The organism is Pseudomonas putida (assembly GCF_028682635.1).
GTDB classification, from domain to species: domain Bacteria; phylum Pseudomonadota; class Gammaproteobacteria; order Pseudomonadales; family Pseudomonadaceae; genus Aquipseudomonas; species Aquipseudomonas putida_AE.
Map to the genome: position 1 here is coordinate 1 of NZ_JANHLK010000009.1, position 57,671 is coordinate 57,671.

At 60.9% G+C, this 57,671-nt stretch carries 50 protein-coding genes and 1 tRNA gene (1 of these 51 running past the window's edge); 40 read left to right on the top strand and 11 right to left on the bottom strand.

All coding sequences use genetic code 11. The annotated features are described in order from the left end of the window. Positions 1-68 precede the first annotated feature (68 nt). The gene (locus tag NPS56_RS13175) at positions 69-776 is read right to left on the bottom strand and encodes a GntR family transcriptional regulator (RefSeq protein ID WP_274074995.1); all 708 of its coding nucleotides are present in this window, start codon (positions 774-776) and stop codon (positions 69-71) included. 194 nt (positions 777-970) lie between these two features. Here NPS56_RS13175 and lapG point away from each other — a divergent pair, with 194 nt between their 5' ends. Together lapG and lapD are read left to right on the top strand one after the other, a co-directional pair. Then, positions 971-1,663 (top strand): cysteine protease LapG, encoded by a 693-nt coding sequence (lapG, locus tag NPS56_RS13180; protein ID WP_274074996.1) that lies wholly within the window; start codon positions 971-973, stop codon positions 1,661-1,663. Positions 1,664-1,677: 14 nt separating this feature from the next. After that, positions 1,678-3,624 (top strand): cyclic di-GMP receptor LapD, encoded by a 1,947-nt coding sequence (gene lapD, locus NPS56_RS13185; RefSeq protein WP_274074997.1) that lies wholly within the window; start codon positions 1,678-1,680, stop codon positions 3,622-3,624. Between the two features lie 63 nt (positions 3,625-3,687). Here lapD and NPS56_RS13190 read toward each other — a convergent pair whose 3' ends face one another. Continuing rightward, positions 3,688-4,053 carry a tryptophan synthase subunit beta gene (locus NPS56_RS13190; protein WP_274074998.1) on the bottom strand — a complete coding sequence of 122 codons (366 nt, stop codon included), beginning with the start codon at positions 4,051-4,053 and terminating at the stop codon, positions 3,688-3,690. A 577-nt stretch (positions 4,054-4,630) separates the two neighbouring features. Between NPS56_RS13190 and bcsQ the strand changes: the two genes are divergently transcribed. From bcsQ to NPS56_RS13255, 13 genes are all read left to right on the top strand, one after another. Next, positions 4,631-5,764 carry a cellulose biosynthesis protein BcsQ gene (bcsQ, locus tag NPS56_RS13195; RefSeq protein WP_274074999.1) on the top strand — a complete coding sequence of 378 codons (1,134 nt, stop codon included), beginning with the start codon at positions 4,631-4,633 and terminating at the stop codon, positions 5,762-5,764. Continuing rightward, the gene (bcsA, locus tag NPS56_RS13200; RefSeq protein ID WP_425313627.1) at positions 5,761-7,983 is read left to right on the top strand and encodes a UDP-forming cellulose synthase catalytic subunit; all 2,223 of its coding nucleotides are present in this window, start codon (positions 5,761-5,763) and stop codon (positions 7,981-7,983) included. Before bcsQ ends, bcsA begins: the two co-directional genes overlap by 4 nt. Next, positions 7,983-10,256, top strand: a complete 2,274-nt coding sequence (bcsB, locus tag NPS56_RS13205; RefSeq protein WP_274075000.1) for a cellulose biosynthesis cyclic di-GMP-binding regulatory protein BcsB — start codon at positions 7,983-7,985, stop codon at positions 10,254-10,256. The genes bcsA and bcsB overlap by 1 nt, the downstream gene beginning before the upstream one ends. A 7-nt stretch (positions 10,257-10,263) precedes the next feature. Continuing rightward, the gene (bcsZ, locus tag NPS56_RS13210; protein WP_274075001.1) at positions 10,264-11,505 is read left to right on the top strand and encodes a cellulose synthase complex periplasmic endoglucanase BcsZ; all 1,242 of its coding nucleotides are present in this window, start codon (positions 10,264-10,266) and stop codon (positions 11,503-11,505) included. After that, positions 11,481-15,407, top strand: a complete 3,927-nt coding sequence (locus NPS56_RS13215) for a cellulose biosynthesis protein BcsC (protein WP_274075002.1) — start codon at positions 11,481-11,483, stop codon at positions 15,405-15,407. Before bcsZ ends, NPS56_RS13215 begins: the two co-directional genes overlap by 25 nt. A gap of 15 nt (positions 15,408-15,422) precedes the next feature. Then, the gene (locus tag NPS56_RS13220) at positions 15,423-16,091 is read left to right on the top strand and encodes an SGNH/GDSL hydrolase family protein (protein ID WP_274075003.1); all 669 of its coding nucleotides are present in this window, start codon (positions 15,423-15,425) and stop codon (positions 16,089-16,091) included. Continuing rightward, positions 16,091-16,759: an alginate O-acetyltransferase AlgF gene (locus NPS56_RS13225; RefSeq protein ID WP_274075004.1), complete on the top strand. Its 669-nt coding sequence runs from the start codon at positions 16,091-16,093 to the stop codon at positions 16,757-16,759. The genes NPS56_RS13220 and NPS56_RS13225 overlap by 1 nt, the downstream gene beginning before the upstream one ends. Before the next feature lie 18 nt (positions 16,760-16,777). Beyond that, the gene (locus NPS56_RS13230; protein WP_274075005.1) at positions 16,778-18,175 is read left to right on the top strand and encodes an MBOAT family O-acyltransferase; all 1,398 of its coding nucleotides are present in this window, start codon (positions 16,778-16,780) and stop codon (positions 18,173-18,175) included. Positions 18,176-18,186: 11 nt separating this feature from the next. After that, positions 18,187-19,329, top strand: coding sequence for an alginate O-acetyltransferase AlgX-related protein (locus tag NPS56_RS13235; protein WP_274075006.1), 1,143 nt, complete (start codon positions 18,187-18,189; stop codon positions 19,327-19,329). Positions 19,330-19,569: 240 nt separating this feature from the next. Then, a complete protein-coding gene (locus NPS56_RS13240) occupies positions 19,570-20,457 on the top strand; it encodes a TauD/TfdA dioxygenase family protein (protein ID WP_274075007.1) in 888 nt (295 codons plus the stop codon). Between the two features lie 18 nt (positions 20,458-20,475). Continuing rightward, entirely contained in the window at positions 20,476-21,501 is a 1,026-nt protein-coding gene (locus NPS56_RS13245) for an ABC transporter substrate-binding protein (RefSeq protein ID WP_274075008.1), read from the top strand. A 5-nt stretch (positions 21,502-21,506) separates the two neighbouring features. Next, on the top strand, positions 21,507-22,367 hold the full coding sequence (locus tag NPS56_RS13250) for an ABC transporter ATP-binding protein (RefSeq protein ID WP_274075009.1): 861 nt from the start codon (positions 21,507-21,509) through the stop codon (positions 22,365-22,367). Positions 22,368-22,388: 21 nt separating this feature from the next. Next, complete coding sequence (locus tag NPS56_RS13255; protein WP_274075010.1) at positions 22,389-23,255, top strand: ABC transporter permease; 867 nt, start codon at positions 22,389-22,391, stop codon at positions 23,253-23,255. A gap of 32 nt (positions 23,256-23,287) precedes the next feature. On the opposite strand, the gene NPS56_RS13260 is transcribed toward NPS56_RS13255, so the two are convergent. Continuing rightward, a complete protein-coding gene (locus NPS56_RS13260) occupies positions 23,288-24,226 on the bottom strand; it encodes an RHS repeat-associated core domain-containing protein (RefSeq protein WP_274075011.1) in 939 nt (312 codons plus the stop codon). Between the two features lie 149 nt (positions 24,227-24,375). Here NPS56_RS13260 and NPS56_RS13265 point away from each other — a divergent pair, with 149 nt between their 5' ends. From NPS56_RS13265 to NPS56_RS13290, 5 genes are all read left to right on the top strand, one after another. Then, positions 24,376-25,299 (top strand): LysR family transcriptional regulator, encoded by a 924-nt coding sequence (locus NPS56_RS13265; protein ID WP_274075012.1) that lies wholly within the window; start codon positions 24,376-24,378, stop codon positions 25,297-25,299. A 195-nt stretch (positions 25,300-25,494) separates the two neighbouring features. Beyond that, complete coding sequence (locus NPS56_RS13275; RefSeq protein ID WP_274075013.1) at positions 25,495-27,030, top strand: MFS transporter; 1,536 nt, start codon at positions 25,495-25,497, stop codon at positions 27,028-27,030. A 26-nt stretch (positions 27,031-27,056) separates the two neighbouring features. Next, positions 27,057-28,121, top strand: coding sequence for an HlyD family secretion protein (locus NPS56_RS13280; RefSeq protein WP_274075014.1), 1,065 nt, complete (start codon positions 27,057-27,059; stop codon positions 28,119-28,121). Beyond that, on the top strand, positions 28,118-29,611 hold the full coding sequence (locus NPS56_RS13285) for an efflux transporter outer membrane subunit (protein ID WP_274075015.1): 1,494 nt from the start codon (positions 28,118-28,120) through the stop codon (positions 29,609-29,611). Before NPS56_RS13280 ends, NPS56_RS13285 begins: the two co-directional genes overlap by 4 nt. Before the next feature lie 114 nt (positions 29,612-29,725). After that, entirely contained in the window at positions 29,726-30,286 is a 561-nt protein-coding gene (locus NPS56_RS13290) for a hypothetical protein (RefSeq protein WP_274075016.1), read from the top strand. A 13-nt stretch (positions 30,287-30,299) separates the two neighbouring features. Here NPS56_RS13290 and NPS56_RS13295 read toward each other — a convergent pair whose 3' ends face one another. Then, a complete protein-coding gene (locus tag NPS56_RS13295) occupies positions 30,300-31,058 on the bottom strand; it encodes a slipin family protein (RefSeq protein WP_274075017.1) in 759 nt (252 codons plus the stop codon). A gap of 2 nt (positions 31,059-31,060) precedes the next feature. Further along, entirely contained in the window at positions 31,061-31,594 is a 534-nt protein-coding gene (locus NPS56_RS13300; protein ID WP_274075018.1) for an NfeD family protein, read from the bottom strand. Positions 31,595-31,790: 196 nt separating this feature from the next. Here NPS56_RS13300 and NPS56_RS13305 point away from each other — a divergent pair, with 196 nt between their 5' ends. Further along, the gene (locus NPS56_RS13305) at positions 31,791-32,252 is read left to right on the top strand and encodes an aminoacyl-tRNA deacylase (RefSeq protein WP_274075019.1); all 462 of its coding nucleotides are present in this window, start codon (positions 31,791-31,793) and stop codon (positions 32,250-32,252) included. Positions 32,253-32,382: 130 nt separating this feature from the next. After that, positions 32,383-32,628 carry a DUF2789 domain-containing protein gene (locus tag NPS56_RS13310; protein ID WP_274075020.1) on the top strand — a complete coding sequence of 82 codons (246 nt, stop codon included), beginning with the start codon at positions 32,383-32,385 and terminating at the stop codon, positions 32,626-32,628. Between the two features lie 4 nt (positions 32,629-32,632). Here NPS56_RS13310 and NPS56_RS13315 read toward each other — a convergent pair whose 3' ends face one another. After that, complete coding sequence (locus NPS56_RS13315) at positions 32,633-32,824, bottom strand: type II toxin-antitoxin system RelE/ParE family toxin (protein ID WP_425313628.1); 192 nt, start codon at positions 32,822-32,824, stop codon at positions 32,633-32,635. A gap of 341 nt (positions 32,825-33,165) precedes the next feature. On the opposite strand from NPS56_RS13315, the gene NPS56_RS13320 reads away from it, so the two are divergent. From NPS56_RS13320 to NPS56_RS13350, 7 genes are all read left to right on the top strand, one after another. After that, positions 33,166-33,594, top strand: a complete 429-nt coding sequence (locus NPS56_RS13320) for a MarR family winged helix-turn-helix transcriptional regulator (RefSeq protein ID WP_274075021.1) — start codon at positions 33,166-33,168, stop codon at positions 33,592-33,594. Next, complete coding sequence (locus tag NPS56_RS13325) at positions 33,591-35,663, top strand: FUSC family protein (RefSeq protein WP_274075022.1); 2,073 nt, start codon at positions 33,591-33,593, stop codon at positions 35,661-35,663. The genes NPS56_RS13320 and NPS56_RS13325 overlap by 4 nt, the downstream gene beginning before the upstream one ends. After that, a complete protein-coding gene (locus NPS56_RS13330) occupies positions 35,660-35,869 on the top strand; it encodes a DUF1656 domain-containing protein (protein WP_274075023.1) in 210 nt (69 codons plus the stop codon). The genes NPS56_RS13325 and NPS56_RS13330 overlap by 4 nt, the downstream gene beginning before the upstream one ends. After that, positions 35,866-36,753, top strand: a complete 888-nt coding sequence (locus tag NPS56_RS13335) for an efflux RND transporter periplasmic adaptor subunit (RefSeq protein WP_274075024.1) — start codon at positions 35,866-35,868, stop codon at positions 36,751-36,753. Before NPS56_RS13330 ends, NPS56_RS13335 begins: the two co-directional genes overlap by 4 nt. Continuing rightward, the gene (locus tag NPS56_RS13340) at positions 36,750-38,198 is read left to right on the top strand and encodes an efflux transporter outer membrane subunit (RefSeq protein ID WP_274075025.1); all 1,449 of its coding nucleotides are present in this window, start codon (positions 36,750-36,752) and stop codon (positions 38,196-38,198) included. The genes NPS56_RS13335 and NPS56_RS13340 overlap by 4 nt, the downstream gene beginning before the upstream one ends. Before the next feature lie 92 nt (positions 38,199-38,290). Then, complete coding sequence (locus NPS56_RS13345; RefSeq protein ID WP_274075026.1) at positions 38,291-38,926, top strand: NADH:ubiquinone oxidoreductase subunit N; 636 nt, start codon at positions 38,291-38,293, stop codon at positions 38,924-38,926. Positions 38,927-39,179: 253 nt separating this feature from the next. Continuing rightward, positions 39,180-40,691 (top strand): YdgA family protein, encoded by a 1,512-nt coding sequence (locus tag NPS56_RS13350; protein WP_274075027.1) that lies wholly within the window; start codon positions 39,180-39,182, stop codon positions 40,689-40,691. A 96-nt stretch (positions 40,692-40,787) separates the two neighbouring features. Here the strand turns inward: NPS56_RS13350 and NPS56_RS13355 are convergent, their stop codons facing one another. Continuing rightward, positions 40,788-42,308, bottom strand: coding sequence for an apoptosis inducing factor family protein (locus NPS56_RS13355; RefSeq protein WP_274075028.1), 1,521 nt, complete (start codon positions 42,306-42,308; stop codon positions 40,788-40,790). Between the two features lie 140 nt (positions 42,309-42,448). On the opposite strand from NPS56_RS13355, the gene NPS56_RS13360 reads away from it, so the two are divergent. From NPS56_RS13360 to NPS56_RS13380, 5 genes are all read left to right on the top strand, one after another. Further along, positions 42,449-43,012 carry a YbhB/YbcL family Raf kinase inhibitor-like protein gene (locus NPS56_RS13360; protein ID WP_274075029.1) on the top strand — a complete coding sequence of 188 codons (564 nt, stop codon included), beginning with the start codon at positions 42,449-42,451 and terminating at the stop codon, positions 43,010-43,012. Positions 43,013-43,099: 87 nt separating this feature from the next. Further along, positions 43,100-44,812 (top strand): vWA domain-containing protein, encoded by a 1,713-nt coding sequence (locus NPS56_RS13365; RefSeq protein ID WP_274075030.1) that lies wholly within the window; start codon positions 43,100-43,102, stop codon positions 44,810-44,812. A gap of 29 nt (positions 44,813-44,841) precedes the next feature. Then, complete coding sequence (locus tag NPS56_RS13370; RefSeq protein WP_406591440.1) at positions 44,842-45,423, top strand: RNA polymerase sigma factor; 582 nt, start codon at positions 44,842-44,844, stop codon at positions 45,421-45,423. After that, complete coding sequence (locus tag NPS56_RS13375) at positions 45,420-46,034, top strand: hypothetical protein (protein WP_274075032.1); 615 nt, start codon at positions 45,420-45,422, stop codon at positions 46,032-46,034. The genes NPS56_RS13370 and NPS56_RS13375 overlap by 4 nt, the downstream gene beginning before the upstream one ends. A 20-nt stretch (positions 46,035-46,054) precedes the next feature. Then, positions 46,055-46,324: a hypothetical protein gene (locus NPS56_RS13380; RefSeq protein ID WP_274075033.1), complete on the top strand. Its 270-nt coding sequence runs from the start codon at positions 46,055-46,057 to the stop codon at positions 46,322-46,324. Between the two features lie 243 nt (positions 46,325-46,567). On the opposite strand, the gene NPS56_RS13385 is transcribed toward NPS56_RS13380, so the two are convergent. Both NPS56_RS13385 and NPS56_RS13390 read right to left on the bottom strand, forming a co-directional pair. Next, positions 46,568-47,575 carry an Abi family protein gene (locus NPS56_RS13385; RefSeq protein ID WP_274075174.1) on the bottom strand — a complete coding sequence of 336 codons (1,008 nt, stop codon included), beginning with the start codon at positions 47,573-47,575 and terminating at the stop codon, positions 46,568-46,570. A 172-nt stretch (positions 47,576-47,747) separates the two neighbouring features. Then, a tRNA-Arg gene (locus tag NPS56_RS13390) sits at positions 47,748-47,824 on the bottom strand. A 348-nt stretch (positions 47,825-48,172) separates the two neighbouring features. Between NPS56_RS13390 and gabD the strand changes: the two genes are divergently transcribed. From gabD to NPS56_RS13405, 3 genes are all read left to right on the top strand, one after another. Continuing rightward, entirely contained in the window at positions 48,173-49,615 is a 1,443-nt protein-coding gene (gene gabD, locus NPS56_RS13395) for an NADP-dependent succinate-semialdehyde dehydrogenase (protein WP_274075034.1), read from the top strand. Positions 49,616-49,815: 200 nt separating this feature from the next. Beyond that, positions 49,816-51,093, top strand: coding sequence for a 4-aminobutyrate--2-oxoglutarate transaminase (gabT, locus tag NPS56_RS13400; protein ID WP_274075035.1), 1,278 nt, complete (start codon positions 49,816-49,818; stop codon positions 51,091-51,093). Between the two features lie 138 nt (positions 51,094-51,231). Further along, complete coding sequence (locus NPS56_RS13405) at positions 51,232-52,446, top strand: response regulator (RefSeq protein ID WP_274075036.1); 1,215 nt, start codon at positions 51,232-51,234, stop codon at positions 52,444-52,446. 109 nt (positions 52,447-52,555) lie between these two features. Here NPS56_RS13405 and NPS56_RS13410 read toward each other — a convergent pair whose 3' ends face one another. Then, positions 52,556-53,542 (bottom strand): GGDEF domain-containing protein, encoded by a 987-nt coding sequence (locus NPS56_RS13410; RefSeq protein ID WP_274075037.1) that lies wholly within the window; start codon positions 53,540-53,542, stop codon positions 52,556-52,558. A 148-nt stretch (positions 53,543-53,690) separates the two neighbouring features. Further along, the gene (gene desA, locus NPS56_RS13415) at positions 53,691-54,875 is read right to left on the bottom strand and encodes a delta-9 fatty acid desaturase DesA (protein ID WP_274075038.1); all 1,185 of its coding nucleotides are present in this window, start codon (positions 54,873-54,875) and stop codon (positions 53,691-53,693) included. A gap of 146 nt (positions 54,876-55,021) precedes the next feature. Between desA and dibA the strand changes: the two genes are divergently transcribed. The 3 genes from dibA to NPS56_RS13430 form a co-directional block, all read left to right on the top strand. After that, a complete protein-coding gene (gene dibA / locus NPS56_RS13420; protein WP_274075039.1) occupies positions 55,022-56,926 on the top strand; it encodes a phosphodiesterase DibA in 1,905 nt (634 codons plus the stop codon). A gap of 189 nt (positions 56,927-57,115) precedes the next feature. Continuing rightward, on the top strand, positions 57,116-57,298 hold the full coding sequence (gene oscA / locus NPS56_RS13425) for a sulfur starvation response protein OscA (RefSeq protein WP_274075040.1): 183 nt from the start codon (positions 57,116-57,118) through the stop codon (positions 57,296-57,298). Between the two features lie 82 nt (positions 57,299-57,380). Continuing rightward, positions 57,381-57,671, top strand: partial view of a sulfate ABC transporter substrate-binding protein gene (locus tag NPS56_RS13430; protein WP_274075041.1) — the start only. Its footprint extends 723 nt past the window's final position; the window shows 291 of its 1,014 coding nt (coding positions 1-291); the start codon lies at positions 57,381-57,383; the stop codon falls past the right edge of the window.

Below are 57,671 nucleotides of genomic sequence, written 5' to 3' on the forward strand. Positions count from 1 at the left end.
GAATTCCGAAACCCCTGTCTGCTAACGCAGACAGGGGTTTTGTCGTTCTGGGCCTGCCGTTGCCTTTGCTACGAGGTTTTTTTGTTCTGGGCTTCTGGACTGGCGAGGTACCGGGTGATGACCTCAACCCCGCGATTGAGATGGTTGACCAGCAATTGCACCGATCCTTCGACATCCCGCGCGTCAGCGGCCCGCCACAAGGCCCGGTGATCTTCCTGGGACAACTTGCCCAGGCCCATCGCTTCGAGGTTGAAGCGCAGGAAACGCTCTTCTTCGTTCAGTCCGTCCTCTACCAGTTTCAGTAACCGGCGATTAGGTGCCCTGCTGTAGAGCGACATATGGAAGAGGCGATTGAGCCGGCCGATTTCGGTATAGTCCTGTTCCGTCTCCAGCTCGTCGATATAGCGCGCGGCCTGTTCGAGATCCGCCGCCTCAAGCAACGGCACCGATAAACGTAGTGCTTCGGACTCCAGTAAAATCCTTAGGGCGTAGGTTTCCGCGGCATCGCCCTGGACGAGCGGGGCAACCACAGCGCCTTTATGGGCGATCACGTTGAGCAATGCCTGGGCTTCCAGTTGGCGCAACGCTTCACGCACCGGCATGCGGCTGACCCCGAAGAGATCGGCCAGGTCTTGCTGGCGCAGAGCGATGCCACACGGCAGGCGACCGTCCAGGATGGCCGAGCGCAAGGTTTCTTCGATCACCGAGCGCGCCAGGTGCGCGGGAATCGGCCCGTTGACCTTGATACTGCTGAGGGGGTTGGGCTTTTGTGTCACTACTACGCACCCTGATTGACTGAAGTTTTGGATCCAATTGACACTAGTGACTGCCTGACGGCTTGTCAAACGCCCCATAAGAGCGTCTTTCCCTTAGTTTAGCGTGCCGTCAGTGATCTCAGTGTGCCATTATTTTTTCCCGAGCTAACCTACACCTTCACTCGATTCCACCTGACTACCCTGGATGCCTCGCCTTGGCGGTACGTTTTCCGATATCCCGGATCTTGCGCTGCTCGTGCGGCGCCTTGCTGCTGGCCGGTGTGCTGCTGGGCGGTGTGCATGCCGATGGGGACTTTTCCCTGATCAGCGCTCGGGCGCAGGCATTGTACGGATCTTTGGGCGAAGGTCAGCAGCGCATAGATGCGTGGCAGCACATGTTGGCTACGCAGAAACAAGTTGGCGAGCTGGAACAGCTCAACGTGATCAACCGCTTCTTCAACAAACAACTGCGTTACGTCGAAGACATTGACCTGTGGCACCAGGTCGATTACTGGGAAACACCCGTCGAAGCCTTGTGGAAAGGCGCCGGTGATTGCGAAGACTACGCGATCGCCAAATATTTCAGTCTGCGCCACCTTGGCGTTTCCAGTGACAAGCTGCGCATCACGTACGTAAAGGCGCTGAGTCTGAATCGCGCGCACATGGTGCTGACCTACTACTCAAGCCCGGAAGCCGAACCGCTGGTGCTCGACAGCCTTGTCGACTCGATCAGGCCGGCCAGCCAGAGAAAGGATTTGCTGCCGGTCTACGCTTTCAACGCAGAAGGGTTGTGGTTACCGGGGGCCAAGGGCAATCAGAAGGTCGGGGACACCAAGCGTTTGTCCCGTTGGCAGGATGTGCTGAAAAAAATGCAGGCCGAAGGATTCCCGGTCGAGACGACTAACTAGGAGCACGCCCACAGATGTCTTTGTTCAAACAGCTTTTGATCGCTATCTGTCTGTTCCTGGTCGTCGCCTTCACCGGCAGCTTCATGGTCAGCCTGGAAAGCTCGCGCTCCCAGTACGTCAACCAGCTGCGTTCCCACGCCCAGGATGCGGCGACGGCGCTGGCGCTGTCACTGACGCCCAATATCGACGACCCGGCGATGACCGAACTGCTGGTCAGCTCGATCTTTGACAGCGGTTATTACGCCAGCATCCGTGTGGTCGATTTATCCAACGACAAGACCCTGATCGAACGCAGCGGCATTGCGGCCGATACCCGGGTGCCTGACTGGTTCGTCAAACTGATTGGCCTGGAGCCTGCCGGGGGCGATGCGATAGTCAGTCGCGGTTGGGTACAGGCCGCACGGGTCGAGGTGGTCAGTCACCCGATGTTCGCGCTGGCCAAGTTGTGGCAAAGCGCGTTGGGCAGCTTGGGGTGGTTGCTGTTCTGTGGCGTGGTCAGCGCGATACTGGGCGCGCTGTTGCTGCGTCGGCAATTGAAGCCCCTCGATTACATGGTCCGGCAGTCCCACGCCATTGCCCGCCGCGAGTTTCTCAGCCTGCCGCAATTGCCGCGCACGCCGGAACTGCGTCGCGTGGTGCAGGCCATGAACCAGATGGTCGAGAAGCTCAAGGCGCTGTTTCAGGAGCAGGCCGAACGCAGTGAAAAGCTGCGGGTCGAGTCCTATCAGGACAACCTGACCGGCTTGGCCAACCGACGTTACTTCGAGATGCAACTGAATGCACGGGTGAGCAATCCCGAGCAAGCCAGCTCCGGTTACTTGCTGCTGTTGCGGGTCAAGGATCTGGCCGGGTTGAACCAGCGGCTGGGCGGCCAGCGCACGGATGCGTTGCTCCAGGCGGTTGGTCAGCAGTTGTCCCGCGAGTGCGCCAGATATCCGGAAACAACCAACCTGGTCACACGGATTCGTGGCGGCGAATTCGCCGTTCTGGCCCCAGGCCTGGTGCGTGAAGAAGCAGTGCAACTGGCGCAGCACCTCGACACGGCCTTGGCCAGTCTGTACGCCACCGGTGCTACTGACGTCCCCTCTGTAGCGGCGATCGGGCTGGCGCCCTTTATTCATGGCGACGCCCCGCAAGCCGTACTCGGGCTGGCGGATCAGGCATTGGCGCAGGCCGAAGGCCAGACCGATTCGAACTGGGTCTGCCTCGATCACAGGGCCCCGACCCATGTCGGCGACGACCATCATGCCTGGCACAACCTGCTGGATCAGGCCTTGGAGCAACGACGATTCAAGTTGTTTTTCCAGCCCGTGGTGGCCAGTCAGGACACGCAGCTGGTACTGCACTACAAAGTGCTTTCCCGCCTGATCGACGACCAGGGCGAGAGCATCCCTGCCGGACGTTTCTTGCCGTGGCTGGAACGGTTCGGCTGGGCGGCGCGACTGGACCGGCTGATGCTGGAGCTGGTACTGGAGCAGATGAGCACCCACGAAGAATCAATGGCGCTGAACCTGTCGTCGGCCACCCTCGAAAACCCGCAAGCGTTGACTGCGGTCTTCGCCACGCTGCGTTCGCACTCCAATCTGGGACCGCGACTGACCCTGGAAATCGGCGAAGAGCAATTACCACAGCAAGCCAGTCTCGAAGCGCTGACCCGGCGTTTGCGAGAGCTCGGGTTCTCCTTGGGTCTGCAGCATTTCGGTGGACGCTTCAGCATGATCGGCAACCTGGCGCGCTTGGGGTTGGCCTACTTGAAGATCGACGGTAGCTACATCCGTGCGATTGATCAGGAGCGCGACAAACGCCTGTTCATCGAAGCCGTCCAGCGTGCGGCCCACAGTATTGATCTGCCGCTGATTGCCGAGCGGGTCGAGACGCAAGGGGAGTTGGCGGTGCTTAGCGAGATGGGCGTGTACGGCGTTCAGGGACGGTTGGTGGGCGAGCCCAAGCCTTGGCAATAGGGCAATCGCAAAGGTTGCAGCCTTCTCACAGCGGTCGCTGACGAAGGCTGCGATCCCCGGATGTCAGATAAACCCTTCCTCATCATCCTCAACCAGATTACTCAACCCACCCAACGCCTCACGCGCCTGGAAGCGGTCCATGAGTTTGGTCTGCGCGGGCTCTGGCAGGTCCGTTACGAGAATCACGCCTTTGCTGATCAGCACGGCGATCAAGTCGTCGAGTACCCGGATCATTTCCAGGTCGCTCTGGCGCAGTTGCTTGAGCTGTTTGATTTGCAGCAGTTGTTTGTGGCTGGTGGCCATGACTTCATTGGCGAACCAGGCCTGGAGGTCAGGGTGGTCGGCCGGCAGCGTTTCCGTGGATTCGGCGTAGGCTTCGGCTTCCACGCGCAGCAGTCGGCCGTCTGGATTGCGTTGCACGTAGAACATCGAGCATCCCTCAAAAGTGAGCCGCGTCATGCTGTCAGCAGCATAGTCAACATCTACCCAGTAGAGGGCGTTCGTCATATCCATGGCGCCAACAATTGCACTTACAGTCGTCGCGGGCAGGTCATTGCCGGCAGATCATCGCAAAGTAATAACTAAGACATTGATTTAGAACATATATGTTTGAGTTTGAAGCAAACATGCTTGTAACCATAGTTCATATGGTCCGCGAATTGCTTAGTTCAGTTGAAATAGTTACAGGTGCCGTCCATCTACCGGTCTGCCACCTGGCGCAAATGATGTGCGCACCGGCAATGCTTGCTGGATAATCGCGCGCCGCCGTTCGGGGCCTTGTATTTAGTTGCTTGCGTTGCAGTTCGGCTGTCGGGAATGCGCAGGACGCGCCAAATAAATAAAGCACCTCTTCGTCAATTTTATGGCGATAAAAAAGGTTTTTTTAATCGCGTTCAACTATTACAATTGCGGCATTCAAATTATTGACGATGTCATTTTGATGGTCGCCTCGATGAACCCTCGAGCTACGTGCTCCCTTATGTGCCAGCGCCTCGGATAGTCTTTTATGAATCGTACAGACGATATATCGAACCTGTTCAACAGGTTCGGGGCAAGTGCGGACAGTTATCTCGAGTTCGGCAGCCATTTCGACTACAAGGAAAAGCCGTTGACGCTGGTGCCGGCTGCGCCTGCACCTGTAGCTGAAGTCGATCAGCCTGATGAGCAATACGAGAGCGCTGTAGCCGATGCCACAGATGGCATCGAGACGCCGTTGGTGCCGGCTGATTCTGCGCAGCCTGCTGCGCCGCTTCGCCATTTGCTGGCCGAAGTCGCCCTGGCACGTCAGGCCGAAGCGCAAGCACGTAATGAAGAGGCACTGCGCCAGGCGCTGCCCCATGGTCGTCCGGCCAAGACCAGGGCGCATGTCATTGCGGTGATATCGGCTAAGGGAGGCGTTGGCAAAAGCACCCTCGCCTCTGCGTTGACCACCGCATTGCGCCTGGAGGGCGGGCGGACACTGGCCATCGACCTCGATCCGCAAAACGCGTTGCAATACCACTTGGGTGCCGAGCCGGATGTGGCAGGAATGGCCTACGCCAGCCTCAAGGGTGAGGACTGGAAGTCACTGCTGCTGGCCGGCTCTGCGGGTTCGTTGCTGCTGCCCTACGGTTCGGTGACCGAGGACGAGCGCCGTACGCTGGAGCGCTATCTGGAAAACGATCGTTACTGGCTGGCTGGCCAGTTGGCGAGCATGGACCTGAGCGAAAACGACGTGGTGATTCTCGACACGCCACCGGGTCGTACGTCCTACCTGACGCAAGCCTTGATGGTGGCTGATCAGGTGCTGGTCGTCGCCACCGCCGATGCGGCATGTTTCGTCACGCTGGACCAGATGGAGCGTTTGCTGGAAGAGCGCGGCGCCCGGGGCCAGGCGCCGCTGTGCAATTACGTGATCAATCAGTTCGACAGCGATCGCCTGTTCTGCCGGGACATGCACGAAGTGCTCAAGCGCCGCCTCGGCTCGCGGCTGCTGGGTGTCGTGGCGCTCGATCATGCCATTGGCGAAGCCCTTGCCTATGGTGAAAACCCGCTGCTGCAGGCCGAGTCCTCCCAGGCTTGCCGCGACATGCTGATGCTGACTGACAGGGTCAAAACGCAGTTGAATGCCATGGCCGTCGCAGAGTCATATGCCTCGTGATCAACACCACCGCTCCAGATACAGCCGCTCCCTCCCGTTCGCAGCGCTGGGCACAATCGCTCTCCGATCGCCTGGACAGCCTGCCAGCGACGTTGCGTCGGGCGCTGACCGTGAGCGTGACGCTGTTCTGCGGGCTGTTGGCCGTGTTCATCATCACGGTGCCGTTCGACCTGTATTCGCAGTGCTTCTTTGCCCTCGGCTGCTTCATCGCTGCGATGGTACTGCGCAAGATTCCCGGACGCCTGAACGTGCTGATGCTCATCGGGCTATCACTGACCGCTTCCCTGCGCTACATATACTGGCGACTCACTTCCACCCTCGGGTTCGAGGGCTGGGTCGACATGCTGTTCGGCTACGGCCTGGTCCTGGCCGAGCTGTACGCGATGATTGTGCTGGTGTTCGGCTATGTGCAAACCGCCTGGCCGCTGCGACGCAAACCAGTATTGATGAGCGGACCGCCGAGCGAGTGGCCGACGGTCGATGTGTTCATCCCGTCGTATAACGAAACCCTCGACATTGTGAAGGTCACCATCTTCGCCGCCCAGGCCATCGACTGGCCCCAGGACAAACTGCGCGTGCATGTGCTTGACGACGGTCGCCGCGAGGACTTCCGCGAGTTCTGCGAACAGATCGGCGTGAATTACATCGTTCGTGACAACAACCGCCACGCCAAGGCAGGCAACCTGAACGAAGCGCTCAAGGTCACCAGTGGCGAGTTCGTGACCATTTTCGACGCCGACCACGTGCCGACCCGTTCTTTCCTCCAGGTGTGTGTCGGCTGGTTCATCAAGGATCCGAAGCTGGCGATGCTGCAGACGCCACACTTCTTTTTCTCGCCGGACCCCTTCGAGAAAAACCTCAATACCTTCCGTTCCGTGCCGAACGAAGGCGAGTTGTTCTACGGTCTGGTGCAGGACGGCAACGACCTGTGGAACGCGACGTTCTTCTGCGGCTCGTGTGCGGTGATCCGTCGGGCACCTTTGCTGGAAGTCGGTGGCGTGGCCGTCGAGACCGTCACCGAAGATGCCCACACCGCGCTCAAGCTCAACCGCGCCGGTTACAACACCGCCTACCTGGCCATTCCCCAGGCGGCGGGCCTGGCAACGGAAAGCCTGTCGCGCCACATCAGCCAGCGGATTCGCTGGGCACGTGGCATGGCGCAAATCTTTCGCACCGACAACCCGTTGCTCGGCAAAGGCCTGAGCATGGGCCAGCGCCTGTGTTACCTGAACGCGATGCTGCACTTTTTCTACGGGCTGCCGCGCCTGGCGTTCCTGACCGCGCCGCTGGCATTCCTGTTTTTCGATGCACAGATTTTCCACGCCTCGGCGTTGATGATCACCGCGTACGTATTGCCGCACATTCTTCACGCCAGCCTGACCAACTCCAGTATCCAGGGACGGTTCCGCCACTCGTTCTGGAACGAGGTCTACGAGACGGTGCTGGCCTGGTACATCATGGGCCCGGTACTGATGGCGCTGGTCAACCCCAAGTTCGGTGGCTTCAACGTGACCGACAAGGGCGGAGTGATCGACAAGAAGTACTTCGAATGGAAACTGGCCCGGCCGTACATCGTGCTGTTGCTCTTGAACGCCACTGGCCTGGTTTATGGCGGGATACGCCTGATGGAGGGTGCCGAAGGCGCCACGACCACGATCCTGATCAACCTGGCGTGGACCGTCTACAACCTCATCATCACCAGCGCCTCGGTGGCGGTGGCCAGCGAAACCCGTCAGGTGCGTTCCGAACCACGGGTGGCGGCGGTCCTGCCGATGCGCCTGTCCCGCGCCGATGGCAGCGTGATCGAGGGCGTGACCCAGGACTTCTCGCAAAAAGGCCTGGGCTTCCGTTTGCCAGATGGCATCGAGATTCCCAAGGGCGAGCGGGTGCAGATTGCGCTGTTTCGCAAGCAACAGCTGAGCGTGTTCCCGGCCGTCATCGTCTTCAGTCGCGGGGACCTGTTGGGGGCGCAATTCGACCAGTTGACCCTGCGCCAGCAAAGCGAGCTGATACGCCTGACGTTCTCCCGCGCCGATACCTGGGCTTCGACCTGGGGCAATGGCCAGGTCGATACGCCCCTGGCCGCCTTGCGCGATGTCAGCGGCATTGCTCTTCGCGGTATCTACGAACTCTTCAAAGCAACGGTCATGGAAGTGCGGAACCTTTTCCGCCGTCGCCACGTCTCCCCGTCCACCCTGGAAAATGTTTTGGACAAGTGATGAACTCGAAGTCTTTCGCTTTCGGTAGCCTGCGCGCGCCCCGCCGCGCACTGGTACGCATGACGTGCGCGTTGCTGGCAATGGGTGGTAGTGCGACGGCATTCGCCGAGACCGCGCCAGTGGATGCGGTGCCGGGCGCCAATGGCTATAGCGTGACGCTCAAGCAACTGGGCCGCAATTATCCGATGAGCTTGCGCGGCGTGGAGTCCACCGACAGCGTCAACTTCGATGTGCGTGCCGATTCCATCGTGACCGGCGCCAGGCTGAAACTGCAATACACCTATTCCCCGGCACTGCTGGCCGACCTGTCGCAGATCAACGTCATCGTCAACGATGAAGTGGCCGCGAGCCTGCCGTTGCCCAAGGAAAACGCCGGTCAACTGCAAACCCACGAAGTCACCATCCCGCCGCAACTGATCACCGAGTTCAACCGCTTGAGCCTGCAATTCGTCGGTCACTACACCATGAGTTGCGAAGACCCGACGCATTCCAGCCTGTGGGCGAAGATCAGCAACGCCACCGAGCTGAGCATCGAAGTGTCGCCGCTGGTGCTGCCGAACGATCTGTCGATCTTGCCGTTGCCATTCTTCGATCGCCGCGATGCGCGCACCCTGGGCCTGCCATTCGTGTTCGCCGCAGCGCCCGACAACACCACCCTGGAAGCGGCTGGCGCCCTGTCGTCGTGGTTCGGCGCCCAGGCCAGTTACCGCGGGGCGAAGTTTTCTACGCACATCAACCAGATCCCGGCCCACGGCAATGCCGTGGTGCTGCTCAGCGGTCCGGATGCGTTGCAGATCGGCGGGTTGAGCCTGCCGGCGGCCAAGGGCCCGACCCTGAGCTTGATGGCCAACCCCAATGACGAGAATGGCAAGTTGCTGGTGATTACTGGCCGCGATGCCGCCGAACTGAAGACGGCGACCACCGCGCTGGTGCTCGGCAGTCAGGCGCTGTCGGGCAGCAGCGTGGTGATCGATCAACTCGACAGCGTGCAGCCGCGCAAGCCTTACGATGCCCCGAACTGGCTGCCCAGCGATCGCCCGGTCAAGCTCGGCGAGCTGCTGCCGGCCAAGCAATTCAACGTATCGGGCTACAACCCGGGCGACATCACCGTACCGTTGAATTTCCCGCCGGACCTGTTCACCTGGCGTGATGAAGGTGCGCCGTTGAACGTGAAATACCGCTACACGCCGCAAGAGAAGTCGAGCAATTCGTCGTTCATCGTCAGCTTCAACGATGGCTTGATCCAGTCGCAGAACCTGCTGCCCCAGGACAAGCTGGAAAACAGCGTGTTGAAAACCCTCAAGCTCAACGACGACAGCCTCAACCGCGAAACCCGCGTGCGCCTGCCGTTGAACTCGGTGGCCCTGCAATCGCGACTGCAACTGCGCTTCATGTTCGACTACATCAAGCAGGGGGAATGTGGCGACATCATCATCGACAACATGCGCGGCAGCGTCGATCCGGAATCGACCCTGGACCTGAGCGGCTACGACCACTTCATGGCCATGCCGAACCTGGGCGTGTTCAAGGACGCGGGCTTCCCGTTCACCCGTCTGGCTGACCTGTCGCAGACCGCCGTGATCCTGCCGGACAACGCTGGCGCTGCCGAGCTGGATGCCTACCTGACCGTGCTCGGCCGCTTCGGCCAGTCCACCGGTTATCCGGCCACTGGCGTGCTGGTGGCGCAAGCGGCGCAGGTTCAAGCGGTGGCGGATAAAGACTTGCTGGTGCTTGCTTCCGGTAACAACCAACCATTGCTGACCCAGTGGGCTGATCGCCTGCCGGCGACCGATAGCGGCGACCAACAGAGCTTTCACCTGTCTGACTTGCCGATGCGCGTACGCGACTGGTTCAGCCCCGACCCGGAAGCGAACCAGCGCAAGGCACGGTTGGCCATGGCCTTCTCCGGGGGTGCGCGCAGCACTTACCTGACGGGTTTCGAATCGCCGCTCAAAAGCGGTCGCAGCGTCGTGGTAATCGCCAGCGGCCAACCGCAAGGCCTGGCTGAAGCGACCAATGCCCTGATCGGCGGCGAGGATTACACCCAGTCCATCCAGGGCAGCCTGGTGGTAGTGCGTGGCAAAACCATCGAGCCACTGGTGGCGGACGAGCAGTACTACGTCGGCGAACTGGGCCCGTTCAAACGCCTGGAATGGATGCTCTCGCGTCATGTCGGTTTGACGCTGCTGCTGACCGGCCTCGGTGTGGTGTTGCTCAGTTGTCTGGCCTATCTGGCGCTGCGGTCCCGTGCCAAACAGCGGTTGAGCGACTGAGAACACCATGAGAAACCACAGGACCCCTGGATGCAATTTTGCCCAACAGCGCCGCTGGCGCCGGGCCGTGCTTTGGCTGGCTGGCACGCTGGCGACCTTGAGCCTGACACCGGCCATGGCTGACGAGGCCGCATGCAAAAGCGCCGATTGGCCGCTGTGGCAAACCTACGCCACGCGTTTCGTGCAGAACGACGGTCGCCTGCTGGAGTCCAGCGTCGAAACCAATCACAGTACCTCCGAAGGCCAGTCCTACGGCATGCTGTTCGCGCTGATTGGCAACGACCGCGAGCGTTTCGATGCCTTGTGGAAATGGACCGCCGCCAACATGGCCGGCGCCGATGTCGGCAACCGTCTGCCAGGCTGGTTGTGGGGTCAGGGCAAGGACGGCAAATGGCAGTTGCAGGACGCCAACTCGGCGTCCGATTCTGACCTGTGGATTGCCTACTCGCTGCTCGAAGCGGCGCGGCTGTGGCAGCGCCCGGATTACCGCGAAGACGCCCTGCGCCTGCTCAGGAACATTGAAACCAACCTGGTGGTGAGCCTGCCAGGGCTAGGCAAAATGGTCCTCCCCGGCCCCGAGGGTTTCACTCAGCCCGATCATCTGTGGCGCCTTAACCCGAGCTATTTGCCGCTGCCGTTGCTACGTCGACTGGCCAAGGAAGCACCGAGCGGGCCGTGGAAGGAAATCGCCGAAAATACCGTAAAAATGGTCAGTGCCTCCAGCCCGAAAGGCTATGTGGCGGACTGGATCGGCTATCGCGCAACCGCGCCGAAAGCCGGTCTGTTTGTGGTTGATCCGGTCAAAGGCGAGCTGGGCAGTTACGACGCGATTCGCGTCTACCTGTGGGCCGGCATGACGCCCAGGACCGACCCGTTGGCGGCACCGCTGCTGGCACGCCTGGACGGCATGTCGAATAGCACGGCTTCCACCGGTATTCCTCCGGAAAAAGTCCAGGTCATCAGCGGTGCGCTCGAAGGGCAGGGCCCGTTCGGGTACTCTGCCGCGCTGATCCCGTACTTCCAGGCCAAGGGCCAACCCTGGCTGGCCGAGCAGCAGCAACGTCGGGCCGAAACGGCTTTGAACGCGGCGCTGGCAAAAGCCGATGGCGAACGTGTTGAACCGCTGTACTACAACGCCATGCTTAGTCTGTTCGCACTCGGCTGGGCTGAAAAACGCTATCAGTTTCGTGATGACGGAACACTCAAACTGACTTGGGAGACGTCATGCACCCGCGCCGTCACACGCTAGCCATCGGTATTCTCGCCACCCTCATCGGCACCGCCGCCCACGCCGAAACCAGCGATGCGCAAATGCGCCTGGTGGAGCAGGGCCAATATTGGCAGGCCCGGGATAACGCTGCGCGTGCGTCAGAAGCCTGGGAGAAAGTGCTGCGCCTGGACCCCAACCAGATCGACGCGCTGTATGGCATGGGCCTGATCGGCGTCAAACAGGACAAACCGCAACAGGCGCAGCAGTATCTGGCGCGGTTGCAGGGGTTGTCGCCGCGACCCTGGCAGGCTGCGCAACTTGAGCAGGACATCGCCCTGACCGATCCGCAGAACATTGCGCTGCTGGACGAAGCCCGGCGTCTGGCCGACGGCGACCAGCGTGACAAGGCCACTGAAGTGTTCCGCCAATTGTTTGCCGGCCGCACGCCTGAAGGCAAGATCGGTCGCGAGTTCTACACCAACCTGGCTTTCAACGATGCCGGCTGGACCGAGGCGCGCAAAGGCCTTGAGCGCTTGCTGCGGGAAACGCCGAATGACTCGATTGTCGCGCTGTTCCTGGCCAAGCATCTGGTGCGTCATGAAGACAGCCGCGCGGAAGGTATCCGGGCCCTGGCCAAACTGTCGACCCGTACCGATATCGCCGGTGACGCCGATGAGAGCTGGCGCCTGGCGCTGGTGTGGATGGGGCCGCCGAATGCCTCGCAAGTGCCGTTATTCGATGACTTCCTGAAAGTACATCCCGAAGACCAGGAAATCCGCGACCTGCTCAACAAGGGCAAGTCGCAGTCGACCACTGCCGGTGCGCCGGTGTGGCAGCAGGATCCGCTGGTGGCGCGAGGGCTGCAAGCGCTGGAGAAGGGTGACCAGGCCGGCGCCGAAAAAGCCTTCGCCGCGCGCCTGAAAAGCAAACCCGACGACGCCGATGCCCTGGGTGGCCTTGGCGTCGTGCGTCAGCAACAAAACCGTTTCGGCGAAGCCGAGCAGTTGCTCAACCGGGCCATCGCCAATGGCGGCACACGCTGGAAGCCGGCATTGGATAACGTGCGTTATTGGGCGCTGCTGCAACAGGCCCGCGATCAGGCCAGGACGCAACCGGCCAAGGCGCAAGCCAGCATCGCCCAGGCCATGCGCCTGAACCCGAACGGCGTCGATGCGCGCCTGGCCCTGGCCGACATTCAGGCCCAGGCCGGCCAACTGGACGCCGCGCAAGCCAACTATCGCCAGGTGCTGAATGTGCAGCGCGGTAACCCGCAGGCCGTTCAAGGCCTGGTCAATGTGCTGGCGCAAACCGGTCAGGCCGATGAAGCCCTGCGCCTGCTCGACACCCTGACCCCGGCCCAGCAGGCCGAAATGGGCGGCGGCGCTCGCCTGCGTGCCTTGCGTTCCACGCAGGCGGCCAAACTGGCCGAACAGCGCGGTGATAACCGCGCGGCACAACAAGCCCTGGTGCAAGCCATCCAGGACGACCCGGACAACGTCTGGACGCGTTTCGACCTGGCGCGTTTGTACCTCAAGGCCGGCGAGCCGCAAAAGGCTCGCGACCTGATCGACAGCTATCTGAAAAGCCATCCGACCCACATCGACGCGCTCTACACCAGTGCCTTGCTCTCGGTGGAAATGGAGCAGTGGAACGCCGCGCAAGCAACCATCAGCCGTATACCGGCCGAGCGCCGCACCGCGGACATGAATCAGTTGGCCGACCAGATCACCCTCACGGTGCAGATCAAACTGGCGGCCAGCATCGCCAAGCGTGGCCAACGCCAGGAAGCCCTGGCCTTGCTCGATCGCCTGCAGCCGGTGGCCAGCCGCACGCCTGACGGCATGGCGACCCTGGCTGCGGCCTATGTCGATGCCGGCGACTCGGCACATGCGCAGCAAATGATGCGCAACGTCATCGCCCAGACGCCGACGCCATCCGCGGACCTGATGCTGCAATACGCCAACCTGTTGCTCAAGACCGGCGACGACGCTCAGGTCAACTCGATCCTGCACGGCTTGCAAAACCAGCCGATGAGCGTGGCCACGCGCAAACGCTTCGATGACGTGCTGTATCAGTACCGCATTCGCCAGGCCGATATCCTGCGTGAAAATGGCGATCTGGCGGCTGCCTACGATACGTTGGCACCGGCGCTGGCTTCGCGTCCGGGGGACGCGGGCGCCGTCTCGGCACTGGCGCGCATGTACGCCAGCAACGGCGACAATGCCAAGGCGTTCGAGCTGTACAAGCCGTTGTTGCAGCGTCAGCCCAACGACCCGCAGATTTTACTGAATGCCGCTGACGCGGCGGTTCAAGCCCACGACAATGGCTACGCCGAGCGTGCGCTGGAACAGTTCCTGAAACTGGAAACCTACGACCCGCAATCGCTGACCGAAGCGGCGCGGATCTACCGCAGCATGGGCAAGTCCAGCCAGGCCACCGAGTTGCTGCGCAAGGCTGTTGCCATTGAGCAGAACGAACAGAAACGCAGCCTGACGGCTCAGGCCAATAGCCTGAACGTCGCCCCGAACCCGTTCGTGGGTTTGCCGGGCCAGCGCAACCAGGTGAGCCGAGTACCGGTGGACGCGATTCCCGCCCCGGCACAGGCACAGCTTGATGCAGCCGCGCCGGTCATGGTCGCCAGCGATGCGGCACTGCCGGCCGATGCCTATCCGGGCCAGGCCCAGCCACGCATGGCTGCTGGTGCGCGAACCCAGGCGTTGCCGGCGGGGCGCTTTGCCGGTGCCGGCGGTAACCCGTTCGCGCCTCAGGCCACGGTCAATGTCGCGGTGGACCAAGCCAGTTCCGCCCAGCGCGCGCTGGACAACATCCTGCAGGAGCGCAGCGGCTACGTGACCCAGGGCGTCACCATCCGCAGCAATGACAGCGAGTCGGGCATGAGCAAAATGACCGACGTTGAAACGCCGCTGGAGATCAACGTGCCGTCGGGCGAGAACCGCTACGCCGTGCGCGTGACCCCGGTATCGCTGAATGCCGGCAGTGTCGACAGCGATTCGGCCAGCCGTTTCGGCGGTGGATCATCCGCCGACGGCGCCGGTTCCCAGCGTGACAAAGGCGTGGGCCTGAGCGTGGCCTATGCCCGCCCGGATGAAGGCATCAAGGCCGATGTCGGCACAACGCCAATGGGCTTCAAGTACAGCACCGCCGCTGGTGGCGTGAGCGTGGACCGGCCGTTCGCCGACAACTCGAACGTGCGTTATGGCGTCAGTGTTTCCAGGCGTCCGGTGACGGACAGCGTGACTTCGTTCGCTGGCACCACCGACGACCGCGCCGGTCAGTCGTGGGGCGGCGTGACGGCCAACGGCGGGCGGGCTCAGCTCAGCTATGACGATCAGCAGGTCGGCACCTACGGCTACGGTTCGTGGCACAAGTTGCTCGGCCACAACGTCGAATCCAACAGCCGCACCGAACTGGGCGGTGGCGTGTATTGGTATCTGCAAAACGCCGAAGACAGCAAGCTGACCCTGGGCCTGAGTGCCACCGGCCTGAGCTTCGAGAACAACCAGGATTTCTTCACCTACGGCCATGGCGGTTACTTCAGCCCGCAAAGCTACTTCGCCTTGGGCGTGCCGGTGACCTGGTCGCAGCGCACCGACCGGTTTTCCTATCAGGTCAAGGGTTCGGTGGGCGTGCAGTACTTCGATCAGGACGCGGCGGATTACTTCCCGAACGACAAAGACCTGCAAGCTGCCAACAACCAGCGCTACAAAGGCCAGAACAAGACCGGCGTGGGCTACAGCCTGAGCGGTGCAGGCGAATACAAATTCGGTTCGAACTTTTTCCTCGGTGGCAATCTCGGCCTGGACAACGCCCAGGACTACAAGCAATTCACCGGGGCCATGTACCTGCGTTACATGTTCGAAGACATGAACGGCTCGATGGAGCTGCCGGTCAGCCCCTACCGCTCCCCTTATTCCAACTGATTCCTGGAGACTTAAATGCCTTCTTCCGTTCTTGCCGGTATGACCCTTCTCGTACTCGGTGAAAGTCACATGAGCCTGGCGGACCACCTGATGGAACCGCTGCAAGCCAACCTGACCCAGCAGGGCGCAATCGTACATTCGATCGGCGCGTGCGGCGCCAGTGCCGGCGACTGGCTGATCACCAAGAAAGTCGATTGTGGCGCCGAGCAGAAAGGCGACGGCAAGATCGTCATCAAGGGGCGCGAAGCCACCACCACGCCGATCAAGGACCTGATCGCCGCCGACAAGCCTGACCTCGTCGTGCTGGTCATCGGCGATACCATGGCTTCCTACGATAAACCGGTATTCCCGAAAGCCTGGGCCTGGCAGAACGTGACCGCCCTGGCCAAGGAGATCACCGCCAACGGTGCCAAGTGCGCGTGGGTCGGCCCGGCGTGGGGCAAGGAAGGCGGGATGTACAAGAAGAACGATACGCGTACCAAGCTGATGTCGGCGTTCCTGGCGAGCAACGTGGCGCCTTGCACCTACATCGACTCGCTAACGCTCTCCAAGCCGGGTGAGTGGGTGACCACCGACGGCCAGCATTTCACCGTGGCCGGATACAAGTCCTGGGCCAACGCCATCGGTGGCGCACTGGCAAAACTGCCGGCCGATGCGGTCAGCAACAAGGGAGCCAAGCAGTGATGCGTGCCCTGTCTGCGGTATGCGCCCTGGCGGCGCTGGTTTGCAGCGCCAACGCCGTGGCGGCCGAGTTCGCCCTGTACCCCACCGGCCCCAGCGAAGACGCGGCGTTCATCCGTTTCGTCAACGCCGGCAACGCGCCGCTGGATGTGATCGCCCAGGCCGGCCAGCCGCCGATGCGCCTGGAAGCGGCGCAAGCGGTGTCGCTGTTTTTCCCGGTACAGGCGAGCAGCCCGGTCAAGGGCACCCTGGTCAGCGGCGCTCAGAAACTGGCCATGGACCTGAAAATCGAACCCGGCGAATTTGTCACCGTAGTTGCGCTGCCCGACGGCGCCGGCATCAAGCAGGTCGCCGTGCGCGAGCAGCCTGACGACTTCAACGGCTTGAAAGCGTCGTTGGCGTTCTTCAACGTCGACGCCGCTTGTGCCGATGCCAGCCTGCGTCCTGCGGGGCGTAGCGCCGACCTGTTCAAGGCGGTGCCGCTCGACAGCCTGCAGCGTCGTTCGATCAACCCGGTGAGCCTGTCGGTGCAGCTGGTCTGTGCGAACGCCAATGTCGGTGCGCCGCTTGACCTGGGCGAACTGAAGGCGGGTGAGCGTTACAGCGTGCTGCTGGTGCCGTCGGCCAACGGCCCGCGTTTATTGAACGCCACGGACACCTTGTCCCACTGATCGGATTTTGCCGCTGCCATGGTCTTCGCCTCACTCGAGTTCCTGACGCTGTTCCTGCCGGCCTTTCTGCTGGTGTATGCCCTGGCCAGACCGGCCTGGCGCAACGTCATCCTGCTGATCGGCAGCTGGCTGTTCTATGGCTGGCTGAGCCCGCTGTTCCTGAGCTTGCACGTGGTGTTGACCATCGTCGCCTGGGTTGGCGGCCTGCTGGTGGACCGTGCACGCGAGGGTTCCAAGGGGCGAGTGAGGTTGTTGATTGCGTTGATCGTGTTCAACACGGCGGTGCTGTGCTGGTACAAGTACGCCAACATCCTGGCCCTGACCTGGAATGACCTGATCACTTACTACGGCGCCATGCCGCTGGAGTGGCAACGAGTGGCGTTGCCGGCGGGGTTGTCGTTCATCGTGTTGCAAGCGATCTCCTACCTGGTGGACGTGCACCGCCACACGGTGCCGGTGGAGCGCAGCTTCATCAATTACGCGACTTACATTTCGATGTTCGGCCACTCGATTGCCGGGCCGATCATTCGTTATGACTGGGTGCGCCGCGAGCTGACCCAGCGATATTTCAATTGGCAGAATTTCTCCCTGGGCGCGCGCCGTTTCATGATCGGCATGTGCATGAAGGTGCTGGTGGCGGACACCCTGTCGCCGCTGGTGGACGTGGCATTCCATCTGGAAAACCCTTCCTTCGTCGACGCCTGGATCGGCTGCCTGGCTTACTCGCTGCAACTGTTTTTCGACTTCGCCGGTTACAGCGCCATGGCCATAGGCCTGGGCCTGATGCTGGGCTTTCACTTTCCGGAAAACTTCAACCGGCCGTACCTGGCCAGCAGCATCCAGGACTTCTGGCGGCGCTGGCACTTGTCGCTGTCGAGTTGGCTGCGCGACTACCTGTACATCGCCCTTGGCGGTAATCGCAACGGCGCGTGGAAGACCTATCGCAACCTGTTCCTGACCATGGCCATCGCCGGTCTGTGGCACGGCGGTGACAGCTGGAACTACCTGTTGTGGGGCTCGGCGCACGGCATTGCCTTGTGCATCGATCGCTTGTGGTCGCGCTCCAGCCTGCCGAGTATTCCGCCGCTGCTGTCGCACACATTGACGCTGCTGTTCGTGTTCCTGGCCTGGACCTTGTTCCGCGCTCCGGATTTCCATTCGGCATTGACGATGTATGCCGGACAGTTCGGCCTGCACGGGTTCGCATTGGGCGATGCGCTGGCGGTGACGTTGCGTCCGGTCCACGGCATCGCGGCGCTGCTCGGTGTGCTGTACATCGTTGCACCGGTGCTGCAAAGCCGCTTTGAGCAGCGCTTTGTCGGCCATGCGTTGTTTGCACCGATGCTGGGTTTCCTGCTCGCGTTCGCGTTGGTCGCGAGCCGCGAGTCTGTGCCCTTCCTGTACTTCCAGTTCTGATGACCGCGCCCATGACTTCCTTGTCCAACATCCCGGCCCAATCCAGCGCAGTGACCGCCCCTGTCAGCAAGGCATCGGGGATCTTTTTCGTGGCTTTCCTGGCGCTGGGTTTCGTCTCATGCACCTGGCTGCTGTTGAGCGGCAAAGTCGAGATGCTGCCGCCCAGGTTGACGCTCGATGAGGCGCTGCACGGCGAGGTCACCCACAAGGTCGCCAAGCAGCTGTCGAAGGCTGCCGTGCCGGAACAGGGCGCGGACCTGGAACGTGGCGCCAGCTGGCTGTTGCTCGGCGATACCGGCCCGCGTGTGCGTTCCGGCTGCCCGGGCTGGCTGTTCCTGACCGACGAGATGCGCATCAATCGTCACGCTCAAGCCAACGCCGAGACCAAGGCGGGTGTGGTGCAAGAGATCCAGAAACGCCTGGCCAGTCGTGGCATCAAGCTGCTGGTGGCGGTGGTGCCGGACAAGAGCCGCATCGCCAGTGCGCAACTGTGCGACCTGCGCCGACCGCTGCAGTTGCAGCCGCGTGCGGTGGCGTGGGTCGATGGCTTGAACAAGGCCGGCGTCGCCGCGATCGATCTCGCCCCGAACTTGCAACCCCTGGGTGCCGACGCCTACCTGCGCACCGATACCCACTGGAGCGAAACCGGTTCCGCGGCGGCGGCCAGGGCGGTGGCCAGGCAGGTACAATCCCTGGGCATCAGTGCCACGCCACACAAAGACTTCGAGGTGAAGGTCCAGGACCCGGCTCGCCGTCCTGGCGACCTGGTGCGGTTGGCCGGGCTCGAGTGGCTGCCGGTGACCTGGCAACCGCAGCCGGAAACTGTCGCTGCCACCCAGATCTCCGAGAAAGCTGGCGATGTACAAAGCGGCGGCGATAACCTCGATGACCTGTTCGGCGATGACAATTTGCCGAACGTGGCGTTGATCGGTACTTCGTTCTCGCGCAATTCCAACTTTACCGGTTTCCTGCAACAGGCACTGGGCGCGCCGATTGGTAACTTTGCCAAGGACGGAGGAGAGTTCGCAGGTGGCGCCAATGGTTATTTCGATAATCCGGCGTTCAAACAGACTCCGCCGAAGCTGGTGATCTGGGAAATTCCCGAGCGGGATTTGCAGACGCCTTACAGTGAAGTCATCGACTGGGCCAAATAAACCGGTGAGGCTGATGGCCTCATCGCTGGCAAGCCAGCTCCTACAGGGATTATGGCTCAGCGGGAAAAGCCATATCGTTATTCTTTAACGGTATTTAAATTAGTCTTCTTATATCTATAAAGTTAATTCCCTGCGTACCTGCCGACCAATCGGCGCGCCGCACGACACGAACCAACACGACATCCGTGAGTTTCTGATCGACGCGCGCGCCCTTGAGCGTGCCGTGCGTGGGAGTGTTTTATGTCTGCAGCTTCAGCATCGCCAAGCATCGCGCCACAATTCTTCGAAATCCGCCCGTTCAGCGGCGCGGTGGGTGCCGAAATCATCGGTCTCGATTTGTCCCGCCCGCTCGATGACCAGGACTTCGCACGCATTCACCGTGCGCACCTGGATCATCACGTGGTGGTGTTCCGCGACCAACGCATTACCCCCGAGCAGCAAATCGATTTCAGCCGCCGTTTTGGCGTGTTGCAGATCCATGTGCTCAAGCAATTCCTGCTGGCCGGGCACCCGGAAATCCTCATCGTTTCCAATATCATCGAGAACGGCCAATCCATCGGTCTGGGAGATGCCGGCAAGTTCTGGCACTCCGATCTTTCCTATAAGGAACTGCCAAGCCTGGGTTCGATGCTGCATGCCCAGGAACTGCCGTCCGAAGGCGGTGACACCCTGTTCGCCGACATGCACAAAGCCTGGGAGAACCTGCCCGAGGCGCTGCGCAAGGCCGTCGAAGGGCGCTCGGCCGCGCACTCCTACACGGCGCGCTACAGCGAGACCAAATTCGAAGGCAACTGGCGCCCGACCCTGACCCCTGAACAACTGGCGCAAGTCGCCGAAGTCATCCACCCGGTCGTGCGCACCCACCCGGAAAACGGCCGCAAGGCGTTGTTCGTCAGCGAGGGTTTCACCACCCGCATCGTTGGCTTGCCGGAAGACGAGAGCAAGCAATTGCTCGACGAGCTCTACGCCCACAGCGTGTTGCCGCAAAACATCTACCGCCATCAGTGGCAGCCCCATGACCTGGTGTTCTGGGACAACCGTTCGCTGATCCACCTCGCCGCCGGATGTCCCAGCCATCTGCGCCGCAAGTTGTATCGCACCACCATCCAGGGCGACGCGCCTTTCTGATTTGCCGGAGATTTGACCATGTCCAAACGTCTACCCTTTGCACCGCTGGCCGCGGCCCTCGGCCTGGGTTTCAGCCTGATCGCCGGCAGCCTGGTGGCACCGACCGTGGCCCACGCCGAAGGTGAAATCCGCATCGCCGAACAGTTCGGCATCGTCTACCTGCTGCTCAACGTGGTGCGCGACCAGAACCTGATCGAGAAGTACGGCAAGCAGGAAGGCATCGACATCAAGGTCGACTGGACCCAGCTCTCCGGTGGCGCGGCGGTCAACGATGCGCTGCTCTCCGGTTCGATCGACATTGCCGGTGCCGGCGTCGGTCCGCTGCTGACCATCTGGGACCGCACCCACGGCAAGCAGAACGTCAAGGCCGTGGCCTCCCTGGGTAACTTCCCGTACTACCTGGTGAGCAACAATCCCAAGGTCAAGACCATCGCCGATTTCACCGAGAAGGACCGCATTGCGGTGCCGGCCGTGGGCGTGTCGGTGCAGTCGCGCTTCCTGCAATACGCGGCCGCCAAGCAGTGGGGTGACAAGGAATTCAATCGCCTCGACAAGTACACCATCGCCGTCCCTCACCCTGATGCCACGGCCGCATTGATCGCCGGCGGCACCGAGTTGAGCGGGCACTTCTCCAACCCGCCGTTCCAGGATCAGGCGCTGACCAACCCGAACGTGCACGTGGTGCTCAACACCTATGACCTGCTCGGCCCCAACTCGCCGACGGTGCTGTTTGCCACCGAGAAATTCCGTGAGGAAAACCCGAAGACCTACAAGGCCTTCATCGATGCGCTGACCGAAGCCGCGCAATTCGCGCAAAACGATAAAGGCGCGGCGGCGGACACTTACATCCGCGTCACCAAGGCCAAGATCGACCGCGCCGAACTGCTGAAAATCATCGACAACCCGCAGTTCGAATTCAGCGTCACGCCGAAAAATACCTACCCGCTGGCCGAGTTCCTCTACCGTGTGGGCGCGATCAAAAACAAACCGGATTCGTGGAAGGACTACTTTTTCCAGGATGCCAAACCGCTGCAAGGGAGCTGACCGACATGAACGCCCCCTTGCAAGGCCACACGGTCAGCAAACCGATCGCCGCAGCCCAGGCGCTGTTGTCGGTCGATAACGTCAGCCTGGAGTACCGCACGCCCCAGCGGGTGGTGCGGGCCACCCACCAGGTCAGCTTCGAGGTCGATCCGGCGGACCGTTTTGTCCTGCTCGGGCCGTCCGGTTGCGGCAAGTCGACATTGCTCAAGGCCGCCGCCGGCTTCATCCAGCCAGTCGAAGGCGAGATCCGCCTTCAGGGTCAGCGCGTCGATGCGCCGGGGCCGGACCGCATTGTCGTGTTCCAGGAATTCGATCAACTGCCGCCGTGGAAAACCGTCAAGCAGAACGTGATGTTTCCGCTGCTGGCCTCGAAAACCCTCAAGCGTAAAGAGGCCGAAGAGCGGGCGCTGCACTACCTGGAAAAGGTCGGCCTGGCGGCATTTGCCGACGCCTATCCACATACCCTGTCGGGCGGCATGAAGGCGCGCGTTGCCATCGCCCGGGCGCTGGCGATGCAGCCGAAAATCCTCCTGATGGACGAACCCTTCGCCGCGCTCGACGCCCTGACCCGACGCAAGATGCAGGAAGAGTTGCTGCTGCTCTGGGAGGAGGTGCGTTTCACGCTGCTGTTCGTCACGCACTCCATCGAAGAGGCGTTGGTGGTGGGCAATCGCATCCTGTTGCTTTCGCCACATCCGGGTCGGGTGCGGGCGGAAGTCCACAGTCATCAATACGATCTACACAGCCTCGGCGGCGTGGCTTTTCAGGAGTCGGCGCGGCGCATTCACAGGTTGTTGTTCGATGAAGGCCAGTCACCGGAGACCGAGCGCGAGCTGGGTTTCGCTGACATCCGCATCGCTTATTGAGCCGTTTGAGAGGAGGGCCCGATGAGCCATTTATCATCTTCGCGTGAAGAATTCGAAACCGTTTTGCAGCCACTGACCAGCGTGCCGCTGGAGCGTGAATTACCGCTCGGCCAACGCCTGTGGCAACAGGGCTGGCTGCGCAAAAGCCTGATCCTGATTCTGCTTGCCGTACTCTGGGAGGCCACTGCGCGTTACACGAACAACGACTTGCTGTTGCCGAGTTTTGTGCAGACCGCTCATGCGCTGTATGACGGCCTGCTCAGCGGTGAGTTGCTGGGCAAGGTGTGGATTTCCCTGGTGGTGCTGCTCAAGGGCTACCTGATCGGCATTGTCCTGGCGTTTGCCCTGACGACGCTGGCGGTATCGACCCAATTCGGTCGCGACCTGCTCAGCACCCTGACCTCGATGTTCAACCCATTGCCGGCGATTGCGCTGCTGCCGCTGGCGCTGCTGTGGTTTGGCCTTGGGCAGAACAGTCTGATCTTCGTGCTGGTGCATTCCGTGCTCTGGGCCCTGGCGCTCAATACTTACGCAGGCTTTCTCGGCGTTTCGGAAACCCTGCGCATGGCCGGACGCAACTACGGCCTCAAGGGCATGCGCTTCGTGCTGTTCATCCTGATCCCAGCGGCACTGCCGTCGATCCTCGCCGGATTGAAAATCGGCTGGGCCTTCGCCTGGCGCACGTTAATTGCCGCCGAATTGGTGTTTGGGGCCACCAGCGGCAAGGGCGGGTTGGGGTGGTACATCTTCCAGAACCGCAATGAGTTGTATACGGACAAGGTGTTTGCGGGGTTGGCGGTGGTGATTTTGATTGGGTTGCTGGTAGAGAATCTGGTGTTTGATTCGTTGGAGCGGGTGACGGTGAAGCGGTGGGGGATGCAGCGTTGAATTGACATTGGCGCGATACAAAAGGGTGTGGGTCAGCTATTTTCGCGCATCCACACCAAACGTTGTATCCGGCTTATCCGGGCAGGGTCATTCTGTATCGCGACTGAGGCATGAGAGTTGTTCTCGCGAATTTGCTCAACCATATGGCTCGGATCGGTGCGGGTTGATATCTGTGGGAGTTGGCGGGAGATGTCGCTATCAATTAATGGGCTCATGTCCTGGGCGGTGTATGGCGGAGGCGGAGGCGGTGGTCGAACTGAAGGTCTAGGCATGCGGCGTGTATACGCTGGAGGCGTTCCGTCAAAGATCGCCAAGGTGTTTGGAATCAGTTTTTTGTAGGAGAAGGTGCCAGGGTCATGGCTGAAGTACGCAGGTGGACTATTATGGGGTCTCGAAAAAGAGCTGATACTCCCAAATATTTCTTCAGTGGGAGGAACAGTACGACGTAGGGATATCGAAGGCGCTGCGTCCATGGGTCTATTTCCGAGCGTGCCTCTCCCAGTGACAGGGGAGCTTGACACCCAGTGATCGAAAAGCGTGTTTGCTCTACGCCGAGCGTAGTTAATGGCGGTTTGTAGAGCTGAGGAAATGACGCGCAATACTCCAACATGTCCAGTCGGATCTATATGATTGACTGGATCTCCCACGCAATACGTATACGGATTCAACCCGCCCCACCCAAACGGACTCCAACTGTCCGGACTATGAAACCGCATCAATCGCGGGTTGTAGGCACGATAGCCATTACCCAACAAATACCAACTGGTTTGCATCTCACGCAATTGGCCATTGAGGCCCAGGTGTGTGATGACTTCCTGTTGCCCGGACTGTTGCCCGTAAGCGGAATAGGCGATGGCGTTGGTTCTCCCATCGACGATTTCGACGATGATTGAATGGCTGCTGTCGGTTGCCAGCAGCGTCGTGCGTTGCCAGGAAGGAGATTTCTGATCAACAGGTTTGAGTTGAGTCATGCCGATGGCTTCGCCGAAATATGGTCGAGAGATTTAGTTTTACACCTCACGTCCTCAGGCGAGAACTATCAGAACTGCTAGGGCGTCTGGATCTTTTGATCTGCTAGCATTGCGCCTGAATCAATCCTGATTAGCTACGAGTGCTCCCCATGCAACTCCCAGACATGAACCTCTTGGTCGCCCTCGACGCCCTCCTCGACGAGGGCAGTGTGGTGGGCGCGGCGCGGCGGATGAACCTCAGCCCGGCGGCGATGAGCCGCACGTTGACGCGCATCCGCGAGGCCATTGGCGATCCGATACTGGTGCGTGCCGGCCGGGGGCTGGTGCCGACGCCGAAGGCGCTGGAGTTGCGCGAGCAGGTGCGCGACGTGGTGGAGCAGGCCGCGCAGTTGTTCCACTCGGCCAGGGTGGTGGATCTGGGCAGTTTGCGGCGGCGCTTCAGTATCCGCGCCAACGATTTTTTCATCGGCATCTACGGCGGCAAGCTGTTCGATACCGTGGAGCGTCAGGCCCCGCATTGCGAATTGCGTTTTGCGCCAGAGGGCGATGGCGATGATGAGGCCTTGCGCGAGGGGCGCATCGATCTGAGCGTCAGCAACAACCGGCCGTTGATGCCGGAAGTGAAGGTGCAGAACCTGTTTTCCACTCAGTTTGTCGGCCTGGTGCGCGAGGACCATCCATTGCTCGATGAGGAGATTACTGCCGAGCGTTTTGCAGGGTTTCCCCACATCAGTATGTCCCGCCGCGGTATCGCTCGAGGGCCGATCGATGCGGCACTCAACGCCCTGGGCCTGGAGCGCCGGGTAGCGGTGATCGCCCCGAGTTTCCACGCGGCGATGTTCGCCTTGCCCGATTCCGACCTGATTCTGCCGGTGCCCAGGGAGACGTTATTGAGCGTCCGTCGGCTGGGGCTGAAGTTGCGTTCGTTCACCCTGCCAATCCCGTTGCCCACCATCGTGCTCAACCAGGCCTGGCATCCTCGTTTCGACAATGACCCGGCTCACCGTTGGCTGCGCGAAACCCTGAAAACCTGCTGTGACGAGACGTGGCTGGCGGCGCAACCGGTCCCGTAGGAGCGAGCTTGCTCGCGAAAGCGGTGGGTCAGACGACTTCATTGTTGTCTGACACGCCCTCTTCGCGAGCAAGCCCGCTCCCACAGGTTATTTATCGTTGCGTCTAGCGCACTTATAACCTGTCGATAAGTCAGTTTTCGTCAGGTCCCGACCTTTTTAGAATGCTCCGACACCAAAATCCCGGAGCTAGCAGTAATGACTTCCCTGACGGTCACGGCCCCTATCGCCGCGGCCAGCCCGACGGCCACCGCGCCACAGGTTTTTGGTCCGCGGATCATCATCGGCCTGGTGGGCGTATTGCTCGCCGTGCTGGTGTCGGGCTTGAACGAAATGGTGACCAAGGTAGCCCTGGCCGACATCCGTGGAGCCTTGGCCATCGGCTACGACGAAGGCACCTGGCTGGTCGCCAGCTACGCCGCGACCTCGGTGGCGGCCATGGCCTTCGCGCCGTGGTGCGCGGTGACGCTGTCGCTGCGGCGCTTCACCCTGTGTGCCATCGGTGCCTTCACCCTGCTGGGCGTGTTGTGCCCGTTGGCGCCGAACTACGAAAGTCTGTTGGTCCTGCGTACGCTGCAAGGCCTTGCCGGTGGCGCGCTGCCGCCGATGCTGATGACCGTCGCCCTGCGTTTTCTGCCGGCCAACGTCAAGCTGTACGGACTGGCCGGTTATGCCCTCACTGCCACCTTCGGACCCGGACTGGGCACGCCGCTGGCCGGGCTATGGAGCGAGTACGTCGGCTGGCAGTGGACCTTTTGGCAGATCGTCGCGCCGTGCCTGATCGCCATGGTTGCCGTGGCCTATGGCATCCCCCAGGACCCGCTGCGCCTGGAGCGCTTCAAGCAGTTCAACTGGTGTGGTCTGCTCCTGGGTTTTCCGGCGATCTGCATGCTGGTGATCGGCATCCTGCAGGGCAATCGGCTGGACTGGTTCGAGTCGAGCCTGATCTGCGGATTGCTAGTGGTCGGTACGCTGTTGTTGGTGGCGTTCCTGATCAACGAGTGGTCGCAGCCAATTCCGTTTTTCAAACTGCAGATGCTCGGCATCCGCAACCTGTCGTTCGCCCTGATCACCCTGGCCGGCGTGCTGGTGGTGTTGCTGGCGGTGGTGATCATTCCGTCCAGCTATCTGGCGCAGGTCCAGGGTTATCGCCCGGTGCAGACCGCGCCCATCACCCTGTTGGCAGCGCTTCCGCAGTTGATCGCGCTGCCGTTGGTGGCGGCGCTGTGCAACCTGCGCTGGGTCGATTGCCGCTGGGTGCTGGGGATCGGCCTGAGCATGCTGGTGTTGTCCTGCATCGGCGGTTCGCAGCTGACCTCGGTGTGGATTCGCGACGAATTCTATGCCCTGCAACTGCTACAGATCTTCGGCCAACCGATGTCGGTGCTGCCATTGCTGATGCTCTCGACCGGCAGCATCAGCCCCATGGACGGCCCCTTCGCGTCGTCCTGGTTCAACACCGTCAAAGGCCTGGCGGCGGTGATCGCCACCGGCGTGCTGGAAACCCTGACCACGCATCGCCTGCACTTTCACTCGACCATGCTGGTGGACCGCCTCGGTAATTCGCCCCTGGTCGACAGCGACACCCCGGGCCTTGCCCACCGCCTGCATGAGCAGGCCGTGGTGCTGGCCGCAGCGGATCTTTACCTGTGCATGGCTGGCGTCGCAGTGGCGCTGATCCTGCTGATTTTCTGGCTGCCGACGCGGATCTATCCGCCCCGTGCGCCGACTTGAACGCATCACTGAAACAGAAGGTTTTCATGACGACTCAATCCAAGCAAAAAGTAGCCGTTGGCGTCTGCGTCGTGATCGCGACGGGCGTCCTGATTTATCTGCTGGCGCCCGGCCTCTTCGGCCAGCGCACGCAGCAGAGCACCAATGATGCCTATGTCTCGGCCGACTACACGCTGGTGGTGCCCCGCGTTGCCGGGTTCATCAAGCAAGTGCTGGTGGAAGACAACCAACAGGTCAAGGCCGGGCAGTTGCTGGCGCTGATCGATGACCGCGACCTGCGCGCCGCCGCCGAAGCGGCCGCCGCCGAAGCCGTGATGGCCCAGGCGCAACTGGAAAATGCCCGGGCGACGCTTGAGCGTCAGGCTTCGGTGATCGCCCAGGCGCAGGCACAGGTGGTGTCCGCCAAGGCGGAAATGGCCTTCGCGCAACATGAACTGGACCGTTACAACCACCTGGCCGGGGTCGGGGCCGGCACGGTGCAGAACGCTCAACAAGCGCGCACGCGGATCGACCAGGCCGGTGCCCGGTTGACCAATGTCACGGCGGTGCTGGCGGCGGAGCGCAAGCAGGTGGACATACTCGCCGCCCAACGTGATGGGGCGGAGGGTGGTTTGAAACGGGCGCAGGCCAAGCTTGAAATCGCCAGTTACGAGCTGTCTTACACACGGATCACCGCGCCGCAGGACGGCATGGTCGGTGAGCGCGCGGTGCGGGTCGGCGCCTATGTCACGCCAGGCAGCAAACTGCTCGCGGTGGTACCGCTGGCGCAGGCCTACGTGGTGGCCAATTTCCAGGAAACCCAACTGACGAATGTGCAACCGGGGCAGGACGTGCAGGTGCATGTCGACACCTTTGGCGGCGCAACCTTGAACGGGCGGGTCGAGAGCATCGCACCGGCCACCGGGGTGACTTTTGCTTCGGTCAAACCGGATAACGCCACTGGCAACTTCACCAAGGTAGTGCAGCGGATTCCGGTGAAGATCGTGCTGGAGCCGGGGCAGGCCCTGGCCCAGCGGTTGCGGGTAGGGATGTCGGTGGAGGCGAGTATCGATACGGCCAACGTCAAGGCTAATGAGGTTGTTCAGCGATGAAGATGTTCGTTGAATGTGCCGACGATTCGATTTGCTCGCGAAGAGGGCGCTTGCCACAACTCACTTTTTGCGCCTTGCTTGTCATGGGACTGTCAGCCTGCACCGTCGGCCCGGACTTCCAAAAACCACAGGCGCAGCAAGTCACCGAGTGGTCAAAACCATCAAAAGCCGCCACCAGCCAAGCCAGCGCCGAGTCGATGAACGAACGCTGGTGGCAAGTGTTCAACGATCCGAAACTCTCGGCCCTTACTCAGCGCGCCCTGACCGACAACCTCGACCTGAAGCTCGCCAGCAGCCGCTTGCAGCAAAGCCGTGCGGTGCGCCAGGTGGTGACGGCCGATCGTTATCCCACCAGCGCCGTCGGCGGCAGTTACGCCCGTAAACGCAACAGCGGCGAAGGCCTGAGCGACCCGTCGGGACATGACGGTAACTCCGCGTTCAACCTTTGGGATGCCGGGTTCTCCGCCTCTTGGGAACTGGATTTCTGGGGCAGGGTACGTCGCGAAACCGAGGCTGCCGATGCCACTCTGGAAGTGGCGGAAAACGACCGTCGCGGCGTGCTGTTGTCGGTGCTGGCCGAAACCGCCCAGGACTACATTCAACTGCGCGGTGTGCAGAATACCCGCGCCGTCACCGAACAGAACCTCGACGTCGCCCGCCATAGCCTGAAGCTGTCGCAACTGCGCCTGGCCGACGGCGTCGCAACCGACCTCGATGTCGCCGAAGCGGCCGCCCAGGTCGCGACCATCGAATCGCGCCTGCCAGCACTGGAGCAACGCCAGGCCCAACTGATCAACGCCCTGAGCCTGTTGATGGGCGAACCGCCCCAAGCGCTGGCGGCCGAGTTATCCGCCGACGCGCCGGTGCCGCAAACCCCGCGCCAGGTCGCCATCGGCCTGCCGTCGCAACTGGCCGAGCGCCGCCCGGACATCCGCCAGGCCGAAGCCCGCCTGCATGCCGCGACCGCGAGCATCGGCGTTGCCAAGGGTGATTTCTACCCGCGCATCACCCTGTCGGGCAGTGTCGGTTCGCAAGCCATGCAATTGAGCGATTTCGGTTCCTGGGGTTCACGCACCTTCGGCATCGGCCCGCAGTTCAGCCTGCCACTGTTCGACGGCGGTCGCCTGCGCGGCGTGCTGGATCTGCGCGAGGCCCAGCAACAGGAAGCAGCCATCGCTTACCAGCAAACCGTGCTGCGCGCCTGGCATGAAATCGACGACCAATTGAGCGCCTACAACGCCAGCCAACTGCGCCGCGACAGCCTCGCCGAAGCGGTGCGGCAGAACCGGATCGCCCTGCAAACCGCGCAACGGCAATACGTCGAGGGCGTGGTGGACTTCGTCAACGTGCTCACCGTGCAAGGCGCCTTGCTGGCGACTCAGGAGCAGTGGGTGGAGAGCTCCACCGGTGTTTCGCTGGCGGCGGTCGGGTTGTACAAGGCGCTGGGTGGTGGATGGGAGTCGGTTTATCCGCTGACCGCACAGCGGTGAGTGAAACTGTGTAGCCGGGCGTAGGAAGGGTCCTGATTTTTTTGTGTGGGCATCCGGGATGCCCATCAGGGGTTAGCATTTTGGTCCACTCCATGACCCTGGTTATGCATCCCTATGAATGCCAATCCTTATGCGCCTCCAGTGGCCGAACTTGATTGCACTGAACCACCCCGCGCGACCTTTTTTGTTGTGGGGACAAGCAAATTCGCGCTGATGATCGTTTTCACCTTTGGTTTGTACCTTACCTATTGGATGTATAAAAACTGGAAGCTTTACCGCACCGCCACGGGCAACAAAGTGTTACCCATAGTTCGTGCAATTTTTTTCGTGTTTTTTGTGTACTCGTTGTTCACCAGCATTGAACGGCGAATACGCGCTTCAGGTAAGGACTATCGTTGGTATCCACGCTTGCTTGCGTTGATTGTGATCATGACTGCGCTAGCGGGCATGGGGCTGGCGTGGTTACCGGATCTGCACATCAGCTTTGCCCTGAGTCTTCTGGTTCTACTCTTGCAAGTCTGCTCCTTGTTGCGTGTACAGGAAGCAATCAACTATCTGGAAAACGACGTGCGCGGAACGGCGAACGCAACACTGACTTTTGCCAATGGAGTCGGGTTCACATTTGGCTTGTGCGTTTGGGGCGTAGCGATTCTGGGTTTCTATATCCTGTTGTAGAGTTACCCTCGACTCAAGATTTGGCCGACAGATCCGCCATGCCCTTGAGCAATTCGATCGGCAACGGAAAGACGATGGTCGAGCTCTTGTCCCCGGCGATCGAGCTCAGCGTCTGCATGTAGCGCAGCTGCATGGCGCCGGGCTGGCGGCCGAGCATTTCGGCGGCCTGCATGAGTTTTTCCGAAGCCTGCAATTCGCCTTCCGCGTGGATCACTTTGGCCCGGCGTTCGCGTTCCGCTTCTGCCTGTCTGGCGATGGCGCGGATCATCGATTCGTTGAGGTCGACGTGCTTGATTTCGACGTTGGCCACCTTGATGCCCCAGGCGTCGGTCTGGGCGTCGAGGACTTGCTGGATGTCGATGTTCAGCCGTTCGCGCTCGGCCAGCAGTTCATCGAGTTCGTGTTTGCCGAGCACCGCGCGCAAGGTGGTTTGCGCCAGTTGGCTGGTGGCCATGAGAAAATCTTCGACCTGAATGATCGCCTTCTGCGGATCGAGCACGCGGAAGTACAGCACGGCGTTGACCTTGACCGAGACGTTGTCGCGGGTGATCACATCCTGCGGCGGGACGTCGAGGACGATGGTGCGCAAGTCGACGCGGACCATTTGCTGGATCACCGGAATCAGCAGGATCAGGCCTGGGCCCTTGACCTGCCAGAAGCGTCCGAGTTGGAACACCACCCCGCGCTCGTACTCGCGCAAGATGCGGAACGTCGCCCCCGCCAGTGCGATCAGCAGTAGCAGCAGCGCGACAAAACCGATTTGCAGACCCATGACTAACCTCCAACCGTTACCGCGTCAGCCGCGGCCACTTCCAGCAACAATCCCTTGCGTGCCACCACCCGGACCTGTTGCCCGATCTGCAATGGCGTGGTGCTCGACACCTGCCAGCGTTCGCCCTGCAAATGTACCCAGCCCAGGCAGGCATCGCCGGCCTGCAAGGCCAGCACCGGGGTAACGCTGCCCAGCAGGCCGGCATCGCCGCTGACGGTATGACGCGGCCGGGTCTTCAGGGCGCGGATCAGCAGGAATATCAGCAGCAACGCGCTGATCAGGCCCAGGCCGATCATCAACGGCACGGGCAATTCGGCATTGGTCAGGATCACCGCGCCGATCACGAACATCACGATCCCGCCCAGACCGATCACGCCGTAGTTGGGCAGGGCCGCCTCGGCGATCAGGAACGCGATACCGAAGGTAATCAGCCAGATCCCCGCGGGGTTGGAAGCGGGCAGTCCGGCGGTGTCCGCGGCGATGGCGGATCCGCTTAATGCCAACAGCAATGCAACGGCACAACAGCGAGTGTTCACGTGACCCTCCGGGAGAGTCGCAGGTGGTTCTGTATACAGTCTAGTTGAGGCGCTGGTTGTATGAATTTTGCCCAGTTGTAAACCTGCCCGATGGGCGGATTTCCCGCTGGTTTGCCCCGGCGGGCCTAGACTTTTACTACGTACAAAAATGTTAACCATCGTCCGCCAGGCGTTATTGCGGACTCCGAGGTGCATCATGCGTATGGCAAGAACCGTGCAGAGAAGCCTGGACCAGGCTCAATGCGAATATGACATCGTCACCCATCCACACTCGGCCAGCAGCCTCGAAACCGCGCGGGTCGCGGGTATTCCCGCGGAACGGGTGGCCAAGTCGGTGATCCTCGACGACCACCACGGGCATTACCTGATGGCCCTGCTGCCTGCCAGCCGTCACCTGGACTTGAGCAAAGTGCGCAGCACCGGTGAATGGCAGGTCTCCAGGGAAAGCAATCTGCCGCACCTGTTCGACGACTGCGAACGCGGCGCCGTGCCTGCCCTGGGCGAAGCCTATGGCCTGGACGTGGTCATCGACCCACTGCTGACCCGGCAGAAAGACATCTATCTGGAAGCCGGCAACCACATCAACCTGTTGCATATGGACATGCCTCAATTCCTGAAAATGGTGCCGCATGCGGAGGTGCGGGAGTTGAGTCATTGAATTTTGCGCAGTCAGTCACATCGCCTTCGCGGGCAAGCCACGCTCCTACAAGGTGACGCGTTCCCCTGTAGGAGCGAGCTTGCTCGCGATTGACCGCGCAGCGGTCACCTAAACCACCCAGGAGCCAGTCATGGAAAACCCAACCCACAGCCTTCCCTCCCTGTTCAAACAACTCGGCCTTCCCGACGACGCCGAGAACATCGACAAATTCATCGCCACCCACTCACCGCTCAAACCGGACTTGCACCTGGCGGATGCTTTTTTCTGGAGCCCGAGCCAGGCGGATCTGTTGCGCAATGAAATCCTGGATGATGCCGATTGGGCGGAGGTGGTGGATCAGTTGAATGTGATGCTGAGAAAGGGGCGGGGGGTATAGGGATTCAATTCTCTGGCGGCCACTGTCGAGATGTGTGAACCAGGGCAAGTATCCAGATTGCATTCACCGCTTGCTCATAAACGATGCGATAGCTCTGATGTGGAATCAGCTCGCGAGTGCCTGCAATGATTCCCGCGGGGCCGCTTTCCGGGTATTGGGCTAGTTGGGACATCGCATCGCTGAAGCGGCTATCCATGTCGATGGCTGCTTCAGGGTTAACGGTGTGCAGGTAAATACCAGATGTCCGCACGATCCTGTGCTGCTTCTCGCGTCCAGATTATTTTCATTCTTGTATGGCTGCCCGTCCACGCCTGGAGGCGAATTCTGCTTCCACTTCATCGTTCGTCAGGCCGTCGCCTCTGCTCATCGAAACACGAGCGATGTCCACCTTGCGAACTCCATTTGGGCAGTCCTACGACAGATGGCAACCAATTTGTTTCAAAACTTGACTGAAAATCCCCTCCAATGGCATATTGATAGTTAGCAAACTAACAGTGTGTATTGACCCTCGTGCCGAATTCCCTCGACGCTCTCCAGATGAACATCAGCAGCACCATGGTGGTGGCCGCGCGGCACTGGCGCAAAATCTGCCAGGCCACGCTGGCCAACTATGGAATTTCTGAAGCCTGTGCCGTCCCGCTGCTGATGATCGGGCGCCTGGGGGAGGGTGTGCGGCAGGTGACAGTGGCGCAGGCGGCGGGGATGGAAAGCCCGTCCCTGGTGCGATTGCTTGATCAGCTGTGTCATGGCGGCTACGTCTGCCGCACCGAAGACGCCCAGGATCGTCGCGCCAAATGCCTGAGCCTCACCGATAGCGGTCGCATTCTGGTGCAAACCGTCGAGGTCGAACTGGTTCGATTGCGCAATGAGGTGCTCGAAGGTATCGATCCGCGAGATCTGGAAGCCACTCTACGGGTATTGAAGGCCTTTGAAGCGGCCGGGCAACCATCGGACGACAACCCTTGAACGGCTTTTTTTCCGGCTTCCCCCCGGCGCGGGACTGGTTCTACGGCGTGCGCACCTTCGCGGCCTCGATGATCGCGCTGTACATCGCCCTGCTCATGCAAATGCCGCGTCCTTATTGGGCGATGGCCACGGTGTATATCGTGTCCAGCCCGTTTGTCGGGCCGACCAGCTCCAAGGCGCTGTACCGAGCGGTCGGCACTTTTCTGGGTGCCGCTGCGGCTGTCCTGTTCGTGCCGATGTTCGTGCAGAGCCCTTATGTGCTGGTGGTGGTCATCGCGCTGTGGACCGGGACCCTGCTGTTCCTGTCCATGCATTTGCGCACCGCCAACAATTACGCCTTGATGCTGGCCGGCTACACCTTGCCGTTGATCGCCCTGCCGGTGGTGAATAACCCGTTGGCGGTGTGGGACGTGGCCGAAGCGCGCACCGAGGAAATTTTCCTGGGCATCGCCGTCGCCGCGGTGGTTGGCGCCATGTTCTGGCCGCGCCGGCTGGCCCCGGTGTTCAACGACTCGGTGAGCAAATGGTTTGCCGACGCGTCGATCTACAGCGCGCGCTTTCTCGACCGCAACGTGCAGCCCGAGGAAGTCAGCGCTTTGCGCTCCTCGATGGTTGCCACCTTCAATACTCTGGAATTGATGATCGGTCAGTTACCCCACGAAGGCGCGCGGCCACAAACGGTGCGCAACACCAAGGAATTACGCGGGCGGATGATTCACCTGTTGCCGGTGATCGATGCCCTCGACGATGCACTCTACGCTCTGGAAAGACGCACCCCCGAGCTGGTGGACAAGTTCGCGCCCTTGCTGGCCGCCTCCACCGAATGGCTCGAGCACCAGGACGCTGACATCGAGCGCTGGCAAGCGCTTAAAGACCAGCTCGAAGCACTGCAACCCAGCCCCGAAGTGCTGGATGATCGCAAGCAACTGCTGTTCTCCAACGCCATCTATCGCCTCGGCGAATGGGTCGATCTGTGGCAGGACTGCCGCAGCCTGCAACACGCGATCGAGTGCGAAAGCCAGGACAGTTGGCGCGCGGTCTATCGGCATTGGCGCCTGGGGCGCCTGACCCCCTTCCTCGATCGTGGCCTGATGCTCTATTCCGCCGCCTCCACCGTCGTTGCGATCATTGTCGCCTCGGTGTTGTGGATTCTGCTGGGCTGGACCGACGGCGGCGCGGCGGTGATTCTGGCGGCCGTGGCCTGCAGCTTCTTTGCTTCGATGGACGACCCGGCACCGCAGATCTACCGGTTCTTTTTCTGGACGGCGATGTCGGTGGTGTTTGCCAGCCTCTACCTGTTTCTCGTCCTGCCCAACCTGCATGATTTCCCGATGCTGGTGCTGGCATTCGCCGTGCCGTTCATCTGCATCGGCACCCTGACGGTCAAGCCACAGTTTTATCTGGGCATGCTGATGACGTTGGTCAACACCTCGTCGTTCATCAGTATCCAGGGCGCGTACGACGCGGACTTCCTCAGCTTCGCCAACTCCAACCTGGCAGGTCCCGTCGGCTTGCTGTTTGCCTTCGTCTGGACCCTGATCGCCCGGCCATTCGGGGCCGAGCTGGCGGCCAAGCGCCTGACCCGTTTCGCCTGGCGCGACATTGTCAGTCTCACCGAGCCGGCCACATTGGCCGATCACCGGCGCCTGGGTGTGCAGGTGCTGGATCGACTGATGCAGCATCTGCCGCGCCTGGCCGTGACCGGCCAGGACACCGGCATCGCCCTACGCGAAGTCAGGGTGGCACTGAACCTGCTGGACCTGCTGGCCTACACGCCGCGGGTTCAGGGTGCACCGCAGGCGTTGCTGCATCAGGTGGTGGCCGAGGTTGGCGAATACTTCACGGCCTGTCTCAAGGCCGGTGAACGCCTGCCGGCACCGAGCCCGTTATTGATGACCCTCGACCGCACCCGCCGAGCCTTGGCCAGCGCGCCGGATGAGCAAACCCGCCTGCACCTGCTGCACGCCCTCAGCGGCTTGCGCCTGGCGTTGTTGCCCGGCGTCGAATTCGTTGGTTCTGCCGAGTCTGAAGAACCGCTTCCCCACGGCATCGATGGAGCGCCTTTATGATCGGTGATCTGGATATCAGTGGGGTGTTCCTGCCCACGCTGCTGGCGCTGATGGGCATTACCTATGTGGTGTACCTGTTGGTACACGGGGTGCTGACGCGCCTGCACTTTTACCGTCTGGTCTGGCACCGGGCATTGTTCAACGTGGCCCTCTACGCCCTGCTGCTGGGCGCTGTGGACTCACTCAGCCGATACCTGATGACATGAAAAAACCGTTTTTAACCCTCGGCCGCGTGGTCCTGACGCTGCTGATCGTCACCTTCGCCGTGGTCGTGGTCTGGCGCATGGTGATGTATTACATGTTCGCGCCCTGGACCCGTGACGGGCACATTCGTGCCGACATCGTACAGATCGCGCCGGACGTGTCCGGGCTGATCCAGCAAGTGCAAGTGCGCGACAACCAGTTGGTCAAGCGCGGCCAGGTGCTGTTCAGCATCGACCAGGACCGCTTCAAACTGGCCTTGCGCCAGGCGAAAGCGGCGGTCGCCGATCGCGAGGAAACCCTGGCCCAGGCCCAGCGCGAAGCCAAGCGTAACAAGGGGCTTGGCAATCTGGTGCCGGGCGAGCAACTGGAGGAAAGCCAGTCACGGGTGGCCCGTGCCCAAGTGGCGTTGATGGAAGCTCAGGTCGCCGTCGACAGTGCGCAACTGAACCTCGACCGCTCGGTGATCCGCAGCCCCGTGGACGGCTACGTCAACGACCGCGCGCCGCGCACCCAGGAATTCGTCAGTGCCGGGCGGCCGGTGTTGTCGGTGGTGGATAGCAATTCTTTCCATATCGACGGCTATTTCGAAGAAACCAAGCTCAACGGCATCCACATCGGCCAAAGCGTCGACATCCGGGTGATCGGCGACAACGCGCGACTGCGCGGCCATGTGGAAAGCATCGTGGCCGGTATCGAGGATCGCGACCGCACCAGTGGCAACAACCTGCTGCCCAACGTCAATCCGGCCTTCAGTTGGGTGCGGTTGGCCCAGCGGATTCCGGTGCGCATCGCGTTCGATGACGTCCCTGAAGATTTCCGCATGATCGCCGGGCGCACCGCCACGGTATCGATCATCGACGACCAGAAACGGGAGCCCGCGTTATGAGCAAGGCCTCGGGTTTGGCGATCGCCGGATTAGGCTTGCTGTTGTCGGCGTGTCAGGTGGTCGGTCCGGATTATCACTTGCCGGACGAAGCCGCCATCCACCGTGAAGACCTGCAGGGCGAACTGGCGGTGAACGGCAAGCCGGTGGTTTCGGCGCCGGTGCCTGGCGATTGGTGGCGCCTGTATCATGACCCGCGGCTTGACCAGTTGGTGCAGCAGGCCCTGGCCTCCAACACGGATCTGCGCGTAGCGGCCGCCAGCCTGCTGCGAGCGCGCGCTCAGGTCGACCAGGCCGAAGCAGCGGGCGGCTGGAGCGGTGGGGTGAAGATGGGCGCCCAGCGCTTGCAGGAATCCGGTGAAGCGTTCCTGCTACCGGAAAAAGTGCCGGTGGCCAACATCGGCGATATCGGCATCAGTGCGTCCTACCAATTCGACCTGTTCGGCACCTTGCAGCGCGGCATCGAAGCGGCCAAGGCCAATGCCGATGCGACCCAGGCGGCGGCCGATACGGCGCGCATCACCCTGGTGGCCGATGTGGTCCGGGCCTACACCCAGGTGTGCGCGGCCAACGAGGAACGGGAAATCGCCCAGCATTCCCTCGACCTTCAAGCCCAGAGCACCACACTCATCCAGCGATTGCGCGATGCTGGGCGTGGTGACGAAACCCAGGTGACCCGTTCGCAAACCCAATTCAAATCCTTGCGCGCCGACATGCCGCGCTATGAAGCGGCGCGGCAGGCCGGGCTGTTCCGCCTGTCGATGCTGCTGGCCAAACCGCTGGATCAACTACCGGCTGGCACCGACAGCTGCGCCGAACTGCCAAAAATCGCGCAATTGTTGCCGGTGGGTGATGGTGCATCGCTGCTCAAGCGCCGCCCCGACATCCGCCAGGCCGAACGTCGACTGGCGGCCGCGACCGCCGGTATCGGTATCGCTACCGGTGAGCTGTACCCGGACATCCGCATCGGCGCGACCATCGGTACGGTCGGTATCCTGGAAAACCTCGGCGAGCCGTCCACCAACCGCTGGGGTTTCGGTCCGTCGCTGACCTGGAACGTGCCGACCAACGGCGCCCGGGCACGCATTCGCGAGGCTGAGGCGGTGACCCAGGCCACGCTTGCACACTTCGATGGCGTGGTGCTCAACGCGATTCGTGAAACCCAGACCGGTCTGGCCCAGTACTCCGCCTTGCTGCAACGCCGTGAGGCCCTGGCGGACGCCGAGCAGTCGGCGAAGCTGGCCGCAGACCAGACCCATCGCTTCTTCCAGGCCGGCCGTGCGTCGTTCCTGGCGGATCTGCAGGCGACCCGCACCTACACCGACGTCACCGCGCAACTGGCCGCCGCCAACACTCAGGTGGCCATCAGCCAGATCGATTTGTTCCTCGCCCTGGGCGGCGGTTGGGAAAGCGGACGAACGCAAGGGTCGAACTCCGGCAAACCCTGAGGCCGTTGCTATGCTTTGAAGTGTCGAAAGGGCGTTCGTGCAAAGCGTCCTCGATTCGCACAAGGCATGCGCAGGTCATGGGGAAACCAATAATGAAAAACCCTTATGCTCTCGGCTTCTGGTGCGCCGTTGTGGCGTTGGTGCTGCTCACGGCCACCTATTTCTACGGCATCATGCTGGCCCACCAGATCGACACGGCACTAACGTTCCTCGACAGCGCCGCACTGTTGATTGCCGTGATGTCCATCGCGGTGGTGGCCTGGGCCTCGGTCCAGGGGCAACGAGTCAAGAAAAGACAGCTTGAACAAGGCAAGACCCTGGTGATGATCTGGGACACCAAGGTGGCGCTACGGCGTGTCGAATCAGTGTTCGATCGGTATTTCTGGGGCAGCTACTGGCAACCTGGCAGGACTTTCCAGGAAGTCATGGGGGAACTCACGGGCACGCCGCTGGAAAAAAGCCTCGAAACCCTGAAAAAACAATGCCTGGAGCTGGACAAGCAAGTGGCCGACGACGGTCGCCATTGGCTCAATAATGCCCGCGAGCTGGCTGACGTCGCCACCGCCATGGCCCGCGAGCGCTATCAACTGGACTTCTGCGACCCGCGCGAGGAAGTGACGGGTGGGGCGGTGATCAATCGGGATTTCGAGGTGCTGATCTATACATGGACGGCGCGGTTGAAAACCTTTGATCATCAGCTTGATGAGATTGAAGTGCAGTATTCCTGATTCATTGTTGGCGGGACAGACGCCTTCGCTGGCAAGCCAGCTCCTACAAGGATCACGCAGACCTGTAGGAGCTGGCTTGCCAGCGAAGGCGATCTTGTGTTCGCCAAGACACTTTTTCACCGTTAACCATTGGGCTGCCCTGCATGCCTGATGCTAACCTGCACCCCACTTTCAGCGCAGTCGTGACCGCCACCCGTCAAGGGTTCAGGGAAGACGACCACACCTTCAACAACGGACATTGAACAGGTCATTCATGAATAAATCAGCAGGCGTGCTCCTGGGAATCGTTGTCGCCATCGGTGCAATCAGCGCCGGCGGCGCCTGGTTCACCGGCACCAAGATCGAAGGTGTACTCAACACCTCCCTGGCGGATGCCAACAAGCAGTTGCAGGCCGCCATGGTCGGTTACAAAGGCACCGCCTCGCTGGAGCTGGTATCCCTGGAACGCCATGTGTTCAGCAGCACGGCGCATTACCGCCTCAAGGGTGAGGGCGAAATGTTCGGCGAGGCCCCGGTCGAATTGCTGTTTGTCGACCACATCGAACACGGCCCGCTGCCGTTCTCGCGCCTGGTATCGCTGAAGTGGTTGCCGGTCATGGCCACCAGTCACTATGAACTGGAGAAGACCCCGCTCACGGAAAAATGGTTCGCCGCCACCAAGGACGCTTCGCCGCTCAAGGGGGTGGTCAACCTAGGCTACGACAATTCCACCAACGGCACGCTTGAATTGCTGCCGCTGGAAACTGCACTGGATGACAAGTCCAGCCTGAAGTTTTCCGGTCTGAAAGTTGACGTCGCGGCCAGCGCCCAGGCGCAGAAGGTCAAGGCCGACGGCTACATGGACAGCCTGAAGCTGACCACCGTCGCCGAAGACCAGACACCCGTGCAGGTCGAATTGAGTGGTCTGACCCTGGCCAGCAACCTGGCAAAAAGCACCTACGGTTATTACACCGGCGATAACACCGTCGAGCTGAGCAACAGCAAAACCACCTTCGGCCCCAAGCAGTCAGTGCTGGGTTTGAAGAATTTTGAAATGAAGAACCACACCGAGGAATCGGGTACCAGCGCTTCCGGGCGAGCCGATTACAAGATTGCCGAAGTGTCCCTGAACGGCAAGGCCGTGGGTTCTGCCCAGCTGGCCATGAGCCTGAAGAACCTCGACATCCCGGCGACGTTGTCGCTGATGCAGATCTACCAGACAAAATTGCAACCCTATGAGCAGGCCGCCGCCGAAGCTGCCGAGGCCGGTCAACCGGTTCCTGAGCTGAAGTTGACCGAAGCGGAAGAGGCGCAGCTTAAAACCGGTCTGGAACAATTGCTGGCGGCCGGCCCGCAGGTGGCCCTGGAGAACCTGTCGTTCAATACTGCCAATGGCGAAAGCCGCGCCAACCTGGTGCTGAACCTGACCAAGCCGCAGTCCATCGACTTGCCCGCCGACCAGTTGGTCCGCCAGATGATCGCGTTGCTGGACGTCAACCTGAAAGTGTCCAAGCCGATGCTCGTCGACATCCTCACCGTGCAGTCGCAAATCGACGGCCAGACCGACGCCAAGCTCGTTGCCGATCAGGCCACTGCCACCGCCGATATGTTCAGCAGCATGGCGGTCGGCTCGCAGCTGGCAAAACTGGACAACAACAACATCGTCAGCCAACTGCATTACGCCAATAACCAGGTGGAATTCAACGGCCAGAAAATGACCGTCGAGGAGTTTGTCGGCTTCGTGATGAGCAAGTTCGCTGGCCCAGGCGTAGCCCAGGAGCCATAAGAACCCTGTAGGAGCTGCCGAAGGCTGCGATCTTTTGATTTTGGTATCGCCGAAGATCAAAAGATCGCAGCCTTCGGCAGCTCCTACAGGCCCATTTCAATCGCGGATCAACCGCCACGCCTCGTCCACGGGCAACGGCTGCTTCATCCGTTCGGCGAGCATCGCCATCGTGCGCTCTTCCTCACAGGCCACGGCCGCCGTCACCACACCGTTTTTGCCAAACAGGCCGATAAAGGGCGGATTGTTCGGATCACCCTTGAACTCGACTTCGTCCCAGCCTTGCGCGTGGCCGAGGTAGTCGTAGTTTTTGCCAAAGTGCCAGGTCCAGAAGTACGGCACATCGAGGTAATGTTCATCACCACCGAGCATGTTCGCCGCCGCGATTCGCGCCTGTTGCTGCGCCAGGCGCCAGTGTTCGATGCGTTGCGGCTGACCGTTGAGGGGGAAGGTAGCGATATCGCCAGCGGCCCATAGCCCGTCGGTCACGCGCATCCCGCCGTCAACCAGCAACGACTGATCCTTTTCCTTCGGTGGATCGGCAAACGCCACGGTCGCCGGAGTGACGCCAATCCCGACCAGCACCAGGTCTGCCGGTACACGCTGACCATTATCCAGGCGTACGGCTTCGACTTGCGTTGTTCCTTCGATCTGCACGGCTTCGCCCGCCGTTCGGTACACCACGCCGTTGGCCTCGTGCAGGGCCAGGATCGCCTTGCCGACGCTGTCGCCGAACTGTTTGGCAAAAGGCACCGGTTGCCGGGCCAGTACCGTGACGTCCAGACCGTATTGGCGCAGGGCTGAAGCGGATTCCATGGCGATGAAGCTGTCGCCGATGATCACCGCGCGCTGACCGGGTTTGGCGCTATCCAGGATCCGACGGGCATGGTCCCTGGAGCGTAAAACGAAGACCTGCGGCAGATCGGCGCCGGGTAACTCCAATGGCTTGGGAATGCCTCCGGTTGCCAGCAATGCAGCGTCATATTCGAGTGACTGACCGTCGGCCAATTGCATTATCCGGTTTTCAGCATCCAGGCTCGTTACTTGCGCGTTGATCCGCTCGATGCGTTGCTCGCCGTAGAACGCTTCATCGCGCAAGGCGGGGACTTCATCCGGTGGAGTCTGACCGGCGATCACAAATTTGCTCAGCACCGTACGGTCATAACCCGCTGTTTCGCGGTCGATCAGCAGCACCCGGCCACCAAATCCTTTTTCCCGCAGGGCCGATGCCGCCGCCGTGCCCGCAGCGCCCGCACCGACAATCACAAAGACGCGTTCGTCATCGGCCGGCGGGGTGTGGGCGTCCTGCAGCGGCTGGTCGCCTACCCAGACTTCGTCGTCACGCACTTCGAGAGGGTAACGCTTCAGGCTGTCCAGGGCGGGCGGCTCGCACAACCCGCCGTCCTCGATCCGAAACTGCGCCTTGTGCCACGGACAGGTCAGCCTGCCATTGCAGAATGCGCCTTCGGCCAGGGGCGCCCCGGCGTGCGGGCATTCGCCTTGATAGGCGCGTAATTGATCGCCGACTTTCAGCAGGAGGATCTTGCTGTCCTGGACGCTGACTTCCAGGCCGCGGTCTTCGGGTATATCGGCGGCACGGGCAACGCGATGCAGGGTCATGATTGCTCTCCAGACCGGCGTTTCAATTAAGAGTCTGGCGCTTGACTCGAGGTTCATCCAATTCCCACTGCCACCGCGCGAACGGTCCGGCTATAGTTTGCTCGCCGACCTCGGCCCCACCCGCACAAGGTGCTCCCGGTATGACCCGATTGACCTCTCTGACCCCTTGGCTGGCGGCCGCAGCAGTCGCCCTTTGCGTGCAATTTCCGGCACAGGCGGCCCAGGAGCGTTTCACCCTGAACATCCCTGGCGTCTCGGATGACCGACTGTTCACCGCGGCCGCCGCCAGCGATGCCCCGGGGTGCGGTGGGCACAACGTCTCGCCAGCGCTGAACTGGAACGCCGGCCCTGCAGGCACGCTCAGCTACGCCATCGTCATGCACGACCCGGACGGGCAAAAAGGCCAGGGCGTCGATCATTGGGTGCATTACGGCATCAAGGCCAGCACCCACCAGATTGCGGCGGGTGTCGGCGCCAAGTCCGCGCTCGAGGGCGTGGGTGGCACAAACAGCAAAGGCACGACAGGGTACGTCGGCCCTTGCCCACCGGTTGGCGACAGCGCACATCACTACATCATCCAGCTCTTCGCCCTGGACCTGGCCCCGGATGCCCTGCCGGCCGGCCTGACGCGCACCCAGCTGCTGGAAAAAATCAAAGGTCACGTGCTGAGAAACAGCAGCGTGGTACGGCGCTACCACCGCTGAAGATTTTTTAGCGCGGGTTAACCCCAACCGTTCGGGCTGTCCGTCTCACAGGATGAATGGATCAATTTCCTCCTGAGGTCAGCCCCCATGTCCCTCCCTCTGCATGTTCTTCGTCCGCTCGCCCAGGGTTTCGCCGCCGGGCTGTTACTGGCCGTTACCGGTTGTGGTGTTTCGTCCAAGCCCGATTCCGCCTCTGTGTCATCGCCGGCCCAGGCCGAGTTGAAAACCGAATCGTCGGTGCATCACGAACTGCTCGACGCTGACGCCTCGATGAGCAAGCGCAATGTCAGACCCGCACCGATGGCCGGCTTCGCGCCAATGCCTGCGGGCGAGGCTTATCCACAGGGATATCGCGACGAACAGCGCGAGCAGTACCAGGCCCTGGCAGATAACCCCATCCACAGCGTCGCCGAAACACCGGTCTCGACCTTCAGCGCCGACGTCGATACCGGTGCTTACGCCAACGTCCGCCGTTTGCTCAACCAGGGGCGATTGCCACCGGAAGGAGCGGTGCGGCTGGAGGAGATGGTCAATTACTTCCCTTACGACTACGCCTTGCCCACCGATGGCTCGCCCTTCGGCGTGACCACGGAACTGGCGGCGTCGCCCTGGAATTCGCATACGCGCTTGTTGCGCATCGGCATCAAGGCCTCGGATCGCGCGGCCGCGGAACTGGCCCCGGCGAACCTGGTGTTCCTGGTGGACGTGTCCGGCTCGATGGATCGTCGCGAGGGCCTGCCGTTGGTCAAAAGCACCCTGAAATTGCTGGTCGATCAACTGCGTGAGCAGGATCGGGTGTCGTTGGTGGTCTACGCCGGGGAATCGCGCGTGGTACTGGAGCCCACTTCCGGACGGGAAAAAGCGAAGATTCGTACAGCCATCGAGCAATTGACTGCAGGCGGTTCAACCGCCGGAGCCTCGGGCATCGAACTGGCTTATCAACAGGCGCAACAGGCGTTTATCCCCAAGGGCATCAACCGCGTTCTATTGGCCACTGACGGTGACTTCAACGTTGGAGTCAGCGACTTCGACAGCCTCAAACAAATGGCTGTGGATAAACGCAAGACGGGTGTATCTCTGACCACCCTGGGTTTCGGTGTGGATAACTACAATGAACACCTGATGGAACAACTGGCCGATGCCGGCGATGGCAACTACGCCTACATCGACAACCTGCGTGAGGCGCGCAAGGTGCTGGTGGATCAACTCGGCTCAACCCTTGCCGTCGTGGCGAAAAACGTCAAGCTGCAAGTGGAGTTCAACCCCGCGCAAGTCAGCGAGTATCGCCTGCTGGGTTATGAAAACCGTGCGTTGAAACGTGAGGATTTTAGCAATGACAAGGTCGATGCCGGTGAAATCGGTGCAGGACATACCGTGACTGCGTTGTACGAAATTGTCCCCAAGGGTGAGAAGGGCTGGCTGGAACCGCTGCGCTACGCTCAACCGGGCGCCGCTATTGCTGAAAAGCATGGCGAATTGGCGATGCTGCGGGTGCGTTATCAGTTGCCGGAAGGTGGGAAAAGTCGCTTGATCGAACGCCCGATCGTTGATTCCCCGATTGGCAAAGCAAGCGATGACCTGCGCTTTGCTGCAGCAGTGGCTGCTTTTTCCCAACAGCTCAAGGACGGACGCTACACCGGCGAGTTCAGCCTCAAGGACACCGAAGCGCTGGCCCACGGCGCCCGGGGCGATGACCGTTTCGGCCTGCGCAGCGAGTTCGTGCAATTGGTGGAACTGGCGCAGAGCCTGCGCACCACCACCGCGTCGAATCCAACTGCCACTGAACGACGGATTGAATAGTGAGCCGATTGAAGGGGTTCATCAGCCAGCTGTTTGCGCCCGCAAGCAGCTCCGAGGCCAGCAGCGACGAAGCGCTGCTGGCCCGTTATCGCGAGGGCGACGGCGCGGCGTTCGAGATTCTGTACGCGCGCCACCGCCAGGGTTTGTACCGATTTCTGCTGGGGTTGAGCGGCAGGGCGGAACTCGCCGAGGAGGTCTATCAGGAAACCTGGCTGAGCCTGATCCGCAGCGGCAGTCAGCCACAAGGTCGGGCGACTTTTCGTACCTGGCTCTACCAGATTGCCCGCAACCGCTTGATCGATCACTGGCGCAAACATGGCGTCCACCAACCGCTGCACGACAGCTATGACGAACAAGCCCATGCTCTGCCCGATGACACCACCGATCCCGAGCAACTGCTGAGCCTGAGCCGTGACAGCCAGCGTCTGGAGGCCGCCCTGCAAGCCTTGCCCGCCGACCAGCGCGAAGTGTTCCTGCTGCGCGCCTACAGCGATCTCGATTTGCCGCAGATCGCCACCCTCACCGAAACACCGCTGGAAACCGTCAAGAGCCGCTTGCGTTACGCCCAGCAAAAACTGCGTCGGCTGCTGGCCGAGGAGGTACTGACATGACTGACGCCAAGCACACAACCGACCGAACGCTAGAACATTACCGCGAGCACGCCACCGGCGAACCCCCGGCGCATCTCGACACGTCGATCCTGGCCGCCGCACGCAGCGCAGTGCCTGCACCGAAGCCAGGCCTGTGGCAACGCTGGCTTCGCGGCTGCCAGCAACCCCGCTGGCAAGTGGCATTCGCCAGCCTCGTCGGCATCGCGCTGATGCTCTCGCTGGTCCAGCGTTCGCCTGAGCAAGTACCCAGCTACGACTTCGCGCCTGCGGCACCGGTGGCCAAACAGGAAGCCGAAGCAGCGCCGCCAGCGCTGGCCCGTTCCCTGAAAGCCCCGGCTGGCGCGCTCTCCGCCCCGGCCCCCGCCGCACCAATGGCGGAATCGGCAGCCCCGGCACAAGCAGAATCCTTCAGCGCCGACATGGCGGACGAAGCCAAGTCCAGCAAGCGCGCCGCGCCCCCGGTGAAATCCCTGGATGAGCAATTGCGCGAAGTGCTGCACCTGCAAAAAACCGGGCACAAGCAAGCCGCCGACAAACTGCTGGCCGACCTGCACAAACGCTTTCCCGAAGAAAACCTCAGCGCCCGACTCAAGGATCTGCAGAAAAACTGATCGGCCCAACGCTCGACGATTTGGCATCAAGGCCCGAAAGCGCGCACTATCGGGCCATAGTCGATGCGTTGGAGGATGCCGTGACAAAAAAAATCGACCGCATCGCCCAAATGCTCAACTGCCCGGAAAAGGGCGAGGAATTACGGCGGGCAATTACCGAGAGCCGTAAGGATTTTCTGCTGAATCAGCAGGAAGAGGCTAATGCTGAGGAAGAAGATGTTCTTGAAGGGGAAGAATTCGAGGACGACGAGGATGATGAATACGACGAGTTTGACTGGACGACGGAGTGAATAAGCTGCTGCCGCCAAAGGATTATTAACAGCAATTCGAAGGGTTACGAGTCGCAAGACACTCTTGAATGTATGGTTTCTCTTTCATATTGCGGAACGGAAAGTCGGGAGTCATGGCCTGCTTGTCGGCAGTTGACGAGATGTCCTCAAACCTTATAATCGGCCACAACACGGCCCCTGTCGGTTGATGCGCTTCGGCGTTGAGATTGCTCAGGGGTTTTTTATTGCCTGAAATTTTTCCGCTTACCAGTCGCGCTTTTTCCAGTCTGGGTCGACTCCCATCCCTTCCAGGCTGAGGTCCAGATGCGTCAGATCAGGGAAATCGTTTTCCAGCAACGCCTTCAATCGTTTTCCCCAACTCGATGATGGGTTGATGACTTTCATCAGATGCTGGGTGATGCACAAAAGCATGAACGGACGAGCCCGGCGGTGTGCGTCATCATGGAAAGCTGACAAGTTTGGCGCTTGGTCCTCAGATGGCAGCTTCGGTTGATCGACAATATTTCGGTTCCACAGACGACTGTGATGGGCGCAGACGTTGCGTAGATAATTCAGGCTGCGCAGCCAACTGGCGAAAACCCTGCCGTTGCTGATGCCGTACTCCTGCGAAATAGCATCTTGGTCTGCCTCGGCCATGCCAGCGTAAAGCGTCGAAAGCGTGCCGAAGTCCCAAACCTCGCATGCCACCCACACCGCCAATGGAAGTCCGTACTTTTCCTTGTTGTGGCGAATGAAGTCTTCGTTCGAGCGATTGATCAACGCAGCGTGTTTACCAAGCCAGGCATGATGTTTAGTCAGTCCGGTTTTACCGTCCAGTCGAGTGGAAAAGCTTTCATGGAACAGATCAGGTCGTAGGTAGGCAAACTTTTCGTGTTTGCCGAGCCCGTGGGAAATGTCCACCCGTAAAGCAATTTCAATGCGCTCCAAGGCATCCATGGTCAACAGTCGCAGTTTCTTATCGAAGACGTACAGGTCGACTGCGTTCTGGAATGTCGTGCCAGGCTTGAAACTGTCGAGCGGAAGTCGAGTCGGCTTCGTCCTGGTTGGCTTTGTACGAGCTTGTTGATCGAGTGGGCAGCAGAGCTCAGTGCGTTCGCGGAATGCAAACCAGTAACCGCTTAGGCGGTAGTAACCTATGCGCTCCAGATATTCCAGCGCTTTGGCTTGGTCTGTTACAACCATTCCTCGAACCATCAGCAAATCAAGCTGCATTTGGTAGCTCTGCCACGGCTTTGGATAGCCTTGCATCATTTGCATATCACCTTGCACTCCTTGGCAGCGAGTTGTGCAGGACGCTGAATTCAGCGTTAGAGGCAACTCGACGTTCGCTGCACCTTTTATCATTTCGTAGTCGTTCAGATAAACCGAGCACCCACAAAAAAGCCCCAGACCCTACGGCCTGAGGCTTTCTCGTTTTTACGTATGGTGCACCAGGCGGGATTCGAACCCACGACCCCTGCCTTCGGAGGGCAGTACTCTATCCAGCTGAGCTACTGGTGCAGCGGGCGCCATGATACTCATATGCGTTGCAGGCGTCCATGCTGCTGAATCGCCTGTGTTTTTTTAAAGCGTAACCTGCGTTTGCTACGTTGATCAGAAATTTGCAGCAAAAAAGAGGTTTTCGTTCTTTTTTTCGAACGGCCTATTGTCCTTTACCCCCTTTGATCCTAGGATTCGTTTGAGATTTCAAACGCTCTTGTCTGGGTGCTGAACCGCACGATTTGAATCAGTGCGCTATTTATGTGCTTCAGCCCGGTGAATGATTTCCCTGACGGCAGCCTACTGAGGCGCCTTTCTACAATCATAATTTGCTCCGCGCCTGTCGCGGTGCTGTTAAGGAAAGCCGACATGCAGCTTAAAGACACCCAGTTGTTCCGCCAGCAAGCCTTCATCGATGGCGCTTGGGTTGATGCGGACAATGGTCAGACGATCAAGGTCAACAACCCGGCAACGGGCGAAATTCTGGGCACCGTGCCGAAAATGGGCGCTGCCGAAACCCGCCGTGCAATCGAAGCCGCTGACAAAGCGCTGCCGGCCTGGCGTGCACTGACCGCCAAAGAACGTGCGAACAAGCTGCGTCGCTGGTACGAGCTGATCATCGAGAACCAGGACGACCTGGCTCGCCTGATGACCCTGGAGCAGGGCAAGCCATTGGCCGAAGCCAAGGGCGAAATCGTTTACGCCGCATCGTTCATCGAGTGGTTCGCCGAAGAAGCCAAGCGCATCTACGGTGACGTGATTCCGGGCCACCAGCCAGACAAGCGCCTGATCGTGATCAAGCAGCCTATCGGCGTGACCGCTGCCATCACCCCGTGGAACTTCCCGGCTGCCATGATCACCCGTAAAGCCGGCCCGGCCCTGGCCGCCGGTTGCACCATGGTGCTCAAGCCTGCTTCGCAAACTCCGTTCTCGGCATTCGCCCTGGCTGAACTGGCCCAGCGTGCCGGCATCCCGGCTGGCGTGTTCAGCGTGGTGTCCGGCAGCGCCGGCGACATCGGCAGCGAGCTGACCAGCAACCCGATCGTGCGCAAGCTCTCCTTCACCGGTTCGACCGAAATCGGTCGCCAGCTGATGTCGGAATGCGCCAAGGACATCAAGAAAGTGTCCCTGGAACTGGGCGGCAACGCGCCGTTCATCGTGTTCGACGACGCGGACCTGGATAAGGCCGTCGAAGGCGCGATCATTTCCAAATACCGCAACAACGGCCAGACCTGCGTCTGCGCCAACCGCCTGTATATTCAGGATTCGGTCTACGACGCGTTCGCCGAGAAACTGAAAGTGGCCGTGGCCAAGCTGAAGATCGGTAACGGTCTGGAAGACGGCACCACCACTGGTCCGCTGATCGACGAAAAAGCCGTGGCCAAGGTGCAAGAGCACATTGCCGACGCCGTTGCCAAAGGCGCCACCGTACTGTCCGGCGGCAAATCGATGGAAGGTAACTTCTTCGAGCCGACCATCCTGACCAACGTGACGAACAACGCGGCCGTGGCCAAGGAAGAAACCTTCGGTCCATTGGCGCCGCTGTTCCGCTTCAAAGACGAAGCCGACGTGATCGCGATGTCCAACGACACCGAGTTCGGCCTGGCCTCGTACTTCTATGCTCGCGACCTGGGTCGTGTGTTCCGTGTGGCTGAAGCCCTGGAATACGGCATGGTCGGCGTCAACACCGGGCTGATCTCCAACGAAGTCGCGCCGTTCGGCGGTATCAAGGCCTCGGGCCTGGGCCGTGAAGGCTCCAAGTACGGCATCGAAGATTACCTGGAAATCAAATACCTCTGCCTGGGCATCTAAGCTCGAGGGCATAAGCCCGGCAAGGCATTGCTTCAAGCGCAAAGGGCACGAGAGCGCTGTCCCTTTGCGCTGCTTCAAACCGGAATTTTCTCTGTGGTCGGGAAAGCTGTGGCAGTCGATCATCGCATGCTGCCTCAGTTACCTCCCCACCGCTTAATCCTTGAGCCACGCCGACCGATGAGCGGCGAATGAGGAATGTAATGAGCAAGACTAACGCTGATTTGATGGCCCGCCGTACCAATGCTGTTCCACGTGGTGTTGGCCAGATTCACCCGATTTTCGCCGAGTCGGCGAAGAACGCGACCGTGACCGACGTTGAAGGTCGTGAGTTCATCGACTTCGCTGGCGGTATCGCTGTACTGAACACCGGCCACGTGCACCCGAAAATCATCGCGGCCGTGACCGAGCAGCTGAACAAGCTGACCCACACCTGCTTCCAGGTTCTGGCTTACGAACCGTACGTAGAAGTGTGCGAAAAAATCAACGCCAAGGTGCCTGGTGATTTCGCCAAGAAAACCCTGCTGGTCACCACCGGCTCCGAAGCCGTGGAAAACTCGATCAAGATCGCCCGTGCCGCCACTGGCCGTGCCGGCGTGATCGCGTTCACCGGCGCTTACCACGGTCGCACCATGATGACCCTGGGCCTGACCGGTAAAGTCGTGCCTTACTCGGCCGGCATGGGCCTGATGCCAGGCGGCATCTTCCGCGCGCTGTACCCGAACGAACTGCACGGTGTGAGCATCGACGATTCGATCGCTTCCATCGAACGCATCTTCAAGAACGATGCCGAGCCAAAAGACATCGCCGCGATCATCATCGAGCCGGTTCAGGGCGAAGGTGGTTTCTACGTCGCGCCGAAAGAATTCATGAAGCGTCTGCGTGCCCTGTGCGACCAGCACGGCATCCTGCTGATCGCTGACGAAGTACAGACTGGCGCTGGCCGTACCGGTACGTTCTTCGCCATGGAACAGATGGGCGTTGCTGCCGACCTGACCACCTTCGCCAAATCCATCGCTGGCGGCTTCCCGCTGGCCGGTGTGTGCGGCAAGGCCGAATACATGGACGCCATCGCTCCAGGCGGCCTGGGCGGCACCTACGCCGGTAGCCCGATCGCTTGCGCCGCGGCCCTGGCCGTGATGGAAGTGTTCGAAGAAGAGCACCTGCTGGACCGCTGCAAGGCAGTCGGCGAGCGTCTGGTGACTGGCCTGAAAGCCATCCAGGCCAAGTACCCGGTGATCGGTGAAGTGCGTGCCCTGGGCGCGATGATCGCGGTAGAGCTGTTCGAAAACGGCGACAGCCACAAGCCGAACGCTGCAGCTGTAGCGTCCGTTGTAGCCAAGGCTCGCGACAAGGGCCTGATCCTGCTGTCCTGCGGCACCTACGGCAACGTTCTGCGCGTCCTGGTACCGCTGACTTCGCCGGACGAGCAACTGGACAAAGGCCTGGCGATCATCGAAGAGTGCTTCTCCGAGCTCTGATCACCGAGTGTGACCTGCTTCACAAAAAACCCGCTTCGGCGGGTTTTTTCATACCCCCCGAAAACACAACCCGCGTATTAGCGCTGTATCCGGTGGCCGGCTTTGGCTTAAGGTTCACGGATTGCCAGGGAGAGCTGTATGACAGTCGTCATTTTACCCGCGATTCCGCGAGTGTTGATCGCCGAGGCCGACCCGTGGTCCCGCGATCTGCTCAAGGAAGTGTTGTTGAACGTTCGCTGCGATGCACGGCTGGATTTGTGTGCCGATGGTCAGCAGGCGCTGGAGTTGCTGGCGTCAAACCCTTACGACCTGGTCATCGCCGACTGGGGGTTGCCAGGCGTCGATGGCCTGAATGTGTTGCGCAGTGTGCGTCAGCGCAAACGCAATCCACCGTTGCCGTTCATTCTGATGAGCAGCCGCAACGACAGTGCGAGCGTGCGTGAGGCCTTGCCGCTGGCCCCTGCTGCTTACCTGACCAAACCCCTGAACATGGCCAGCCTGACCCAGCGCCTGCAGGTGTTGCTGCTCAACGCTGGGGAAGAGGTGTCGTGCGAAGTGCCGGCGCTGGCGCCAGGCATGACCTTGCCGGTGTTCCTTGAGCGCCGCCGCGAGCTGGCGGAGGGCGCGCCGCTGATGACCGACGTGCAAGTGGCGGTCAAACGAAGCCTCAACCCCAACGGCCTGGATCTGACGGTGCTGGAAGACGAGATCCGCACCGATCCACAGGTTACCGCCGTGCTGATCGCCGCCGCCAACAGTGCCGCCCAGCACCATGGCACCGCTGTGCAGACCCTGAGCCAGGCCCTGCACCGGTTGGGCACCGGGCAAAGCATGAACCTGATCCTGGGCCTGACGCTCAAGCGCAGTGCTCGGCTCAGCGATCCGCAGCTGGCGGACTATGCCGAGCGTTACTGGGATTTGTCGCTGCACACCGCCGAGTACGCGCGAACGCTGGCGCGCTTGCTGGATCTGGACCAGGCGCGTTGCTACTGCGCCGGCATGCTGCATCGACTGGGCGACCTGGCGTTGTTGCGCTGTTTGCAGGAATGGAAACAGGCCGGTGGCGAACTGGACGAGCAGGAGCAAGTGGGCGAGGCATTGGCCGAGTTCAGTGCCGCCTACGGTTCGGCGTTGCGCACCCGCTGGCGTCTACCGTTGGAGCTGCGACAGCTGATTGCAGCCGCTTACCAGCTCGGTGGCGGGGTTTACTCCCGTGAAGCCCTGGTGATGAACATGGCGGCGCAACTGGCGCGCCTGAACGAGCATGAGGGCCTTGAGACGCTGGCCAATAGCCGGACGGCGCGGTTGCTGAAGATCGGCTTGCCGGAGTTGGTAAGGATGCGCAAAAAATAAGCCTTACACCGCCCTTTGTAGGAGCTGGCTTGCCAGCGAATCCAGACAGCGCGGTGAGTCAGGTACGCCGCTTTCGCTGGCAAGCCAGCTCCTACAGGGACCGTGCCGTTCAGGCGGTGATGATGCGATTCTTGCCCTGGCGCTTGGCCTCGTACATTGCCGCATCCGCCCGGGCAAACAGGTTTTCCACGCTTTCATCCTCGGCCGTAAGGCTGGTCAGGCCCTGGCTGACGGTGATGCCGAACGTCTGGCCATCATGGTTGAAGCTCAGGCTCTGAATCTCCCGTTGCACGCGCTCAGCCACCTGCAGGGCCATCTGCGGCGTGCAACCGGGGAACACCGCGGCGAATTCCTCGCCGCCAATGCGCCCGAACAGATCACCGCGGCGCAGCGCCGCGCGGCCGCTGTCGGCAATGTGCTGCAGCACGTTATCGCCTTCCTGGTGGCCGTAGGTGTCGTTGATCACCTTGAAATCATCGATGTCCAGCATGAGAAACGACAGCGGCGTGCCCTGTTGTCGCGCCTGTTCGAATTCCTGCTCGGCGCCTTCGAAGAAATGCCGGCGGTTGCTGCTGCTGGTCAGGGCGTCGGTGGTCGCCAGCCGTTGCAGTTCGGACTCCAGTTGCTTCTTGTCGGTGATGTCTTCAGCGATGCCGACAATGATCACCGGCTGACCAGGCTCGGCCTGACGGTTGATGAAGCACTTGTCGCTGAGCCAGCGCAGCTGACCGTCGGCGGTCATGATCCGGTACTCGCGATCTTCAACGGCGCCCTTGACCAGCACGTCCGCCAGGCTGCGCTCGGCGTACTCGAGGTCGTCGGGGTAAATGCTGTCGCGCCATTGGTTGTAGTCGGCCAGCAGCAGGTCGGCGCTGCGGCCGAAAATCCGTTCATAGGCAGGGCTGACATACAGCACCTGACGGGTTTCCCAGTTGAATGCCCACAGCACCGCGTTGACGCTCACCAGCAAGGTGCTGAACAGCTGTTCACGCTCGCTCAGGCGCGCCACCTCGCCCTGGGCGTGCATCAGCGCCATCAGGGTTTGCGCGGCCTCGGGCCACTGCACAGGGGATGAGTCTTGTTGATTGTTGACCATCGACACAAATCTCAAAGGGCGTGCGTCGCTCCAGGTTCGAAGCGGCCACGTTCAAGCCCGCCAGGATGGCGAAGTGTCTTTGAGATAAGGGATTTGTAGCGAAGTTCCGAAGGGTGCGCCCTGCTAAAGGGCGCACCGATCAACGGTGTCAGGCAGCGCTTGGGCGCAGGGAATAGGTCTTCAACTGATCGGCAAAGTCACGCAGGGATTGAATCCCGCTGGCTTCCGCTTCGTGTACCCAATCCTTGATGGCGGCCAGCATGTCGTGACCATTTGAGCTGGTCTTGACCCAGATCTGCTGCAAGGCCAGGCGTTTCTCGTAGATGACCTTCAGCGCCTGGCTGTGTTCGAGCATGGTCTGGATACGAACGTGGTGCTTGTCGTCCAGCAGGCTGGTTTCCCGCGAAAGCAAACGCTTGGCGCGATGGAACTGGTGGCGCACCGAGTGATCGACCTTTTCCAGCTCTTGCTTGACCAACGGCCCGATCACCAGCTTGCGGTACTGGGCCATGATCTGAAAGCGGTTGTTGAGGATCGCCATCGCGGTGTCCATGTCCAGGTTGCCCTTGCCTTCGACGCGGTGGGCAATCGGCGCGACCCGCTGGACCTTGGCCAGGCGCAGGAAGCTGAACACCTGGATCCAGGCCCAGCCCAGGTCGAACTCCCACTTCTTCACCGACAGTTTTGCCGAGTTAGGGTAGGTGTGATGGTTGTTATGCAGCTCTTCACCACCGATCAGGATGCCCCAGGGCACCAGGTTGGTCGCTGCATCGCGACACTCGAAGTTGCGGTAGCCGACGGCATGGCCCAGGCCATTGACCACGCCGGCGGCCCACACCGGGATCCACATCATCTGGATGGCCCAGATGGTGATGCCGATGGTGCCGAACAGCAGCAGGTCGATAACGCCCATGATCGCCACGCCCAGCAGTGGGAAGCGGGTGTAGACGTTGCGTTCGATCCAGTCATCGGGGCAGTTCTTGCCGTAGATGCGCAGTGTCTCGGGGTTTTCCGCTTCGGCGCGATACAACTCGGCGCCTTTGCGCAGCACGGTGGACAAACCCTTGATCACCGGGCTGTGCGGGTCGTCGACAGTTTCGCACTTGGCGTGATGCTTGCGATGGATGGCGGTCCACTCGCGAGTGTTCTGCGCCGTGGTCAGCCACAGCCAGAAGCGGAAGAAATGTTTCAGGCCAGCATTCAGCTCAAGCGAGCGATGGGCTGAGTAACGGTGCAGATAGACCGTGACGCCGATGATCGTGACGTGGGTCATCAGCAAGGTGACTGCCACCAGAGACCAGGGCGACAAGCCGAGAAAACCTTGGTACCACATAGGCTATTGGGCCCTCGAAAAAGAAAAAACAGCCGATGCATTATCACCAAGCGGACAGATAAAACCAGTCGCCCTTTCAGATAAGAGTGGCAGGATGTGTCTTTAAACTATAATCCCGACTTTTTCGTAGGGACATGGACAGCCTTATGTCTGCCAGTTATCGCGATGCCGTGCGTGCAGCGCTGCTCTACCTACTGATTTCCGTCATCTGGATGCTGTTCAGTGGCTATTTATTGAGCAGTTTATTCGATAACTCGGCCGAGCGCTTACGCTGGCAACTGATCAACGGTTATGCCTGGGTGGTGGTGACCGCCGGCTTGATCTTCATGGCGCGGACGCGATTGTTGCGTTGCCTGGGTGTCGACGCGAAATTGCCCGAACGAAGTGAAGACCGCGAGCGTCTGCGCCAGGCGGCCGCCGTGTTCGATTGCACCCGTGAAGGCGTGTTGGTCACCGATCACCAGGGGCTGATCGTGCATGTGAACCGCGCCTTCATGGCGATCACCGGCTATCAGCGTGAAGAAGTGCTGGGGCATCAACCCAGTCTGTTCAAGTCAGGGCATCATCCACCGGCCTTCTATCAGGCGATGTTCGCCACCCTCAACAGCGTCGGCGAGTGGAGCGGCGAAATCTGGAACCGGCGCAAAAGCGGCGAAATCTATCCGCAATGGCAGACCATTCGCATGATTCACGACGACCTGGGGCGTTGCAGTCATTTCGTGGCGGTATTTTCCGATATCAGCGCCATCAAGGACTCGGAAAACGAACTGAGGCACCTGGCCCATCACGATCCGCTTACCGGCCTGCCCAATCGCCTGCTGTTCACCGACCGTGCCACGCATGCCCTGGCGTCGGCGCAGATCCACAAGCGGGGTTGCGCGTTGCTGATGATCGATCTGGATCACTTCGTGATGATCAACGACAGCCTTGGGCACTCGATCGGTGACCAAGTACTCAAGGCGGTGGCCGAACGCCTGACTGCGATGCTCGACCCCGCTATCACCTTGGCGCGCCTGGGTGGTGATGAGTTCGCCGTGCTGGCCGAGAGCTGTCCGCAATTGATGCAGGCCGCGGCGCTGGCCCAGCGGATCATCGAGGGCCTCAAGGAGCCTTTCGATATCCACGGGCATCGGCTGTTCATCAACGCCAGCATCGGTATCAGCCTGTTCCCCAGTGACGCCTTGAGTGCCGAGCAGTTGTTGCGCAACGCCGACTCGGCGCTGTTCAAGGCCAAGAGCGGCGGGCGTGATGGCTATGCCCTTTACACCGAAGCGTTGACGGCCCAGGCCCGGCAGCGGGTCGAGATCGCTTCTGAACTGCGCAGGGCCCTTGAACAAGACGAGCTGCGGGTGTTTTACCAGCCAGTTCACGATCTCAAGAGTGGTCGCCTGGTCGGCGTCGAGGCGCTGGTGCGCTGGGAGCATCCGCAGCGCGGTCTGGTGTCTCCGGCGCAATTCATTCCGGTTGCCGAACGAACCGGGCTTATCGCCCGGATCGATGCCTGGGTGATGCGCCAGGCCTGCCAGCAGATGTGCCAGTGGCAACAGGCGGGCGTGAAGCTGTCGTTTGTCGCGGTGAATGTTTCATCGCGACTGTTCGCCGGCCGCGAGCTGTACCAGCAAGTGGCTCAGGTGCTGCGCGAAACCGGCCTGGACCCGGACTGCCTGGAGCTGGAAGTCACCGAGAGCGCGGTGATGGAAGATCCGGAGGTCGCGCTTGAGCACATGCACCGGCTACGGGAATTGGGTGTGCGGCTGGCCATCGATGATTTCGGCACGGGTTATTCGTCGCTGTTGCGGCTCAAGCGCTTGCCGGTACAGAAACTCAAGATCGACCAGGGTTTTGTCGCCGGGTTGCCGAGGGACGAGGACGACGCGGCCATTGTACGGGTCATCATCGCCCTGGCGCAGAGCATGGGCCTGCAGGTACAAGCCGAGGGCATCGAGCAGGTCGAACAGGCGGCGTTTCTGCTCGAGCATGGCAGTGATCTGGGGCAGGGTTACTGGTTTGGGCGGCCGGTGCCAGCAACGGAGCTGGATTGGACCCTGTAGGAGCTGCCGCAGGCTGCGATCTTTTGATCTTCAACGCCGCAAACCCTTGTCCCACCAAATAATGTCTTCTGGTTATATAAACATTCTTAAATAGTCTTTTTAAGAATATCCGCGCCTCTCTACTATTGGTCTCACGCCGCATGCAGTGCCGCCACTGCCAGGCAACCTCTAAGTCGAAGGAGCAGCACCATGAGCGCATCTCTACGTAGCGTTGACGGCCAGGACGAAGCAACCATCCTGCGCGAAATCCAGAGCGCCCTGCGCGATCTGCGTTTTGGCGCGGTGGAGATCACCGTGCACAACGCCCAGGTGGTCCAGATCGAACGCAAGGAAAAATTCCGCTTGCAGCAACCGGGGAACAAACCGGCCTGAAGCGATTTTTTTGAACCGACACCGCGATCCCAGAAATCCATAAGAACTAGCCAACACAATTAGAATTCCAGGAGCTTTCACCATGTCGTCGATTCGCCATTTCGCTTTGGCCGCCCTGGCCAGCGCCCTGTTTGCCGGTTCTGCGGTCGCCAAGGATTACGAACTGCTCAACGTGTCGTACGACCCGACCCGCGAGCTCTACCAGGATTACAACGCTGAATTCGTCAATTTCTGGAAGAAAAGTAATCCCGGCGACAGCGTGAAAATCCAGCAATCCCACGGTGGCTCGGGTAAACAGGGCCGGGCGGTGATCGACGGCCTGCGCGCCGACGTGGTGACCCTGGCCCTGGCCGGTGACATCGACGAAATCGCC

Coding starts and splice junctions, on each gene's coding strand:
- lapD (WP_274074997.1), top strand. CDS start 1,678: ATGTCTTTGTTCAAACAGCTTTTGATCGCTATCTGTCTGTTCCTGGTC.
- NPS56_RS13190 (WP_274074998.1), bottom strand. CDS start 4,053: ATGTTCTACGTGCAACGCAATCCAGACGGCCGACTGCTGCGCGTGGAA.
- bcsQ (WP_274074999.1), top strand. CDS start 4,631: ATGAATCGTACAGACGATATATCGAACCTGTTCAACAGGTTCGGGGCA.
- bcsB (WP_274075000.1), top strand. CDS start 7,983: ATGAACTCGAAGTCTTTCGCTTTCGGTAGCCTGCGCGCGCCCCGCCGC.
- bcsZ (WP_274075001.1), top strand. CDS start 10,264: ATGAGAAACCACAGGACCCCTGGATGCAATTTTGCCCAACAGCGCCGC.
- NPS56_RS13215 (WP_274075002.1), top strand. CDS start 11,481: ATGCACCCGCGCCGTCACACGCTAGCCATCGGTATTCTCGCCACCCTC.
- NPS56_RS13220 (WP_274075003.1), top strand. CDS start 15,423: ATGCCTTCTTCCGTTCTTGCCGGTATGACCCTTCTCGTACTCGGTGAA.
- NPS56_RS13225 (WP_274075004.1), top strand. CDS start 16,091: ATGCGTGCCCTGTCTGCGGTATGCGCCCTGGCGGCGCTGGTTTGCAGC.
- NPS56_RS13230 (WP_274075005.1), top strand. CDS start 16,778: ATGGTCTTCGCCTCACTCGAGTTCCTGACGCTGTTCCTGCCGGCCTTT.
- NPS56_RS13235 (WP_274075006.1), top strand. CDS start 18,187: ATGACTTCCTTGTCCAACATCCCGGCCCAATCCAGCGCAGTGACCGCC.
- NPS56_RS13240 (WP_274075007.1), top strand. CDS start 19,570: ATGTCTGCAGCTTCAGCATCGCCAAGCATCGCGCCACAATTCTTCGAA.
- NPS56_RS13245 (WP_274075008.1), top strand. CDS start 20,476: ATGTCCAAACGTCTACCCTTTGCACCGCTGGCCGCGGCCCTCGGCCTG.
- NPS56_RS13250 (WP_274075009.1), top strand. CDS start 21,507: ATGAACGCCCCCTTGCAAGGCCACACGGTCAGCAAACCGATCGCCGCA.
- NPS56_RS13255 (WP_274075010.1), top strand. CDS start 22,389: ATGAGCCATTTATCATCTTCGCGTGAAGAATTCGAAACCGTTTTGCAG.
- NPS56_RS13260 (WP_274075011.1), bottom strand. CDS start 24,226: ATGACTCAACTCAAACCTGTTGATCAGAAATCTCCTTCCTGGCAACGC.
- NPS56_RS13265 (WP_274075012.1), top strand. CDS start 24,376: ATGCAACTCCCAGACATGAACCTCTTGGTCGCCCTCGACGCCCTCCTC.
- NPS56_RS13275 (WP_274075013.1), top strand. CDS start 25,495: ATGACTTCCCTGACGGTCACGGCCCCTATCGCCGCGGCCAGCCCGACG.
- NPS56_RS13280 (WP_274075014.1), top strand. CDS start 27,057: ATGACGACTCAATCCAAGCAAAAAGTAGCCGTTGGCGTCTGCGTCGTG.
- NPS56_RS13285 (WP_274075015.1), top strand. CDS start 28,118: ATGAAGATGTTCGTTGAATGTGCCGACGATTCGATTTGCTCGCGAAGA.
- NPS56_RS13290 (WP_274075016.1), top strand. CDS start 29,726: ATGAATGCCAATCCTTATGCGCCTCCAGTGGCCGAACTTGATTGCACT.
- NPS56_RS13295 (WP_274075017.1), bottom strand. CDS start 31,058: ATGGGTCTGCAAATCGGTTTTGTCGCGCTGCTGCTACTGCTGATCGCA.
- NPS56_RS13305 (WP_274075019.1), top strand. CDS start 31,791: ATGCGTATGGCAAGAACCGTGCAGAGAAGCCTGGACCAGGCTCAATGC.
- NPS56_RS13310 (WP_274075020.1), top strand. CDS start 32,383: ATGGAAAACCCAACCCACAGCCTTCCCTCCCTGTTCAAACAACTCGGC.
- NPS56_RS13315 (WP_425313628.1), bottom strand. CDS start 32,824: ATGGATAGCCGCTTCAGCGATGCGATGTCCCAACTAGCCCAATACCCG.
- NPS56_RS13320 (WP_274075021.1), top strand. CDS start 33,166: ATGAACATCAGCAGCACCATGGTGGTGGCCGCGCGGCACTGGCGCAAA.
- NPS56_RS13330 (WP_274075023.1), top strand. CDS start 35,660: ATGATCGGTGATCTGGATATCAGTGGGGTGTTCCTGCCCACGCTGCTG.
- NPS56_RS13335 (WP_274075024.1), top strand. CDS start 35,866: ATGAAAAAACCGTTTTTAACCCTCGGCCGCGTGGTCCTGACGCTGCTG.
- NPS56_RS13340 (WP_274075025.1), top strand. CDS start 36,750: ATGAGCAAGGCCTCGGGTTTGGCGATCGCCGGATTAGGCTTGCTGTTG.
- NPS56_RS13345 (WP_274075026.1), top strand. CDS start 38,291: ATGAAAAACCCTTATGCTCTCGGCTTCTGGTGCGCCGTTGTGGCGTTG.
- NPS56_RS13350 (WP_274075027.1), top strand. CDS start 39,180: ATGAATAAATCAGCAGGCGTGCTCCTGGGAATCGTTGTCGCCATCGGT.
- NPS56_RS13355 (WP_274075028.1), bottom strand. CDS start 42,308: ATGACCCTGCATCGCGTTGCCCGTGCCGCCGATATACCCGAAGACCGC.
- NPS56_RS13360 (WP_274075029.1), top strand. CDS start 42,449: ATGACCCGATTGACCTCTCTGACCCCTTGGCTGGCGGCCGCAGCAGTC.
- NPS56_RS13365 (WP_274075030.1), top strand. CDS start 43,100: ATGTCCCTCCCTCTGCATGTTCTTCGTCCGCTCGCCCAGGGTTTCGCC.
- NPS56_RS13375 (WP_274075032.1), top strand. CDS start 45,420: ATGACTGACGCCAAGCACACAACCGACCGAACGCTAGAACATTACCGC.
- NPS56_RS13385 (WP_274075174.1), bottom strand. CDS start 47,575: ATGATGCAAGGCTATCCAAAGCCGTGGCAGAGCTACCAAATGCAGCTT.
- gabD (WP_274075034.1), top strand. CDS start 48,173: ATGCAGCTTAAAGACACCCAGTTGTTCCGCCAGCAAGCCTTCATCGAT.
- gabT (WP_274075035.1), top strand. CDS start 49,816: ATGAGCAAGACTAACGCTGATTTGATGGCCCGCCGTACCAATGCTGTT.
- NPS56_RS13405 (WP_274075036.1), top strand. CDS start 51,232: ATGACAGTCGTCATTTTACCCGCGATTCCGCGAGTGTTGATCGCCGAG.
- NPS56_RS13410 (WP_274075037.1), bottom strand. CDS start 53,542: ATGGTCAACAATCAACAAGACTCATCCCCTGTGCAGTGGCCCGAGGCC.
- desA (WP_274075038.1), bottom strand. CDS start 54,875: ATGTGGTACCAAGGTTTTCTCGGCTTGTCGCCCTGGTCTCTGGTGGCA.
- dibA (WP_274075039.1), top strand. CDS start 55,022: ATGTCTGCCAGTTATCGCGATGCCGTGCGTGCAGCGCTGCTCTACCTA.
- oscA (WP_274075040.1), top strand. CDS start 57,116: ATGAGCGCATCTCTACGTAGCGTTGACGGCCAGGACGAAGCAACCATC.